The 47198-nt window shown below is 67.1% G+C and carries 46 protein-coding genes, 2 tRNA genes, 4 pseudogenes and 1 CRISPR repeat array; of the genes and pseudogenes, 24 read left to right on the forward strand and 28 right to left on the reverse strand.

From position 1 onward, the window contains the following. Positions 1-313 precede the first annotated feature (313 nt). A complete protein-coding gene (locus tag N177_RS19605; protein WP_023434174.1) occupies positions 314-847 on the reverse strand; it encodes a DNA-binding protein in 534 nt (177 codons plus the stop codon). Positions 848-948: 101 nt separating this feature from the next. Between N177_RS19605 and N177_RS21205 the strand changes: the two genes are divergently transcribed. Next, positions 949-1782 (forward strand): helix-turn-helix domain-containing protein, encoded by an 834-nt coding sequence (locus tag N177_RS21205; protein WP_081718716.1) that lies wholly within the window; start codon positions 949-951, stop codon positions 1780-1782. Positions 1783-1895: 113 nt separating this feature from the next. Here the strand turns inward: N177_RS21205 and N177_RS19610 are convergent, their stop codons facing one another. From N177_RS19610 to N177_RS19615, 3 genes and pseudogenes are all read right to left on the reverse strand, one after another. After that, positions 1896-3596 carry a site-specific integrase gene (locus N177_RS19610; RefSeq protein ID WP_152527976.1) on the reverse strand — a complete coding sequence of 567 codons (1701 nt, stop codon included), beginning with the start codon at positions 3594-3596 and terminating at the stop codon, positions 1896-1898. 15 nt (positions 3597-3611) lie between these two features. Next, a pseudogene (locus N177_RS22450) lies at positions 3612-3773 on the reverse strand (DUF6538 domain-containing protein); the annotation flags it as partial. A gap of 96 nt (positions 3774-3869) precedes the next feature. Beyond that, a tRNA-Gln gene (locus tag N177_RS19615) sits at positions 3870-3944 on the reverse strand. Positions 3945-4090: 146 nt separating this feature from the next. Here N177_RS19615 and N177_RS19620 point away from each other — a divergent pair. After that, positions 4091-4167 (forward strand) — tRNA-Pro (locus N177_RS19620). 110 nt (positions 4168-4277) lie between these two features. On the opposite strand, the gene N177_RS19625 is transcribed toward N177_RS19620, so the two are convergent. The 3 genes from N177_RS19625 to N177_RS19635 form a co-directional block, all read right to left on the reverse strand. Then, positions 4278-4571 carry a hypothetical protein gene (locus tag N177_RS19625; RefSeq protein ID WP_023434176.1) on the reverse strand — a complete coding sequence of 98 codons (294 nt, stop codon included), beginning with the start codon at positions 4569-4571 and terminating at the stop codon, positions 4278-4280. Between the two features lie 165 nt (positions 4572-4736). Continuing rightward, positions 4737-5015, reverse strand: a complete 279-nt coding sequence (locus N177_RS19630; protein ID WP_023434177.1) for a hypothetical protein — start codon at positions 5013-5015, stop codon at positions 4737-4739. A gap of 165 nt (positions 5016-5180) precedes the next feature. Further along, complete coding sequence (locus tag N177_RS19635) at positions 5181-5567, reverse strand: DUF4168 domain-containing protein (RefSeq protein WP_023434178.1); 387 nt, start codon at positions 5565-5567, stop codon at positions 5181-5183. Between the two features lie 241 nt (positions 5568-5808). Here N177_RS19635 and N177_RS19640 point away from each other — a divergent pair, with 241 nt between their 5' ends. Continuing rightward, positions 5809-6324, forward strand: a complete 516-nt coding sequence (locus N177_RS19640; RefSeq protein WP_023434179.1) for a sigma-70 family RNA polymerase sigma factor — start codon at positions 5809-5811, stop codon at positions 6322-6324. Continuing rightward, entirely contained in the window at positions 6321-7211 is an 891-nt protein-coding gene (locus tag N177_RS19645; RefSeq protein ID WP_023434180.1) for an anti-sigma factor family protein, read from the forward strand. The genes N177_RS19640 and N177_RS19645 overlap by 4 nt, the downstream gene beginning before the upstream one ends. A 56-nt stretch (positions 7212-7267) precedes the next feature. Here N177_RS19645 and N177_RS19650 read toward each other — a convergent pair whose 3' ends face one another. Continuing rightward, entirely contained in the window at positions 7268-7591 is a 324-nt protein-coding gene (locus N177_RS19650; protein WP_023434181.1) for a hypothetical protein, read from the reverse strand. A 78-nt stretch (positions 7592-7669) separates the two neighbouring features. Further along, a complete protein-coding gene (locus tag N177_RS19655; RefSeq protein WP_040486291.1) occupies positions 7670-9112 on the reverse strand; it encodes an NAD(P)/FAD-dependent oxidoreductase in 1443 nt (480 codons plus the stop codon). A 266-nt stretch (positions 9113-9378) separates the two neighbouring features. Here N177_RS19655 and N177_RS19660 point away from each other — a divergent pair, with 266 nt between their 5' ends. Further along, positions 9379-10044 carry a DUF2478 domain-containing protein gene (locus N177_RS19660; protein WP_051402496.1) on the forward strand — a complete coding sequence of 222 codons (666 nt, stop codon included), beginning with the start codon at positions 9379-9381 and terminating at the stop codon, positions 10042-10044. Positions 10045-10386: 342 nt separating this feature from the next. Here N177_RS19660 and N177_RS19665 read toward each other — a convergent pair whose 3' ends face one another. From N177_RS19665 to N177_RS19700, 8 genes are read right to left on the reverse strand one after another with little or no spacing between them, the layout of a single operon-like run. After that, entirely contained in the window at positions 10387-11415 is a 1029-nt protein-coding gene (locus tag N177_RS19665) for a histone deacetylase family protein (protein WP_023434184.1), read from the reverse strand. Further along, positions 11412-11897 (reverse strand): GNAT family N-acetyltransferase, encoded by a 486-nt coding sequence (locus tag N177_RS19670; protein ID WP_040486299.1) that lies wholly within the window; start codon positions 11895-11897, stop codon positions 11412-11414. The genes N177_RS19665 and N177_RS19670 overlap by 4 nt, the downstream gene beginning before the upstream one ends. Further along, positions 11897-12832 (reverse strand): 3,5-dioxohexanoate:acetyl-CoA acetone transferase, encoded by a 936-nt coding sequence (gene kce, locus N177_RS19675; protein WP_023434186.1) that lies wholly within the window; start codon positions 12830-12832, stop codon positions 11897-11899. Before kce ends, N177_RS19670 begins: the two co-directional genes overlap by 1 nt. Next, the gene (locus N177_RS19680; RefSeq protein ID WP_023434187.1) at positions 12829-14184 is read right to left on the reverse strand and encodes an aminotransferase family protein; all 1356 of its coding nucleotides are present in this window, start codon (positions 14182-14184) and stop codon (positions 12829-12831) included. Before N177_RS19680 ends, kce begins: the two co-directional genes overlap by 4 nt. A gap of 10 nt (positions 14185-14194) precedes the next feature. Next, positions 14195-15283: an ABC transporter ATP-binding protein gene (locus N177_RS19685; RefSeq protein WP_023434188.1), complete on the reverse strand. Its 1089-nt coding sequence runs from the start codon at positions 15281-15283 to the stop codon at positions 14195-14197. Between the two features lie 56 nt (positions 15284-15339). Continuing rightward, on the reverse strand, positions 15340-16482 hold the full coding sequence (locus tag N177_RS19690; protein WP_023434189.1) for an extracellular solute-binding protein: 1143 nt from the start codon (positions 16480-16482) through the stop codon (positions 15340-15342). A gap of 29 nt (positions 16483-16511) precedes the next feature. Next, a complete protein-coding gene (locus N177_RS19695) occupies positions 16512-17300 on the reverse strand; it encodes an ABC transporter permease (protein WP_023434190.1) in 789 nt (262 codons plus the stop codon). After that, a complete protein-coding gene (locus N177_RS19700; RefSeq protein ID WP_023434191.1) occupies positions 17300-18169 on the reverse strand; it encodes an ABC transporter permease in 870 nt (289 codons plus the stop codon). Before N177_RS19700 ends, N177_RS19695 begins: the two co-directional genes overlap by 1 nt. Positions 18170-18302: 133 nt before the next feature. Between N177_RS19700 and N177_RS19705 the strand changes: the two genes are divergently transcribed. Then, a complete protein-coding gene (locus N177_RS19705; RefSeq protein WP_023434192.1) occupies positions 18303-19265 on the forward strand; it encodes a LysR family transcriptional regulator in 963 nt (320 codons plus the stop codon). Between the two features lie 55 nt (positions 19266-19320). On the opposite strand, the gene N177_RS19710 is transcribed toward N177_RS19705, so the two are convergent. Then, positions 19321-20232, reverse strand: coding sequence for a LysR family transcriptional regulator (locus tag N177_RS19710; protein WP_023434193.1), 912 nt, complete (start codon positions 20230-20232; stop codon positions 19321-19323). A 121-nt stretch (positions 20233-20353) separates the two neighbouring features. Between N177_RS19710 and N177_RS19715 the strand changes: the two genes are divergently transcribed. From N177_RS19715 to N177_RS21210, 11 genes and pseudogenes are all read left to right on the forward strand, one after another. After that, the gene (locus N177_RS19715) at positions 20354-21052 is read left to right on the forward strand and encodes an isochorismatase family protein (protein WP_023434194.1); all 699 of its coding nucleotides are present in this window, start codon (positions 20354-20356) and stop codon (positions 21050-21052) included. Between the two features lie 172 nt (positions 21053-21224). Then, a complete protein-coding gene (locus N177_RS19720) occupies positions 21225-21713 on the forward strand; it encodes an amidase family protein (RefSeq protein ID WP_023434196.1) in 489 nt (162 codons plus the stop codon). Between the two features lie 67 nt (positions 21714-21780). Beyond that, positions 21781-22818: a TRAP transporter substrate-binding protein DctP gene (gene dctP / locus N177_RS19725; protein ID WP_023434197.1), complete on the forward strand. Its 1038-nt coding sequence runs from the start codon at positions 21781-21783 to the stop codon at positions 22816-22818. 86 nt (positions 22819-22904) lie between these two features. Continuing rightward, complete coding sequence (locus N177_RS19730; RefSeq protein WP_051402497.1) at positions 22905-23456, forward strand: TRAP transporter small permease subunit; 552 nt, start codon at positions 22905-22907, stop codon at positions 23454-23456. Beyond that, positions 23453-24739 carry a TRAP transporter large permease gene (locus tag N177_RS19735; protein ID WP_023434199.1) on the forward strand — a complete coding sequence of 429 codons (1287 nt, stop codon included), beginning with the start codon at positions 23453-23455 and terminating at the stop codon, positions 24737-24739. Before N177_RS19730 ends, N177_RS19735 begins: the two co-directional genes overlap by 4 nt. Positions 24740-24783: 44 nt before the next feature. Beyond that, complete coding sequence (locus N177_RS19740) at positions 24784-25758, forward strand: dipeptidase (protein ID WP_023434200.1); 975 nt, start codon at positions 24784-24786, stop codon at positions 25756-25758. 10 nt (positions 25759-25768) lie between these two features. Continuing rightward, positions 25769-26836, forward strand: a complete 1068-nt coding sequence (locus tag N177_RS19745) for a GlxA family transcriptional regulator (protein WP_023434201.1) — start codon at positions 25769-25771, stop codon at positions 26834-26836. 407 nt (positions 26837-27243) lie between these two features. Then, positions 27244-27393, forward strand: a pseudogene (locus N177_RS22420) (integrase); the annotation flags it as partial. A 206-nt stretch (positions 27394-27599) separates the two neighbouring features. Further along, entirely contained in the window at positions 27600-27737 is a 138-nt protein-coding gene (locus N177_RS22425; RefSeq protein ID WP_023434203.1) for a site-specific integrase, read from the forward strand. Beyond that, positions 27734-28084 carry a tyrosine-type recombinase/integrase gene (locus N177_RS22430; RefSeq protein ID WP_425280810.1) on the forward strand — a complete coding sequence of 117 codons (351 nt, stop codon included), beginning with the start codon at positions 27734-27736 and terminating at the stop codon, positions 28082-28084. Before N177_RS22425 ends, N177_RS22430 begins: the two co-directional genes overlap by 4 nt. Positions 28085-28089: 5 nt before the next feature. Beyond that, a pseudogene (locus N177_RS21210) lies at positions 28090-28313 on the forward strand (transposase zinc-binding domain-containing protein); the annotation flags it as partial. 543 nt (positions 28314-28856) lie between these two features. Here N177_RS21210 and N177_RS19755 read toward each other — a convergent pair. Further along, entirely contained in the window at positions 28857-29339 is a 483-nt protein-coding gene (locus N177_RS19755) for a cupin domain-containing protein (RefSeq protein WP_040486302.1), read from the reverse strand. Positions 29340-29641: 302 nt separating this feature from the next. Between N177_RS19755 and N177_RS19760 the strand changes: the two genes are divergently transcribed. The 3 genes from N177_RS19760 to N177_RS21215 all read left to right on the forward strand — a co-directional run bounded on the left by N177_RS19760 (position 29642) and on the right by N177_RS21215 (position 33210). Then, positions 29642-30562 carry a class I SAM-dependent methyltransferase gene (locus N177_RS19760; protein ID WP_023434206.1) on the forward strand — a complete coding sequence of 307 codons (921 nt, stop codon included), beginning with the start codon at positions 29642-29644 and terminating at the stop codon, positions 30560-30562. A gap of 201 nt (positions 30563-30763) precedes the next feature. Further along, positions 30764-32344, forward strand: coding sequence for a winged helix-turn-helix domain-containing tetratricopeptide repeat protein (locus tag N177_RS19765; RefSeq protein WP_160170950.1), 1581 nt, complete (start codon positions 30764-30766; stop codon positions 32342-32344). A 317-nt stretch (positions 32345-32661) separates the two neighbouring features. Then, positions 32662-33210 (forward strand): FCD domain-containing protein, encoded by a 549-nt coding sequence (locus N177_RS21215; protein WP_081718720.1) that lies wholly within the window; start codon positions 32662-32664, stop codon positions 33208-33210. Between the two features lie 42 nt (positions 33211-33252). Here N177_RS21215 and N177_RS19775 read toward each other — a convergent pair whose 3' ends face one another. The 3 genes from N177_RS19775 to N177_RS19785 form a co-directional block, all read right to left on the reverse strand. Beyond that, the gene (locus N177_RS19775; RefSeq protein ID WP_023434208.1) at positions 33253-35157 is read right to left on the reverse strand and encodes a TRAP transporter permease; all 1905 of its coding nucleotides are present in this window, start codon (positions 35155-35157) and stop codon (positions 33253-33255) included. Positions 35158-35229: 72 nt separating this feature from the next. Further along, positions 35230-36192: a TAXI family TRAP transporter solute-binding subunit gene (locus N177_RS19780; RefSeq protein ID WP_023434209.1), complete on the reverse strand. Its 963-nt coding sequence runs from the start codon at positions 36190-36192 to the stop codon at positions 35230-35232. 291 nt (positions 36193-36483) lie between these two features. After that, positions 36484-37368 carry a fumarylacetoacetate hydrolase family protein gene (locus N177_RS19785; protein WP_040486294.1) on the reverse strand — a complete coding sequence of 295 codons (885 nt, stop codon included), beginning with the start codon at positions 37366-37368 and terminating at the stop codon, positions 36484-36486. 129 nt (positions 37369-37497) lie between these two features. Between N177_RS19785 and N177_RS19790 the strand changes: the two genes are divergently transcribed. Further along, on the forward strand, positions 37498-38193 hold the full coding sequence (locus N177_RS19790) for a FadR/GntR family transcriptional regulator (protein WP_040486295.1): 696 nt from the start codon (positions 37498-37500) through the stop codon (positions 38191-38193). 649 nt (positions 38194-38842) lie between these two features. Continuing rightward, positions 38843-39199: a CRISPR direct-repeat array (repeat unit 29 nt; unit sequence GTTTCGATCCACGCCCCTGCGCGAGGGGC). A 221-nt stretch (positions 39200-39420) separates the two neighbouring features. On the opposite strand, the gene cas2 is transcribed toward N177_RS19790, so the two are convergent. Further along, entirely contained in the window at positions 39421-39711 is a 291-nt protein-coding gene (gene cas2, locus N177_RS19795) for a CRISPR-associated endonuclease Cas2 (protein ID WP_023434213.1), read from the reverse strand. A gap of 3 nt (positions 39712-39714) precedes the next feature. Beyond that, complete coding sequence (gene cas1 / locus N177_RS19800) at positions 39715-40185, reverse strand: CRISPR-associated endonuclease Cas1 (RefSeq protein WP_023434214.1); 471 nt, start codon at positions 40183-40185, stop codon at positions 39715-39717. Between the two features lie 53 nt (positions 40186-40238). On the opposite strand from cas1, the gene N177_RS20825 reads away from it, so the two are divergent. After that, on the forward strand, positions 40239-42344 hold the full coding sequence (locus tag N177_RS20825; RefSeq protein WP_051402498.1) for an AAA family ATPase: 2106 nt from the start codon (positions 40239-40241) through the stop codon (positions 42342-42344). Positions 42345-42418: 74 nt separating this feature from the next. Here N177_RS20825 and N177_RS21785 read toward each other — a convergent pair whose 3' ends face one another. Together N177_RS21785 and N177_RS19815 are read right to left on the reverse strand one after the other, a co-directional pair. Beyond that, positions 42419-42739, reverse strand: coding sequence for a hypothetical protein (locus N177_RS21785; protein ID WP_040486296.1), 321 nt, complete (start codon positions 42737-42739; stop codon positions 42419-42421). Between the two features lie 97 nt (positions 42740-42836). Further along, complete coding sequence (locus N177_RS19815; RefSeq protein ID WP_023434217.1) at positions 42837-44024, reverse strand: DUF3102 domain-containing protein; 1188 nt, start codon at positions 44022-44024, stop codon at positions 42837-42839. Positions 44025-44529: 505 nt separating this feature from the next. Between N177_RS19815 and N177_RS19820 the strand changes: the two genes are divergently transcribed. Then, a complete protein-coding gene (locus N177_RS19820; protein ID WP_023434218.1) occupies positions 44530-44952 on the forward strand; it encodes a hypothetical protein in 423 nt (140 codons plus the stop codon). A gap of 151 nt (positions 44953-45103) precedes the next feature. On the opposite strand, the pseudogene N177_RS22165 reads toward N177_RS19820, so the two are convergent. Further along, a pseudogene (locus N177_RS22165) lies at positions 45104-45808 on the reverse strand (DUF2478 domain-containing protein). On the opposite strand from N177_RS22165, the gene N177_RS21790 reads away from it, so the two are divergent. Then, positions 45807-46166 carry a permease gene (locus N177_RS21790; RefSeq protein ID WP_023434221.1) on the forward strand — a complete coding sequence of 120 codons (360 nt, stop codon included), beginning with the start codon at positions 45807-45809 and terminating at the stop codon, positions 46164-46166. The pseudogene N177_RS22165 and the gene N177_RS21790 overlap by 2 nt on opposite strands. Before the next feature lie 420 nt (positions 46167-46586). Here N177_RS21790 and N177_RS21795 read toward each other — a convergent pair. Then, a partial coding sequence (locus tag N177_RS21795; protein WP_160170951.1) for a site-specific integrase occupies positions 46587-47198 on the reverse strand: 612 nt, incomplete at its 5' end.

Raw genomic sequence — 47198 nt, forward strand, 5'->3', positions numbered from 1 at the left:
AGGCTCCAGCCCTCATCGCGGATATTGAGCTTCTCGACGCGGCCGACGGGTGGCCGCTTGTAGCCCGGAAGCAATCCGAAACGGCCGCGAGGTTGGTAAGCCCGGAGCTTCTCCTCGGGCTAAGGACTTCACGCTTGGAGATATCTCCACCCAGTCCAACCGCCGGTCTTGTGCTTTATCGCCAGGATCTCCGTTGAAAACAACGAAAGAAGGCGGCAGCCATCCGACCGCCGCCTACTCCTTGCGCCAAGAGATCATCCCTGATGATCCAGCCGCTACGCTCACCTGGCAGTGCCGTCATGCGGCATCCGATTTATCGGACGCTCTGCGCGGCATCGGAGGGATCCCGCCCCTCAGCCTTCGCCGCGCCAGATCCGGCGGGTCGTCCCGGCTTGCGCCCCGGGCGGGCCCGCAGCCCTTTCACCTCGCCACGGAGTTCGTCATTTACCGACTGCAGCCCCGCAACCGTGTCGCGCAGTTCCTGCGCCGCGACTTCGAGCTGGGCGATCGTGGCCTCTAGCGCCTGTCGATCCTCCTCGTAGTCTTTGATCGCCGCATCCTTCGTCGCGAGTTCTTCCCGCAGCTCAGCCATCTCAAGCGCATGAGCCGCTTTGAGGGATTTCTGGGCCATCGCCCAGATCGAGGTGAGCGACCGGAGATGCTCCTCGGTGATGTCCTTCGGGATGTCCTCGGTCGACCAATTCTTCGGTCGCCACGTCTTCATCCCTCCGGTGAGTTGCGAGTAGCTCACCCGACCGAGCAACTCGCGAACCTTCTCGTAGGTCGGCCTTATGCCCTGCGCATCCAGCTGATCGCGGGCACGGTGAATGTCTTCCTCAGTTACCATTGCCCTCGCTTTCCATCTGAAATATCGTACGACGCATGAGGAGGGTGTAGAGTTTGTAGGTAGGGATCCTACAGATCCTACAAGTTGTCTCGCGTTTCCTGATGCACCATTTATCCGATTTTATATACGATTCGGATTTTTTGATCAACGAGGGCAGAGTGGTGGAAGCGGATCTCGGTAAACGCATCCTTGTGAGGATCAACGCGCTGGGCATCAGCCAGGCCGAAGCGGCGCGCAGGAGCGGCCTGCGTCCCACCTGGATCAACGACCTGCTCGCGGGACGAAAGACAGGTGTCCGGGCAGAGAACCTTCGAAAAATTGCGCGTGGATTGCAGACCACGCCGGCGTTTCTCTTGGGCGAGACGGACGATCCATCGCCAGCCTCCCCTCCAGAGCCGGGCGGTCTGGCAGCCCTGGATCGGACAGTGCGGGCGCGTTCCGCGGACACGCAAGGGATGACGCTTCCAGACTTCGCGTCGCGGTGGATCAGCCCTGATCTGGCTCACAAGTGGCGGGTTCACTGGGGTCAGATGAGCGTCGGCAGGATTCCGCTCGTCTCGGATCCGGTACCCGGTCTGGTGGGGGCGGTCGGACTGGACGATGAAATTCCGGCAACCACCCCGATAGTGCCGCAAGTGGCTGGTCGAGCAGGAGCGTACGCAGTTCTTGTCCCGGACTATTCGTTGACGCCGGTCGCCCAACCAGGATGGCTGGTCTATGCGACGCCGGGATTGCCGACTTCAAGAAGCCTTGTCGTCCTGCAGGTGAAGGAAGCGGGCCGCCCAATCTTTCTCATCAGGCATGTCACGAGTTGGACCGGTGATGTGCTCACCACTGCTCCACTCTCTGGCGGAGAACCGGAAGTAAGGGACCCTGAATCGTGCCTTTCGGCACATCCGGTCGTCGCCCTTGGACGGAATCCGGACACAGGGTAAGCATCCTCGCGCGGACTTTCTCGGCAGGCCAGGGATCATTACCCACTACGTCAACGACGCGTCAGGTCCTTGAAAGAAGCAGAGGACAGGCCGGCGTTGCCGAACCTGATGGTTCATCCCTGGGAGTTCTTCCCTCGCCGACTGGCCTTACTCGCCATCTCGCGCTCTGCGCGGGCGACGTATCGCCTGAGCTCCTGAGCGGCTCCTGGGGCCGGCACACCGGCTGGGCCTTCGTAATTGAGGTGACTGAGGTCGACCCCAAAGTTGACGTGGTTGAGAGCCCACCTCAGGTGCCGGAGATAGATCCCCTTCGAGTATCGGGAACGCTCACTGTCGCGGAAGTCGTTATTGTGGCCGGTGATCTCATCGATCCAGACTTCGCTCAGTCCCGGAACGTTCGTGAGATCCGTGATCACGTTATGCCGGAAGCTATGGAAGTCCATTTTCGGGCGATAGCACCCAACTTTTCGTCGATAGTCTGTGAACGGGCCGCTGAATGCGGCCGACCGATTTGCCCCAGGCCCCTGCGGAATCAGCTCCGGGAAGAGAGGTTCGTCGGCGGCACGGCCCCAATAGCGAAACTCCAGGAAGCCGAGATCCAGGATGATCTTTGGCAGAGGCAGGTCGCGCGTCGACTGGTCGCTCTTGCTGTCCTTGATCTCCAGATACGGAACGTCATCGGTGAAGCGAACGTCGCCGACGAGACGGGAGCACAGCTCATCCTCTCTCGCGCCGGTGGCGCGTCCCAGCAGCGGAAGCCAGAAGTGTGCGTCACGAAAGATCTCGGGCCCAGGCGTGCTGCGACGGTGAAGGCTCTTGCAGCCGGTCCAGATGGGAGACTGAAATAAAATGGTAATCATCTCCTCGGTCCACGGATCGCGGAGACCGCGTGCACGCCGACCCTTCGGTTTTGACTTGATGAAGCCAACGAACGGGTTCTCCCAGGCCTTGGGAATACGACCATGGGTCTGGCACCATCGCCAATACTCAAGCAAATTCCCCGTGTGCTTGTCGACGGTCGGGAGACTTAGTCGTTCGATCGCCTTCTCCTCCTTCTTTCCGCCACGCGCATCCTCCTCCTTGGCCACCTCGATGATCTTGGCATGTGGCAGTCCCCGCCATTTCCGCGCCTTGTCGTACATCCGCGGAAGCGCGAAGAGCTGGGAGCGGAATTTCGACACCGTAGCCCGGGAGATGTCGCTCGCGTTGCAGTCCGGTCCAACCAGACCGGCGAAGAGGTTCCGGGAGGATCTGGCATTGGACGTCGTGTCCGGTTTCCAGTCCCCTACCTCTTCCTTCGACGTCGCAAACGAATCCCAATGCTGAAGAAATGGCTCAGCAGAGGCATCTGGCACGGGCTCTTCTACCTGCGCCGTCGGCGACCCGGCCAGAACGGGAAGGAACTCTCCCAGCTCGAGCGCCTCCTGCTCGTCAAACATCGTGGCCAAGCCGTTGACGATTGTCCGGCCCAGCAGCCGACCGTCTTGGCTGTCCGGTGCCAGATCGGGCGCGATCTGTCTCATGATGTCGTTCACGAGCGGCTCTATCGCCGCACGCGCCCTGGGTTCCCGCCCCGTGAGCGCGCGCCGCAGCACTTCCCGGAACCGGCTGCGCGACGTCTGCCCAAAGACGCGCAGCATGTCATCGAGCTCGCGCGCATCCTCGTCTTCCAATGCCCTCGCTTCGGCCGGGTCCAGCATCGTGCATCCGGTCTCTTCGACGTAGACGGCCCAGGTGGTCGACTGTCGGTCGAGCCACGCGCGGACCAGGCGCTCCGCCTGAGCGCGATCCGGAAGTCTAACGAGTTCGGCCATCAACGGCTCCATGGCGACCCGGACCGCGCGCGCCCTCTTCAGGGCGAGGCTGCGCGAATCCGTTTGAAGGTTCACCACAAGTTCGCCCGATCTCAGGAAAGTCGCCACCCTCTTCGGCAAACGAGCGCGGAATCGGTAGCGATTTCCGCGCTTCTGGACGTAGTGACCGACCTGCATGAAGCACCCGATGTGGACCAGTTGCGTGGACCACTCGGGCGCCCCTTCAGGAGGAGAATCGCGAAGCTATTGAGATAAAAGAGGTTTTTCGAAACGTGGCTGGGGCGGCAGGATTCGAACCTGCGCATGACGGGATCAAAACCCGTTGCCTTACCGCTTGGCTACGCCCCATCCGGACCGACCCGAAGGACGGGCTCGGATCGTGCGCCGGTATATCGCCCGGAGGCCCACTTTCGCAAGGCGCTGCGACGGCGGAAGTTCGCGCGGCCGGGCTTGCGATGCGGGCGGGCCGGCGCTATACCCTCCAGCGCTGGTCGCGGAGTGTAGCGCAGCCTGGTAGCGCACCTCGTTCGGGACGAGGGGGTCGCAAGTTCGAATCTTGCCACTCCGACCACCATTTTCACTGCCGACGCCGAGCGACGTTCCGCCTCGTTGACCGCGGCAGCGCGCTTCGTCGGAACCAGGCGGGCGGCCGCCTCGGCAGATCGAGGCCACGGGGCCGGCCTAGCCCCCCTCGTCTATCTCCTCGGGATCGGCGACGACGCTGTTGCTCTCGCCGACGCCGAAGACGATCTCCACCTCTTCGATCTGGCTGGTGCACGCGGCCTCGTTGCCCGTCGTCCCGGCCGTCTCCGCCTCGTCGAGCATCGCGCTCGCCTGCTCCTTGGAGGCGTCGGAGAGCTCCGAGGCCTCGATCGCCGCCCTGAATTTCTGCGCCTTCGCGCTGCAGTCGGTCTGAGCGAGGGTCGGCGATGACACCGCCGCCGTCGCGAGAACTGCCGCAAGAAACTGCTTCATCCGCAATCGCTCCTCTTCCATATCCTGCGAGGTCGGTTTCGAGGGCTACGCGGCGCAGTGGCCGCGGCCACCCGCTCGTGGTCCCTTCGGGAACGCGCTTTGCCCGATTCGGTTGCCACGCTCGCCGCCGGCCGGCCCTGAGGCAAGCTCGTCCTTGCAGACCGGTCAGCCGGGTCGCTCCCCGAGGGCATCACCCGCGGGAGGCAGGTCGAAGGTCGTCTTCACCTGGGCCAGCGCCTGCTCGCACAGCGCCTCCTGTCCCCGCTGTCCCCGATCCTGGGCTTGGGCGAGAATCGTCCCGGCCTGCTGCTTCGCCGCCTCGGCCAGATCGGACTCCTGCACCTCGGCCCAAGCGCGCTGCGCCTCCGCTTCGCAGTCGGACTGCGCGTGGGCGGGAAGCGCCAGGATTGCCAGCGCCAGTCCCGTCGGCACCGATGGATTCATATCGTGCCTCGTTCGTTGCTTCGACCGGCGAACCGGCAGGCATGGCCCAAGAAGGCGCTCAGCCACGCGACGGGCATGGCGATCAAAGTCGGGCCCTACCGGCCCCGCAGGAGCGCCCGCGCCTCCGGCCACGTCGGGCCTGGGCGCGGGCGCGGGCGAAGGCCGTTACTGCCTCTCTTCGCGCTCGCGCTGGATGGCCATGGCGAGTTCGGGATTGGCCTGGGCCGCCCTGTAGATCTCGTCATAGGTCTGGACCTCGAGGCCGGAGTCCTGGATCGCCTGGACCATCTCGCGGCTCGCCTCGGTGCGCAGCTCCTCCGCCTGATCCGGGCTCTCTGCGCCCTGGATGCGCGGGTTCCACCGCTCCACGACCTCTTCGACGGCCAGCGAGGCCTCCGCGAACGCCGCGACATGGGTCTCGTCGACGTCCTGGGCCGGTGCGGCGGCCGGCGGCACCGCGTTCTGCTGGGCGGCGACCGGAGCCGCCATGCCGCACAGGATGGCCACGGCGGTCGCCGGGCCGAGAAGCTTGGAGAACGTTGGGCGGTTCATGATCAGTCCTTTGCGTTGTTCCGCCGCGGCTCGAGCGGCGGGTTCGAGATGTGTCGCAGGGCTTCGAGCCGCCACGACACCCGAACTGACGGAAGGCGGGACGCGGGAGTTCCAGCCGCACCGCGTTTTTTTCTCGCCGACGCACACATCGCGCCCGCAAAGCGGAACTCTTTCGCATCGGCCCCCGTCCTTTCCCTGCAGGCACCGCCGCACTGCCAACGGGAGGGCGATCGACCAGGCGATGAACGACGACCTGAAATGGATGATCGAACGCCAGATCCCGCATCTGCGCCGCTACGCGATCGCCCTCACCCGGAACCGCGACCATGCCGACGACCTCGTGCAGGATGCGCTCGAGCGCGCCCTCAGGAAACGCCACCTCTGGAGCCGGAGCGGTCGTCTCAGGAGCTGGCTCTTCCGGATCCTCTATCGGACCTATGTCGACGGGCGCCGCCGCTTCAGGCCCGAAAAGGTGCCGGCCGAACCCGGCACGATCGACGGCATGGCGACGCAGCCGCCTGACCAGGAGCACAGGGTCGAGTGCCGCAACATCGCGGCGGCGCTCGACAGGCTGCCGGACGAGCAGCGCGAGGTGGTGCTGCTCTCCGCGCTCGAAGGCATGCAGTATGACGAGATGGCGGATGTCCTCGACGTTCCGATCGGGACGGTGAGATCGCGGCTGTCGCGCGGCCGCGAGACGCTGCGCCGGGTGCGGGACGCGGAGGAGGGCCCGGCCAGGCTGAGGCGCGTGAAATGACGAACGACCGCACCGAGATCAGGGAGATCGACCTTCACGCCTATGCCGAGGGCCTTCTCGACATGGACCCGGCGAGGCGCTCGGCCGTCGAGCGACACCTGGCGCAGAACCCGGAGGCCGGCGAGTTCGCCGCCGACGTGCGCAGGCAGAACGAGGAGATCCGCGCCCTCTACGGCGGCGCGATCGCCGAACCGATCCCGGAGCGCCACCTCGAGGTCGTCTGGGGACATCGGCGGTCGGGCGTGGGCCGCCTGGCGCGCTCGGCCGCGGCGGCGGCGCTCCTGATCGTCGGCGGGCTCGGAGGCTGGGTTCTCGGCGACCGCTATGGCGGCGAGGTCTTCGTCCCCTCCGCGCTGATCGAGAGCGCAGCGACCTACGGAGGAGTCCAAAGAGAAGAGCCGGGGCTGACCTTCGCGACGACGCCCGACATGCTCTTCGGCCCGGCCTCGAACGAGGTCTGGCTGAGGTTCGACGTTCCCGACCTCTCCGGCTTCGGATTTCACCTCGCCGACCGCGGACGGCTCGGCGCGCCCGGCAACGAGCTCCTGAGGCTCACCTACGAGGGACAGGACCGCGCCCTGAACCTGTTCGTCCGCCCCCGGGACGGCATGGACACGGGCTGGATGCGGACGGCCGAGATCGACGGGGTGGAGGTGCATTACTGGCCGGCCGGCGCGTTCACGGTGGCCATGACAGGCGATGTCGCGGAGGCCGAGATCGTCGACCTCGCCGGCGAGATCACCCGGTCGATCGACGCGGCCGGGTTCGTCGACCAGCCTCCCGCGGCGACGGCGGCAAGCCCGATGAAGGGCGAGCCCGGGGCGGCGGAGACGGGGATCGATCCGGGACTGCTGCCGGCCGCAGCCCCATCCAGCCAGGTGAACTGAGCCTCAACCTCCGCGCCGACTGCCGCCGGAGCGGACCGCACGTCGAGGGCCGTGCCCTAGCGTACCTCCGCCTCGAGCCGATCGCAGCGGACCCACCACTGCTCGGGAAGGGCGGCGTCGCGCAGCGTGTTCAGGACACCTTCGCCCGCCGTCGCGAAGTCGATCACGCAGAGCCTTGCGCCATCGGTTTCCACGGCCGTGATCGTGAGGTTGCGGCAGCCGTCCGGCATGAACTGGCCGTCGCTTCCGATGACCTGCTCGAGCTCCTGCTGCGACTGGCAGGCGGGGAATGCCTCCTGCGCCGATGCGTGGCCCGTGCCGATGGCGACGAGCAGGAGGGCCGCCGTCGCGGCGCCGGCGATCGCGGTGTGGTTTGTCATCTCGGATCTCCTCGCGACTGGTCTCGGTCGGCGATCCCACAATGCCGGCACCCGCCGGCAGGGTTCCGGAGAAGCCGCTCAGGCGGCCTCCTGGGCCTCCCCTCCGCCCCCTCGCTCGAACGCGGCCTCCCGCACCGGCTCGTAGGCATTCAGCCGGTCGATCATCGAGGAGTCGTAGATGCAGAGCTGAGCGAGGTCGCTGTTGTAGTAGATGCCCTTCTTGAACTGGCTCACGGTCCTGCCGACCTTCCAGCGCACGATCGGCTCGGCGAGCCAGCCATAGCGGTTGAGCTGCTTGCGGCTGCCGCCGCTCGTCGCGCTCGACTGGATCTCGTCCCACACCATGCCCGTCAGATCGCCCACCGAGGGCGGCTCCTCGTCGACATGGCGGAACGGCGAGAAGCGGTTGTCGTGGGGCTGGGCCTGCCCGGTCAGCTCGCGGGTCAGGAGGTCGGCCACGTAGGGCGCGAGCGTGACGCCGCTCTTGAAGAAGCCGGCCGCGGCGTAGATGCCCTCGTCGAGCCAGCCGATCAGGGGGTAGAGATCCTGCGCCATCGCCCGTATGCCGCCAGTCAGCTCGACGCCGTTCAGGTTCGCGTGCGGGTCGTAGAAGTCGAGGGCGCGCTGCACCTGCGTCGTCATCTCCACGCGGTCGGTGTTGGTGAGCGCGGAGGCGCCGACATAGGTGTGGCCGGAGAACTGGACACCGTAGTCGCCGCAACTCGAGCCGTAGACCGGCGTGCGGATGCACACCCGGTCCGGCCTCGCCGGCATCCTGAGGCCGACGCCGAAGACACGGACGAGGTACGGCACCTGTCCATGAAGGCCGAGGCCTTCGACGAGGTCGTTGAATCCGAAGCTGTTCGCGAGGACGACGGCGTCGAACCGATCTTCCCCGCCGTCAATGTCGCGCACGATCCGCCCCTCGCGCTCGACCGCGGTCACCTGGGTGAAGCGGAAAGACACGTTCTCGCGCTGCCGAAGACAGACCCGCAGCGCCTGGTGGAACGCCCGGGCATCGACGAACATCTCGTCGGGCACGTGGATGCCGGCCTCGAAGCGGCCGGGATCGACCAGCGCCCCCTGCGACCGCCCGTCGAGCTCGAGCGTCTCGTAAGGGCGACCGTGCGCCTCGAGAGCGCGGCGAATCGCGCCGAGATTGGCGATCTCGCGCTCGCGGCCGGGCCTGGCGACGATGTAGGTTCCGCGGCACAGCTCGACCGGCGGATAACCGAGATCCTTCAACTCGCCGTTCAGGCGATCGACGAGCTCGGGCCACAGATCCATGGCGGCCGCCCCGATCTTCATCATGTGGCGGCCTGCCCAGGATTTCTCGTGCTCGACGGTCGCCTCGCCGAACACGTTGACCATCGCGGGCGCGGCGAAGGTGCCGGCATAATCCCGCGAGATCCGCTCGGGTCCGAAGACGACGACGTGCTGACCGCCGGGGGCTTCGGCAAGTCGATAGGCCAGGGCGAGGCCCACCGCCCCGTTTCCGACGATCGCGATACGCTGTGACACGGCCGGTGCTCCATTCTGCCGGTGCGCCCGGGGGCGCTCGCGGCGAGTTCCTCGTCATCTGAACGACACAGAGCGTCAGGGAGTTCGGCCGCGGCGCGTCGGCACGTCGTGCCGGCGGGCCAGCCGCACCGCACGGTCGTCCGGTTCCGGGAGTGCCGCCTGTCCCACGGCCCCGCCCGTCGGGCGTGGCGGAAGGCCCCGAGCCGACGGGCGAGCGGGGCCTTGCCCGTTGACCCACGGCAAGGAACCCGGCCAGGAAGGGTGCGATGGTGCAAGAAGCGGCCGGCAATGCGGAGCAGAGCGGAATGGAGCCGACGACAGGTCCGGCGAACGAGGTCGGCGTGCCCCTGGCCGGCATCGTCTTCGAGGCCGGCGACCCGATCAACCAGTTGTTGCTGCGCGTCGCCGAGGCTCTCGCAGCCGACGGCGTCTCCGTCGCCGGGGTCGTCCAGGCGCGTGTGAACGACCCGGCAACGGGCCGCAGCAACCTCGTCCTGCGCGGCCTCCGCGATGGATGGGAATTGCCGATCCTCGAGGAAAGGGGGCAGCAGGCCAAGGGCTGCCGCCTCGATTCCAGGGCCATCACGGATGTGGCGGGGCGGCTCGAAAGGGAGCTTGCCCCGGGCGCGGGCTTCCTGATCGTCAACCGGTTCGGCCGCGCGGAAGCGGAGGGCCAGGGGCTGCGCCATCTTCTCGCGCGGGCGGCCTCCGAGGGCATTCCGGTGATCGCCGGGGTCCGGCAGGACTACGCGGCGGCCTGGGCCGCCTTTCACGGCGGGCTCGGCGTGGCCCTGCCGCCCGACCCCGAGCGCGTGCTCGCCTGGTGCCGACGCGCCGCCGCCGGTGCGGGCGCGCCGGAACGGCAGCGGCACGGCATGTCCGCCCCGGCGTTCGGTTCAGACCAGGCGCCTGGAGGCCGCCGCGCACCTTGAAGCGGCGGCTATCGGCTGCCGCGACGTGCAGTTCAGCATCGCGCATTGGACGCCGAGGAGACACGAGGTGCTCCCGGTGGCGGATAAGTTCGTAAGTCGACGGAAGTGCTTCCCACAAAACGCGGCACCCGTCCTGAAGGTCCTGCTCCGGCGGTCGCCTCACCCTGGACATAACCTGGCATCAGCGGGAATCGCCCAGATGCCCCTCTGATGGTGTCGCCGGCCCCCCTTCGAGCGTTCCTACCGGCGGGGCGTTGCGCGCTGACGGTTCTGACCCTGAACTCACCCTCGCCCGGCCGCTCTTCGGGCGGAGTTCACCCAGTCGCACCGGCAGATCGGTGGTCAGCCATGGGTCGCCTCCAATCCCGACAGGAAGCTTGCGAGGTTGTCGCCGAGCTCCGGGCAGAGATAGCCGCCTTCCTGCACGATCACCGCCGGCAGCCGCACCTTCGCCAGGCGCTCCCCGATCCGCGCGAAGCCGGAGGTCGTGACGGCGAGGCCGCCGAACGGATCGCCCTCGAACGGATCAAGGCCGAGTGCAACGATCAGAACGTCCGGACCGAAGGCACGAATGCGGGCGATGCCCTCTTCCAGAGCCGCCAGGAAGCCGTCGTCGGCCGTCCCGCGGGCGATCGGTAGGTTGAGATTGTATCCGAGGCCAGCCCCCTCGCCGCGCTCGTGGGCATGGCCCCAGAAGAAGGGATAGTAGCGAACCGGGTCGGCATGAACCGATACGGTCAGCACGTCGGAGCGTCCATAGAAGATGCCCTGGGTGCCGTTGCCGTGATGGAGGTCCACGTCGAGGATCGCCGGCCGCAAGCCCGCCGTCACGCAGACCTGAGCGGCGATGGCCGTGTTGTTGAGGAAGCAGAAGCCGCCGGCAAGATCCGCGAACGCGTGGTGGCCGGGCGGGCGGCAGAGCGCATAGGCGCAGCGCTGTCCCGAGATCACCAGCTGCGACGCGGAGACGGCGCTCTGCGCGCTCCAATAGGCGCTGTCCCAGGTCTCGGCCGAGATCGGGCACGCCGTGTCCGCCTGGTGCCAGCCCGCCTGACCCACTGCGGATTTCGGGTAGCTCGCGTCGCGCCGATCCGGATGAATGTTCGGAATCACCTCCGCCGAGCCGCCCTCGATGCGCTGCCATCGCGCATAGATCGTCTGCAGAAAGGCGAGATACTCAGGCGTATGCACTGCCGCGATCGGGCCGATTCCGTGGTCGTCCGGCGCCGCGATCGGTAATCCCAGCCGCTCGACCGCGCTTCTCAAGGCATCGACGCGTGCCGGCTGCTCCGGGTTTGGCTGCGGCGCGCCGCTCGACAGGAAGTGCTTGGGATCGTGAGCGCGCTGTCTGTCGTCGAAGAAGGTCTTCATGCCCCAGTCTCCAGCCGGGCCCAGGCCTCGCCCTCGATCACGAAGGTGATCTCGTCGCGGTCGGTGACGACGCCGAGCCTCTCGTAGAAGCGGATGGCCGCCGGGTTCTTCGCGTGGGTCGCCAGCTTCAGGTAGGCGGCGTCCCACGACCGCGCCTCGCGCATGACCGATGCGAGCATCCGCCGGCCGAGGCCGCTGCCCCGCTGCGGCTCGGCCACCCAGAGATCCTGGACGTAGACGCCGGGAGCGCCGCGAAGGGTCGAGAACTCCGCGAAGAAGACCGCCGCGCCGCAGATCGAGCCACCCGTCTCGGCGACCAGCGCACGGAAGAGCGGTCCTTTGCCGAAGCCGTACTTCAGGAGGATCTCCGGCGTCGAGCGGAAGCTCTCGCCGTCGCCGAGATGCCGGGCGAGCGAGAGGAGCACCTCGTGCAGCGCCGGCATGTCCTCCGCCTCCGCGACCCGGAGTGTCGCGTCCGGCATCATGCGACGAAGGCAACCTGATCGGCGCCCTTCAGGCCCAGCATCTCGCGAATCTCTGCCGGCGAGGCGACCGTGCGGCCGATCCCCTCCACAATCGTGCGCACGCGCGTGACCTGCTCGGCATTCGAGCTCGAGAGCCGGCCCTTTTCGATCCAGATCGAATCCTCCAGCCCCACGCGCACGTGTCCGCCCATCGCCGCCGAGATCGCGGCCATCGGCATCTGCTGGCGTCCCGCTCCGATGACCGAGAACTGGTACCCCGTGCCGAACAGCCGGTCCGCCGTCTCCTTCATGTGCATGAGGTGCGAGGCCTCCGCCGCCGCCCCGCCGAGGACGCCGAGCACGAACTGCACGAAGATCGGCGCCTTCACCAGGCCCCTGAGCACGAAGTGGTGCAACATGTGGATATGGCCGATGTCGTAGCACTCGAACTCGAAGCGCGCCCCGCGCTTGCTCCCCATCTCCTCGAGAACGTGGGCGATGTCGCGCGGCGTGTTCTTGAAGATGAGGTCGTCACTCTCTTCGAGAAACGGCTTCTCCCAGCCGTTCTTCCAGTCCGTGATGCGCGCTGCCGCGGGATAGAGGGCGAAGTTCATCGAGCCCATGTTGATCGAGCACATCTCGGGGCACGCCTCGAGCGCTGGCGCGAGCCGCTCCTCCAGCGTCATCACCGCGCTGCCGCCCGTCGTGATGTTGATGACGGCGTCCGTCTCGGCAGCGATGCGCGGCAGGAAGGCCATGAAGTGGCGGGGATCGGACGACGGACGTCCCGTCTCGGGATCGCGGGCGTGCAGGTGCAGGATGGCCGCACCGGCGCGCGCCGCCTCGATCGCGGAAGTGGCGATCTCGTCCGCCGTCACCGGCAGATGAGGCGTCATCGACGGGGTGTGGATCGAGCCCGTGACGGCACAGGTGACGACGCAGGGCGCTGTCATGCCGCGAGGCTCGCCTTGATCTCGCCCGCGACCTCGTCGAGCGCGGCAGTCAACGCGGCCATGATCTCGTCGAGGTGGCTCTCTTCCACGATCATCGGGGGACAGACGAGGAAATGGTCTCCCTCGAGGCCGCCGCGCGTGCGCCTGGAATAGATGATCAGGCCGCGCTCGTAGGCGAGTTCGACGAGCCGGTCGAAGGCGTTGAGACCCTTCGGCAGCGGCGCCATCGTGCGGCGGTCGGCGACGAGTTCGAAGGCCAGGAGCAGTCCGCTGCCGCGAACGTCGCCGATGAAGTCGTAGCGGTCCATGAGACCCTTCAGCCGGCGCTTCAGCTCGTTCCCCATGCGCTCGGCATTCGCCATCAGCCCTTGCGTCTCGATCTCCTCGACCACGGCAAGTCCGGCCGCGCAGGCCAGGGGATTGCCGGCATAGGTGTAGCCGTGGATGAAGCCGCCCTTGTCGAGCACCGGCTCGACCACGCGGTCGTGCGCCACCATCGCACCGAGCGGTGCATAGCCTGCCGCAAAGCCCTTGGAGATGACGAGGATGTCGGGGGCGACGCCCCAGTGCTCCGCACCCCAGAACCGGCCCGTCCGCCCGCCGCCGGTCATCACCTCGTCGTGGATGAGGAGGATCCCGTGGCGGTCGCAGATCTCGCGGATGCGGGCCATGTAGCCGGTCGGCGGCACCAGTGCGCCTGTCGAGGCGCCGCCGACCGGCTCGACGATGAAGCCGAGCACCGTCTCGGGCCCCTCCTGCAGGATCCGTTCCTCGAGCATGTTCGCATAGTGATGGCCGGTTCCCTCCTTCGTCGGATCGAGTCCGTCGAGATAGGCCCGTGGCGCCGGGATCTTCGGCATCGCCCGCATCATCGGGTCGAACGGTGCCGTCATCGGCGCGTAACCGGTGAGCGCCAGCGCGCCGAGCGAGCTGCCATGGTAGCTGGGATAGCGGGAGATCACCTTGTATCGCTGCGGCTCGCCGACCGCGATCGCCCACTGGCGCGCAAGCTTGATTGCGCTCTCCACCGCTTCCGACCCGCCCGACACGAAGAACACCTTGTTCAGTCCGCCGGGACACAGGCTCGCAGTCTTCGCAGCAAGGCGTTCGGCCGGCTCCGTCTCGAAATGCAGGCGATAGCCGAAGGTCGACTTCACCATCTGCCGGCGCATCGCCTCGAGCACGCGCTCGTTCGAATGGCCGATATTGCACACCATCGCGCCGGAGGAGCCGTCGAGATAGCGCTTGCCGTCGACGTCCCACATGTAGACGCCGCGCGCCTGGTCGAGCATCGGCCGGCGCCGCCGCGTCTGGTAGAAGAGGTGGCTCGGCTGGCGGTTCGGAGTCGTCATCTTCGCTGTTCTACTTGTTACCGGGAAGAGCCGCGCAGTCGCGCGGGCGCAGGCGGACGGAGGCTGTCTCACCCTCGGCGAACGGATGATCGTCGATCATGTTCACGGCCTGGAGCAGGCTCTCGCCGGTGCGTACGAAGTAGCGGGCGACCTGGCCCTGGTAATCCACGGCCTCGACCACGCCGTCGACCGAGACGGCTCCGTCCGCGTCGGTGCCGGGCCTTGCGAGCTTGAGCTTCTCAGCGCGCACGACGAGCTTCGCCGGTTCGCCGTTCGACAGGCCCTGCGCGCGCTCGGCCGGCACTGGAACGACGCCGAAGATCGGGACGTCGAGCGCGACGACGTCGACGGTCGCGTCCGCCACACGGCCCTCGAAGATGTTCGAGGCGCCGAGAAAGCGTGCGACGAATTCGTTGGCCGGCGTGTTGTAGACCTCCTCCGGCGGGCCGACCTGCTCGACGCGACCGGCGCTCATCACGACGATCTGGTCGGACATGGCGAGCGCTTCGGACTGGTCGTGCGTCACGAAGATGGTGGTTATCCCGAGCCTGTCCTGGATGCGCTTGAGCTCGACCCGCATGTCCTCGCGCAGGTTCGCGTCGAGTGCGGAGAGCGGCTCGTCGAGGAGCAGCACGTCCGGCTCGATCACGATGGCGCGGGCGAGCGCGATGCGCTGCTGCTGGCCGCCCGACAGCTCGCGGGGATAGCGGTGGCCGAGCTCCGGCAACTGCACGAGCGACAGCGCATCCGCCACGCGGCGCTTCGCCTCCTCCTTCGACACGTTCCGGTACTTCAGGCCGAAGGCGACGTTCTGCTCGACCGTCCGGTGCGGAAAAAGCGCATAGTTCTGGAACACGAGGCCGAGATTGCGCCGGTGGATGGGCACCTCGTTGACACGGTTGCCCTTCACGCGGATCTCGCCCTCGGTGGGGTCGAGCAGGCCCGCGATCATCCTCAGCGTCGTCGTCTTGCCGCAGCCCGAAGGTCCGAGCAGCGTCACGAAATGCCCCGCCGGAATGTCGAGCGAGGTCGGATGCACGGCCGTGAACGGGCCGAAGCGCTTGGCGATCTGGTCTAGCTGGACTGCGGGCTCGGTCACGTCGATCCTCTCGGAGTTCGGGCGGGCGGCGCCACGGGACGCCGCCCGTCAGATGCTCAGTAGCCCTTCTGGATGCGACCGAAGGTCTTCGACCATTCCTGCTCGTTGCCGTTCCAGTAGGCCGGATTGGCGAAGGTGAGGCCGTCGAGCGTGCCGGTGGGGTCGAAGGCCGGCAGGTTCGGGATCTTCTCGCCGAGGTCGACCTTCTGCGGATCGAGGGAGGGCGGGTAGCTCTGCCCCTCGGCCACCGCGATGGCGACCTCCGGCTCGAGCATGAAGTTCAGGAGCTCCTCGCAGGCTTCCATCGGCGAGCCCTTCGGGACGAAGAGGCACTCCTGCCAGCCGTAGCCGTTCTCCGGGTCGACATAGCCGATCGGGTGCCCCTGGTCCTGCAATGCGTATATTCGGCCCGACCAGCCCTCCGTCGTGTAGATCTCGCCCTCCGCGAGCAGGCTCATGAGCTCCGCGCCGGAGGTCCAGTACTTGAGAGCGAGGTCGCGGTGGGTGCGGATGGCGTCCCACACGGCGTCCATGTCCTGGATGTCGTTGGGGTCCTGCCCGGTCTGCAGCGCCGCCATCCAGATGCGCGTGCGCCAGTCGCTCCAGCCGCCGATCTTGCCCTTGTAGGCCTCGTCGATCAGCAGGCTCGCGCCCTTCTCCTTGGCCTCCTCCTCGGAGATCTGGTCCTTGTTGTAGGCGATGCCGGTCGTGCCGTAGTCGTAGGGCACGGCCGAGAGAGAGCCGTTCGTGTAGTTGCGCAGAACCTCGACGAGCTTCGGGATCACGAGATCGAGGTTCGGGATGTTGTCTTCGTTGAGCTCGCTCGCCAGGCCGAGATCCGCGTAGCGGGCATAGTCGAAGACGCCGGAGAGGTGGGCGATGTTGAACTCGCCCGGCTGGCTCGCCTTGACGCGGCTCAGATACTCGTCGGCGCCGCCGAACGTGCCGTCGACGACCTTGATGCCGGTCTTGGCCTCATAGGGGTTGAAGGCGAGCTCCCGGAACGCCTGGGAGACGACACCGCCCCATCCGTCGAACCGCACCTGGCTCACGTCCTGGGCGCGGGCGTAGCGGCCCATCGGCGAGACGACGCCATAGGCGAGGCCGGCCGCGCCGATCAGGCCGAGGAAGCTGCGCCGGTCGATGTCGCCGTTGCGATAGCGGTCGAGCAGGCGCTCGTAGCGTTTCGTGTCGTCCATGTCGTTCCCCTCGTTCTCTTGCGGTTTTCTCAGTTGGTCCTCGAGCCGAGCCTTCGGGCGACCGCCGCTCCCAACAGCGGCAGCCCGACGGTCAGCACGATCATCACGGTGCCGAGCGCGTTGATCTCCGGGCTGATCGAGTTCCTCAGCATCGCGAAGATCTGCGTCGGCACGGTCTCCACGCCGCCTGGTTTCCAGAACAGCGTGCCGGTGATGTCGTCGAAGGAGATCGTGAAGGCGAACAGCATGCCCGCGAAGATCGCCGGCGCGAGCAGCGGCAGCGTGACCTCGAAGAAGGCCTGGCGCGGCGAGGCGCCGAGCGACATCGCCGCCTCCTCGATGTCGCGCCTGATGCCGACGAGCCTCGCCTGCACGACGAGCACGACGAAAGGCAGTGTGAAGATGACGTGGCCCATGAGGAGGAGCGGAAAGCTCTTCGGGATCGCGAGGAAGCGCAGGAACAGGAGAAGCGCCACCGCGAGCACGACCTCGGGCACGAGGATCGGCGCGATGAGCGCCGTAGAGATCAGGTTCTTGCCGCGGAAGTCGTAGCGGATGAGCGCGAGGCTCGCGAGCACGCCGAGCGTCGTCGAGATGACCGCCGTCAGCGCGCCGAGGACGAAGGAGACGCGGAAGGCGCGGAGGATCGCGTCGTTGTGCCAGAGCTCGACGAACCAGCGGAACGAGAAGCCGGTCATCGGGAAGGAGCCGAACTGCGAGGCGTTGAACGACAGGAGGACGACCACCGCCACCGGCAGGAACATGAAGAGATAGACGAGGATCGTCCACGCGCGGATGAGCGACCAGCCGGACAGCATCAGCCGAACCCCTTGGCGAGCTGGCTCATGCCGACGAAGTGGTTGTAGATCGCTACGAGCACGCCCAGCACGGCGAGCAGCATGAGCGACAGGGCCGAGCCGAGCGGCCAGTTGAGCTGGGTGATGATCGCCTCGAAGACGAGGTTCGCGAACATCGCGTCGGTCGGGCCGCCGAGGACCAGCGGCGTGATGTAGGTGCCGGCCGAGAGGACGAAGCAGAGAAGCCCGCCCGCGGCGAGGCCCGGCAGCGAGAGCGGCAGCGTCACTTCGAGGAAGGACTGCCAGCGCGTCGCGCCGAGCGAGTTCGCGGCCTGCTCGAGCGTCCGGTCGATGCCTTCGAGGCTCACATAGACGTTCAGTATCATGAACGGCAGGAGAAAGTGCACGAGGCCGAGCACGACCGTGGTCTGGTTGTAGAGGAGTTGCAGCGGCTCATCGACGATGCCGAGCCAGAGAAGCATCGAGTTGAGCGCGCCCGAGACGCCCAGGATGTTGATCCAGCTCATCGTGCGGATGATGTAGCTGATCCAGAAGGGCAGCATCAGGAGGAGGAGGAGCAGCGCCCGGTTGCCCCCGGCTCGCGCGATGAAGTAGGCGGCGGGGTAGCCCATCAGCCCGCAGACGATCGTCGTGATCGCGGCGATCTTCAGCGTGAAGAGCAGGATGTCTCTGTAGAACGGGTCGGTCAGCGCCTCCTGCCAGTTGTCGAGGTGGAAGCCGACGACGTCCGCGCCCGTCGCCGTTCGCAGCCAGAACGAATAGACCACGATGAACAGGAGCGGGACGAAGAGGAGCAGCGTCACCGCCGCCAGAGCCGGCGACAGCAGGATCCACGGCTGGCGTCTTTCCCGTGCCTCGACGGTGGCCATGGCGCTCCTCTGAGGGCTTGTCGGCGCGGGCGGCGACCCCCCGCTGCCCGGAACCTGATCAGGATGATCCGGACAGCGGGCATTCCTCAAATAGATAATGGAAATTCCCGCTATTCCCCTGCAGAATGCCCGGATGAGCACGGCCGACGATCCCGGCGCGCGGCTTGCGCGCGACCTCGACTGGAATCTCCTCCGCACGCTGATCGCGGTGGTGCAGGAGGGCAGCGTCACGCGCGGCGCCGAGCGCCTGAGGCTCAAGCAGCCCACGGTGTCGAACGCCCTCAGGCGCCTGGAGGAGCGGCTCGGGCGAAGGCTGATCGACCGCGGGCCCGGCCGCTTCGAACTGACTGAAGCTGGCCGCATCCTCTACAGGGAGGCGATCGAGATCCAGGGCTCGATCCACCGGCTCGGCATCGCGCTCCGCGACGTCGGCGAGGAGATCTCCGGGCACGTGCGGATCTTCATGGCGAGCCACGTCCTCAGCCCGGTGTTCGATGCGACACTGGCTGACTTCCACGCAGCCCACCCCCGCGCAACCCTGTCGATCGACGTGACGGCCAGCCGCCTCGCGATCGAGGAGGTGCTCGCCCGCCGCGCCTCCTTCGCCGTGTGCCTCGTTCACGACAAGAACCCCACGCTCCAGTATCGGAGGCTCTTCCGCGAGTTCTTCGGCCTGTTCTGTGGCCCGCCTCACCCGCTGTTCGGGCGCGAGGGGCTGACGAGGGCAGACCTCGAGGGCCACTCCTCCGTGTCCTTCGTGACCGACAGCCTCTCCGATGCGCTGCACGCCGTGGCGATCATGCGGGCGGAGGCGCGGCTCGACGAGAAGGTGGTCGCCACCTCCTCGCATCTGGAGGAGGTCCGCCGCATGATCATCGCGGGGCTGGGCGTCGGCCCCCTCCCCCTCCACGTCGCCTCGCCCGACGTCAGGGGCGGCTCGCTCTGGCGCCTCCCGCCCTACACCTCTCCCCCCGCCGTCGACGTCTACGTCGTCTGGCACCCCCGGGCGACGATGAACCGCGCCGAGCAGACGATGCTCAAAATGCTCACGACAAGGATCGACAGCATACCGATCGAGGACCGCACCTACAGTTGAGCACTGACAGCGCGCGGCATCGGTGCGACGACCAAAGCCGCTCCCCTGCCTTCGGCTAGCTGCCGTCCGCCGCCCCCGGGCGTCCCCAGACCTGCTTGAGGAAATCGACGAAGCGCCGGACGGCCGGTGCGCTCAGGCGGCGGTCCCAGGCGGCGTAGGTCGGGATCGTCTGATTCAAGTTGGCGAGGTTCTGGATCACCAGGCCCCGCCGCTGCAGGTTGCGGGCGCACTCGGCGTAGACGCTGACGCCGGCGCCGGCCGCGACGAGGCCGAAGACGCCCTCGCTGGTCGAGGGCTCCTGCACGATCTCCGGGAAGAAGCCCGCCTGATGACAGAGGAGGAACACCCGCTCGCGGTGCGCCGTCCAGAACTCGGCGCTTCCCATGACGAAGGGCTCGTTCGCCAGGGCCTCGAGCTCGAGCTCGCGGACATGGGCGAGACGGTGCGTCGAGGGCAGGAGCACGACATAGCGCTCCTCGTGAAAGCGGTAGTTCTCGATCCGGTCGCTCTCGAGCCGGCCGATGAGGAAGCCGACGTCGACGCTGCCCTCCAGGAGCGCCTTCTGCTGGACCGTGGTCGGGCAGAAGCGAAGATCGAGCCGGATGTCGGGGTGCTGAGCCGCGAACAGCTTGAGGAGCTCCGGCAGCCGGCCGTTGATCGCGAAGTCCATGTAGGCGATGCGGATCGTCCCGCTGATGCCGGCTGCGGCCTGCTTGGCCAGCGCCTCGGCGTGCCCGGCCTGGCGGAGCGTCGCCCGCGTCTCCGGCAGAAAGACCTCCCCGGCCTCCGTCAGGCGGACGCTGCGGGTCGTCCGCTCGAAGAGGCGCACGCCGAGTGCCTGTTCCAGTTCCCCGATGACGCGGCTGAGCGCCGGCTGCGACGTGCCGAGCCGCTCGGCGGCGCGGCTGAAGTTCAGGCTCTCGGCCACGGTGATGAAGGCGCGAAGGTGCCGCATCTCGTATCGCATGGCTCATTCATAACACGATCGCATCAATCCATGCGAAACCGATATTTCCCTTGGGGCATGACCGGCGTCAGGCTGGTCCCTGCCGACACGATGGGTCGGAGCGATGCACAGGAGCGAAGAGATGTCGGATCAACTCCAGGACGCCCTCGAGGCCGCCTTCACCGAGGCCCGCCGCCGCTACGCCGAGCGGGGTTTCCAGCGTCGCGTCGGCTTCGGCTCGCGTCCCGCGCTGATCAACGTGGACCTCGCCAATGCCTGGACCCGGCCCGGCAATCCCTTCACCTGCGAGAACATCGACGACCAGATCATTCCCGGCGTCCAGAAGCTCCTCTCCGCCTTCCGCCGCAACAGGCTGCCGGTGGTCCACGTCACGACCTGCTACCAGGTGGCCGACCGCAACGACCCCTACACCGACATGGGCCTCTGGCACTGCAAGATTCCGGTCGAGGCCGTGCCGGAAGACCGGCCGGACCTCTGGGCGATCGACTCCCGGATCGAGCCCATTCCCGGCGAGCAGGTCCTCGTGAAGAAGCGGGCGAGCGCGTTCCACGGCACGTATCTCGCAGGCTTCCTGCGCGCGGCCGGCGTCGACACGATCCTCGTCACCGGCGTCACGGCTTCCGCATGCGTCCGCGAGACGATCTGCGACGGCCTCGCCGACGGCTTCCGGACGATTGCCGTGCGCGAATGCATTGGCGACCGCATCCCGGGTGCGGTGCTGTGGAACCTCTTCGACATCGACGCGAAGTTCGGCGACGTGGAGAGCGTGGACACCTGCGTCGACTATCTCGACGGCCTCAGGACCGCGGCGGCGGCCTGATGGCCGCGGCCCTCGGAACCGGCTCCATTTCGCGCTTGCGCACCCTTCGGGCGCGCGCGACTCTGTTCCTGATACGAAACAAATTTTCCAACCGGAAGAGGGTTCGGGCGGGGTGGCGACACGGTCACGGCCCGAGCTCCCCACCGGCCGGGACACGGAGACCTTCAGCCCAATGACTGACGCGCTCCATGATCTCACGGCGACCGAGACGGTGCACCTCCTGCGCCGTCGCGAGGTGTCGCCGCGCGAGCTCGTGGAGGCGTCGATCGCCCGGATCGAAACCGTGGACGGCCAGGGCGGCGAGGAGGTCACCCGCGCAGAGCGCGCCCGCGGCGAGATCCACATGCGGCTCATGGACTTCTTCGGGGATCACGACCTCCTGGCGTGTCCGGCCGTCATCGTTCCGCCCCTTCCCGTGACCGAGCGCTTCCCCACGCGGATCGAGGGGGAGCCGCTTCAGTCGTATACCGACTGGATGTCCCTCACCTTCGTCCTCACGCTCTCCGGTTGCCCCGTCGTCTCCGCGCCCGTGGGGCCGACGGCGGACGGGCTGCCGGTGGAGCTCCAGCTCGTCGGCCGACCGCAGGGCGAGTTCGCGCTCCTGCAGGCAGCCCAGTTTCTCGAGGGGGTGACCGGCCGCGTCTCACCGTCCCTCGCCTAGTCCACCCGGCGCGCCCGCGATGCGCCGAGGATGCCACCCCGACCTTCCAGACAAGAAAGGAATATCGATGTCGATCGAAGCCAGAAGCCTCTCACTGCGCTCCCTTCTGAGCGGCCTCCTCGTGACGGCCGCCGTCATGGGCACGGCCGGCTCCGCCGCGGCGACGACGCTGCGCATGCACAGCCAGATCGTCGAATCCCGTCCGGAGGCCCAGTTCCTCCAGGAGTTCGCCGACGACGTCTCGGAGCGTTCGAACGGCGAGCTCACGGTCGAGGTCTACCACGCAGGCTCGCTCGGCCTGAAGGATCCGGACCTCCTCCGCATCCTGCAGCGCGGCGACATCGACATGGCGATGCTCTACGGCGAGTATTTCACGCGCGACGCTCCGGAGCTCGCCGCGGTCTACGTCCAGGGCGCCATCACCGAGCCGGAGCAGCATCTCGAGCTCCTGCCGACGCTGCGCGGCATCTACGAGGAAGCCTACGCCGAGTGGAACATCAAGACGGTCGGCGGCGTGGTGAGCCCCGTCTTCGACGTCGGCATCCACTGCAAGCAGCCCGTCAACACGCTCGAGGACCTCAAGAGCCGCAAGCTGCGCGTCTGGGCGTCGCACCTCGTCAAGACCTTCCAGGGCCTCGACGTCGCCGCGCAGGTCATCCCGCAGAACGACATGTATGTCGCCCTGCAGACCGGCGTGATCGACTGCGCCTACTATCTCTCGACCGTGGCGAAGACCGTTTCACTGCAGGAGGTCACGGATTACGAGGCGTATCTCCATCCGTGGGCGGCCGTGCCGTGGATGTTCGGTATCAGCGAGCGTTCGTGGAACAACCTCTCCCCCGAGGAGCAGGAGATCCTCACCACGGCCGGCGAGGCCATGTGGGAGAAGACGAAGTCGCTGGCCGTCGATCCCGAGCGCGAGGCCGCGGCACGCGCGGAGCGCGAGGAGCTCGGCATCGAGATGCTCGAGCCCTTCTCGGACGCCGATGTCGAAGCCTTCGTCGAATCCGCCAAAGCCGAGTGGAAGAAGATGGCCGAGGAAGCCGGGCCGAAGGGCGTGGAGTATTACGAGCGGATGCAGACAGCCATCGGCGAGCTGAACTGAGCCCGTTCCGCATGTGAAGGTCCGCGCCGGCATGTTACCCACGCCGGCGCGGACGGGGGCACGGCAACGAAGAGGCGGGGGATGAGATGGCGATGCGAGTGATCGCGCAGGGCTTGCGCTGGCTTGTCTGGACAATGAACGTGCTGGCCGGGGTCGCCTTGATCCTGATGACGGCGCTCGTCGTGCTGGCGACGGTGATGCGCTATTTCGTCGGCGCCCCGCTGATGTTCTCCGACGAGCTCGTCGGGCTTCTGTTCTGCGGCACGTCCTTTCTGGCGATCCCGATATCGCTTCTCCAGCGCCGGCACATCTCGGTCGACATCGTCGTCGGGAACCTGCCCGACCGGGGGCGGCGCCTCATCGACGTGCTGGCCGTCCTGATCTTCATCACCTTCGCCGCCGCCTTCATCTACAACGCCTTCGACTTCGCGGACTTCTCGCGCCAGATCGGTTCGAGCTCGGACATCGGCTCGCTGCTCTTGTGGCCGTGGATGATGGTTCTGCCGGCGACGTTCCTCGTCGCGGCGCTGATCGCGCTCATCCAGCTCGTCGACGCCGTCCGCATCCTCTTCGGCCGCCCGCCGCTGATGGAGGAGAACCGCGAGCTCCATGCGCGGGGACAGGAGTTGCACGCTTGACCTGGGCCATCCTCGCCGGCGCGCTCCTGATCAGCATCTCGACGGCCGCGGTCCTCGGCGCCGCGCTCGGCCTGACGGGCTTCATCCTGCTCGAGTTCCAGGCCGGCGGCGCGACCGGGCTCGCCATCACCGCAGTCTGGAACGTCTTCTCCGACTTCTCGCTCAGTGCCGTGCCGCTCTTCATCCTGCTCGGCGACATCCTGCTCGCCAGCGGCATCTCCACCCGCGTCTATAACGGGCTGACCCCGCTCTTCCACAGGATCCCGGGCAAGCTCCTGCACACCAATATCGCCGTCTCGACCGTGTTCGGCGCCGTCAGCGGCTCGAGCACGTCGACCGCCGCGGCGATCGGTGCGGTCGGCTATCCCGAGCTCTCGCGGCGCGGCTACGACCGGCCGCTGGTCGTGGCCTCGCTCGCCGCCGGCGGCACGCTCGGCCTTCTCATTCCGCCGAGCCTGTCGCTCCTCATCTACGGGGCGACGCAGGACGTCTCGATCGGCCGGCTCTTCCTCGCGGGCATCATTCCGGGCCTCGTCCTGGCGTTCGCCTTCGGCCTCTACCTCATGCTGGTCGACTCGTTGCGGGAGGGGCTCACGCCCGAGACGGAGGAGGCGCCGAGCTGGGGCGACATCGGGCGCGGCCTGCTGCAGATCTGGCCGCTGCCGATCCTCATCTTCTTCGTGCTCGGCACGATCTATATGGGCCTGGCGACGCCGACCGAGGCGGCGGGGCTGGGCGTCGTCGCCGCCATCGTCCTGGGCTTCGCGTGGGCCGACCTCAGCCTGCCCAGGCTGTGGGCGGCCGTTCTCAGCTCGGTGCAGGTGTTCGGTGCCATCGCCATGGTGATGCTCGGCACGCTGATCCTGGCCCAGGCCGTCAGCATTCTCGGCCTGCCGCGGCAACTCGTGGCGATGCTCACCGAGATGGAGCTTTCCGCCAGCTGGGTGCTGTTCTTCGTCGTGCTCGTCTATCTCGTGCTCGGCTGCTTCTTCGACGGCATCTCGCTGCTTCTGATGACGCTGCCGATCACTTTCCCGCTCATGATGTCGCTCGGATACGATCCCGTCTGGTTCGGCGTGATCGTCACGATCCTCATGGAGATCGGAATGATCACCCCGCCCGTGGGGCTCAACCTCTTCGTCCTGGTCACGATAACGGAACGCGAGGTCAAGCTCTCGGAAGCGGCGTGGGCGACGATACCGTTCTGGCTGATCATGCTCGGCATGATCGTCGTCTTCACGGTCTTCCCGGAGATCGTCCTCTTCCTGCCCAGCTTCTACTGACCGTCGGCCACCCCCGACTGCGGCTCTTCCTTCGGAGCGACACCATGTCTTCCTCTCTCCACGAGCGCCTCGTCGTCGTCGACGGGCTCATCATTTCCCGGTGGCACCGGCCGGTGTTCGAGGCGATGCACGAAGGCGGCATCACGGCCGCCAACTGCACCTGCTCGGTCTGGGAGGACTTCCCGACCACGATGAAGGCGATGGCGGACTGGAAGACGCGGATCCGCGAGAACGCCGACATCCTGACGCAGATCTACACGACCGACGACATCCGGGCCGCCAAGGAAGCCGGCAAGACCGGCATCATCCTCGGCTGGCAGAACTCGACGGGCTTCGGCGATTACCTGCCGCTCGTGCAGGTCTTCCACGAGATCGGCCTGCGCATCGTCCAGCTCACCTACAACACCACGAACACGGTCGGCAGCGGCTGCTACGAGACGACCGACACGGGACTGACCGATTTCGGGCGTGACCTCGTCGACGAGATGAACCGGGTCGGGATCCTCGTCGACCTGAGCCATGTCGGCAACAAGACGGCCCGCGACGCGATCGAGCACTCGAAGCGCCCCGTCGCCTTCAGCCATTGCCTGCCGGCTGCCCTCAAGGACCATCCGCGCAACAAGTCCGACGAGGACATGCGGCTGATCGCCGAGCGCGGCGGCTTCGTCGGCGTCACGTTCTTCCCGCCCTTCCTCAATCGCGGGATCCAATCGACGATCGACGACTATATCGACGCGATCGAGCACGTGATGAACGTCGCCGGCGAGGACCAGACCGGCATCGGCACGGACTTCACGCAGGACCAAGACGACGCCTTCTTCGAGTACATCACCCGCGACAAGGGGTATGGCCGCTCGCTCACGACCTTCGGCGAGATCGTCAACCCCGAGGGCATCAGGCGGATCGAGGACTTCCCGAACCTCACCGCGGCGATGGAGCGCCGGGGATGGCCGGAAGCCCGCATCGAGAAGGTGATGGGAGGCAACTGGCTCTCCCTCCTCGACCGCGTCTGGCTGTGACGCGGGAGCCATGGCACCCGTCTTCAGCCCTGAGCCGAAGGTCGACGGAAGCCGGCTGAAGGTCGGCTTCGTCCTCGCCGACCGATTCACCCTCTCCGCCTTCTCCCTCTTCGTCGACTGCCTGCGCCTCGCTGGCGACGAAGGCGACCGCTCGCGCCCGATCGACTGCAGCTGGGAGATCCTCGGCGGCTGGTCGTCACCGGCACGCTCGAGCTGCGGCGCGAGCGTCTCCTGTTCGACCCGCTACCCCGACCCTTCGCGCTACGACTATCTGGTCGTCGTCGGCGGCATCCTGGAGGGGCCGCAGGTCAGCGAGGAGTGCTACGCCTACATCCGTGCCGCCGCCGAGGCCGGCGTGCGCCTCGTCGGCCTGTGCACCGGCAGCTTCGTCCTGACGCGGGCCGGCCTGATGACCGGCCGGCGGTGCTGCGTCAGCTGGTTCCACTATCAGGACTTCGTCGACGAGTTTCCGAGGCACAAACCGATCGCCGACCGCCTCTACGTCGTCGACGGCGACCGCATCACCTGCTCCGGGGGCTTGAGCGTCGCCGACCTCGCGCACGACATCGTCGTCCGACACCTGGGCGCAGCCGTCGCTGACAAGAGCTGGCAGGTGCTCCTCGGCGACCGTCCGAGGACGGGGGAGCGCTCGCAACCCCTGCCCCGCGAAGGGCTCGAGGCCGCCGACCCGCGGGTGCGCCGGGCGATGCTCCTCATGGAGCAGAACCTGTTCGAGCCGCTTGCAACGCCCGATCTCGCGGAGCGGCTCGGCCTGTCGCGGCGCCAGCTCGAGCGGCTGTTCCACGAGACGCTCGGCGAGGGGCCCGCGACCACCTATCTGAGGATGCGGCTCGACTATGCGATGGCGCTCCTGCGCGGCGGCCGGTCGAGCATCATGGAGATCGCAACCGCCGCCGGCTTCCGGGACCACTCCCACTTCACGAGGAGCTTCAGGCGCCGGTTCGGCGTCCCGCCGAGCACGGTGCGGAGATCGGGCGAAGACGGCCGCCGCCTCACATGCATCGCCGGCCAGAGGGTGTTCGGCCGGCCCTCACCCCCACCCCTCGATCCGCGCTGATGATCGCGTGCCCTGCCGGGCAAGTCAGGCCGCGTGATACCCCTGCGCCGTACCCTCAGGAATGCTCAGGCCGCGACTGTCGACGTCGTTGCACGGGGGGCGACTGCGGACGCCGAGGTGCCCCGCAATCCGGGCAACATTCCTCCGGCCCTGCATGCGTTGTGGCCGTCGCTCCTTCCGGGCGTTCTTCGAACGACCCGAGCTGGCCGAAGAACGAACCCGCTGCGCGGGAGGGGCGCGAGTGGTGAGGCAGAGGTAAGCTTGCAGACGCCGCGCCTCGATTGAGGCCGGTCGGGCACGGGCAGAGCATTTCGGCTCCCTTCAGCAAGAGGAGCCGAACGATGACCACCTCCCTTCCCGCCGCGCCCGTCAGCCGTCTGCGCCAGCGGCTGATCGACGACATGAACATGCGCCGGTTCTCGCGGACGACACAGCGCAACTACCTCCGTGACGTCGGTCGCCTCGCGACGTATCTCGGCCGGCCGCCCGACACGGCGACGGCGGAGGATCTCCGGCTCTTCCAGATCGAACAGCGCGACACCGGAGTACCGGTGCCGACGATGAACAGCATCGTCGCGGCGCTGCGGTACTTCTTCACCCACACGATCGACCGGCCCGATCTCGCGCGCAGGCTCGTCCGGGTCGCCTACCCGCGCAAGCTGCCCGTGGTGCTCAGCCGGGACGAGGTGGCGAGGCTCTCAACGCGACGACCTGCCTCGAGTATCAGGCGGCGCTGTCGGTCGCCTATGGCTCGGGCCTCCGCGTGTTCGAGGTCTCGATGCTCAAGGTCCGCGACGTCGACAGCGAGCGCATGCTGCTCAGGGTCGAACGCGGCAAGGGCGGCCAGTATCGCAACGCCATGCTGTCGCACGACCTGCTGACCCTGTCGCGCCAGAGGTGAAAGCTCGGCCGGCAACAAGGCGTGGTGCATCGCGACGGCTGGCTGTTCCCGGGCCAGAACGCGATGAAGCCGATCAGCACACGCCAGTTGCATCGCATCGTCGTCGAGGCGGCCCGGGGCGCCGAGATCGCCAAGCGGGCCGACCGCACACGCTGCGCCACAGCTTCGCGACCCACCTCCTCGAGGACGGCACCGACATCCGCGTCATCCAGGCCCTGCTCGGCCAAGCCAAGCTCGACGACACCGCCTTCTACACCAAGGCCGCGACGCGGACGGTGCGCAAGGTGACGAGCCCGCTCGACAGGCTCGCGATGTTCATGCCCGACGAGGCGACGCCCGGCGGCTGAGTCCGTTGCGCGCCGCGCTCGAGGTCGCCGATGTGTTCCGTGCTGCCGGGCCTGCCTACCGGGCCGCCAATGCCGGCCATCTGAGCCCTGCGCAGCTCAAGGTCATGTCGGCGATCGAGTGTCGTACCGCTGCCCTCGGCGGCCACGTCGAGGCCTGCGAGGACTGCGGCCATCGGCGGATCTCCTACAACAGTTGCGAAAAAACCGGCACTGCCCGAAGTGCCAGGGTGCGGCCGCCGGTATGAGCGGTGGAGTGGCCTGCGGCCGCAACGTCGGCGATCAACGCGATAGAAGCTTAGCAGATACATGGGTGCTCCCGGCGTCGTGGCCAATGGCGACTGAAACCTGTCGCCGTCAGGAGGGCTCATCACCCGCTTAACGGCGGGCGGCGCGGCCTGCTGGCAAGGCAGCTGCAGGCCGCCGAAATGGCCGCTTCCTCAAGGGCCGCGGCACATAGCCGTCCTCCGCTCCCGGACATCCCTCCGGACACGCCCATGCTCACGTTCTTCTTCTGGCCAGAGGAGGCAGGCGGCTCCCGCTGCAGCCAGCATGGACGGACCGGCCGCACCGTGATTGCGGGAGCTCAGCAGCAGAGCCGCCAGTGCCAGGATGGCAAAAATGACTGATCGTCGCCGCCCAAAGTCCCTCGTGCAGGGTCACCACCACGCCGATGGATGAGAGCGCTGTCAGGGCGAGCGTGGTCGCGTACCAGGCACGTCCGGGCCATCAGCGTGGCGCCGCCGGGCACCTAGTGGAGCCGTGCCGTGCCGCCTCATTGCTTCCTCGGGTCGTCCTCGTCGTTCACATAGGTGATCGTCCAGGGCCCGGTGCTGTTCAGCTGGATGACGGTCTCGCCTTCGGCATAGGCGTAGTGGGCCATGCCGGGCGGATACGCGAAGAACCCGCCGGGCCTGAGGGCCGTCGCGTCTTCCCGGACGGCCTCCTCGCCCATGCCGATATGGAACGTACCGGAGATGACCGTCACGATCTCCGGCTGTCCGTGATGGTGAGGCGCGATGTGGTAGCCGTTGGGGAGGCGCAGCCGCATGGCGAACACGCCCTCGCTCGCGGGGTCGCCATAGAGGACGGAGTATTCCGCGCCCTCGTCCAGGGATGCCGGGCCGGGCTCGTACCGGAATTCCTCGCTCTTTATGAGGACATGCTCCTGTGCGACAGCCGCCGGTGCGAGCAGAGCGGGGACCAGCCCCGCCGCAAGCCAGCCGGCGGCTTGGCTTGTGTGGTTCTTGATCGACATCGGCATTGCGATCTCCTTTACATCAATCCGTGCCACCCCCTTGGCTGTGGGTGGCGGCAACCATCGCAGGCCGCCGAATTCGATGCTGCACGCAAATCCCGAGGCACCGCTTGCAGGCTTCAGGGGTTTTTCGTGAGGGTTTTCACAAGGCGTTTGAAAGCGGGCGCCGCCTCCCACGGTCGGCCACGGCAGAGTGCCCCTGAGCTGCGAAGGCTCCTCAGGAAAATCCCATGAATCCCGCAAGCACGTGGGGCCGGCCTCGGCTACGCTCCCGCCGATCCATCACCAGAGGGAGGTTCGCCATGAGCTCCGTGCAGCAAGAGAGCGATCGTCAGTCCGCGCTCGTCACTCCGTCAGCGGCAGACAGCGAGTTCGTGCAGTTCTGGAACGAGGTTCTGGCCCCGAAATTCATCCGCTTCAGGCATATCCTCGTCGATGGCCTCGCCCGTCACAGCGAGGCTGTGTTCCCGACACTGCCCGTGCGTCAAGGGGACAAGGTGCTCGATGTCGGCTGCGGCTTCGGCGACACCGCGATCAAGCTCGCCCGGATGGTCGGTCCCCGCGGCAGCGTCGTCGGCGTCGACTGTTGCGATGCGTTTCTTGCCGCCGCCGAGGCGGATCGAGAGGAGGCGGGCATCGACAACCTGTCCTTCATGCGTGGCGACGCCGAGTTCGCGCTGCCCGAAGGGGAGTTCGACCTCGTGTTCGCCCGCTTCGGAACGATGTTCTTCGCCAATCCGGTCGGCGGTTTGCGGAACATGCGCCGCGCCCTCCGCCCTGGCGGCCGGATGGTCCACATCGTCTGGCGGGAGCCGAGCGCAAACCCTTGGCTCTCGATGGCGAAGGAAGTCGTGCTTCGCTTCCTGCCCCAACCCGGGGACGCTGCCCGGACCTGCGGCCCCGGTCCGTTCTCGATGGCGGACGAGGAGACGGTGCGCAAGATGATGGAGATCGCCGGGTACCGGGATGTGCAGTTCAAGCGCGTCGACGCGCCCGTACTGATCGGTCATGACGTGCGTGATGCCATCGAGTTCCAACTGGCCATCGGTCCGGCGGGGGAGGTGTTCCGTGAGGCCGGCCAGGAGGCCGAGGCAAAGCGGCCCCAGATCGAAGCCGCTTTGGCCGAAGCCATTCGCAGTCAGACGACGGCCGCGGACGGGATCATCATGCCGAGCTCGTCCTGGGTCATCAGCGGGGTGAACCCGGCCGATGGCGGCCACTGACAGGACCTTCCCTTGCGGCATCCTGCCCGCCTCTGCTAGCCTGCTCGCATGAGACTTCGCAGGTCAGTTCGCAGGTCAGCCTGTGGCTCTTGCTGCGCAGGTCTCGTGCCAGGTCTCGTGCGCCGGCCGCTCCTGATGAAGGGAGTGGCCGAGGCAGGCGACCGGGAACTTGAACCGGTGCTCCAGGTCCGGGAGGCGACGATGCGTCGCCCTGTAAGCCAGAGCGAATCCGGCGGCAAAGCTGATCGTGCGGTACGGTTCGGCGAGTTCGAGCTCGACCTGGCCAGGTTCGAGCTGCGCCGCGCTGGTGACATCGTTTCCGTAGAGCCCCGCACCTTCGACCTGCTGGCCTGCCTCGCCTCGAATATCGGTCGAACCGTCACCAGGGACGAGATCATCGATGAAGTCTGGCAGGGCCGGATCGTTTCGGAGGCTGCGCTGAGCAGCCAGATCCGCTCCGCACGCCGCGCGCTGGGAGACGACGGCAATGCGCAAGCCCTGATCGCAACCGTGCACGGGCGTGGCTTTCGTCTGCGCTCCGAGCCCCTGGAGGGGCTTCCCTCAGAAGCGGACGCCTCTGGTGGACGCGCGGCATTTCCGACGGTGGTCGTGCTGCCCTGCACGAGCCTCGACCAGGACGGCAGGGGCCGGGTCTTGGCCCTGGGCATCAGCGAGGACATCATCGTCGCCCTCTCCAAGGCCCGCTGGTTGCGCGTCGTCCCGCGCAGCACTGCCTTCTCCATGGTCGGGACGGCGGAGGATCTGACGAAGGTCGCTGGAAAGACAGGCGCCGACTACCTGGTCACGGGCTCCGTCCGCCGGGACGGAAACCACGTCCGCGTGACGGTGCAGACGCTGGACGCGCATGATCTCCGCTCGATCTGGTGCGAGAGCTTCGATCGGGACATGACGGGGATCTTCGAGCTGCAGGAGGAGATATCCCGCCTCGTCTCCGCGCGCATCGCAACCGAGCTCGGCATCACGGAGCAACAACGGGCGGCGAGCAAGCCCCGGAAGAACCTCGGTGCCTGGGAAATCTACCAACTGGGCTCGATCGAGTTCTCGCGCTTCACGCCGGAGAGCAACCGCCGCTGCCAGCGGCTGATGCGACAGGCGATCCAGCAGGATCCCTCGTTCGGCAGCCCGTACGGACGGCTCGCCTACGCGATGATCCTCGAAATGGTCTATTTCGAGGGAGAGCGCGATCAAGGGCGAATGGACGAAGCGCTTGAACATGCCCTGCGGGGGGTCGAGTGCGACGAACAGGATGCCAACTCGCACTTCTCGCTGGGGCGTGTCCGCCTTGCCCGCTGCGAATACGAGCTGGCGATCGACGCGCTCGAGGAGGCACTCTCCCTGAACCCGTGCCTGGCACTCACATATTGTGGGCTGGGGGACTCCCTCGCCTACGAGGGGAGGCTCGAAGAGGCCATCGGGCGCTTCCAGACCGCCATCGACCTCAGTCCTCACGACCCATTCCGGTGGGCGTTCATGTCATACCGGGCACTGGCGCACCTGTTCGGGGAACAGTACGATCAGGCCGCGGTGTGGGCGCGCCGGGCGACGCAGGTGCCGAACTCCCACTACTGGGCACATGCGAACCTCGTTTCCGCCCTCGGGCATCTGGGCGAGGATGAGCAGGCGCGGAGGGCGGCCGAAAGCCTTTTCCGCAAGAATCCCTGCTTCTCGCAACGCTTCGCGGAAGAGCGCCTCTTCTACGTGAAGCGGCCGGAGCAGGTCGAATTGTTCCTGGAGGGATTACGGCGAGTTGGGGTGCCGTGACAGCGCGCCTCCGCAGTCACTATTCAAGCTGAGAGCACGGCCGTTTGCCCATCGTGGGGTGCGATAGCCGTTCTCCTGTCGGCCAGGAGCGGCCACGGAAATCACTTCCGTGGCCGTCCCCTTCGCTCCCCACGAGCAGTAATGGCTGGAGCGTTCGGCGAAACACCTCCGGCTATCGCCACCGCTTCCATGGGAGGTCCTTCAGCGGGTCGCTCCGGATCAGATACGGCTGGAAATCCGCCCCCTCGGGCAGCGCGAGGCCGGCGAGGTCGTCTACCTCCTTCTGCCGCAGGCGCTTGCTGCCGTAGCTGTCGTCGATGTCCCTGAACGTCGCGCGGGTCGGGGTCGAGATCGCGTCTCTCCGGTTGTCGCTCCCTGGCGGCGACGACGACTGGGAAGCTGGAATGGCCGCAGCCGCCTGGCGCGTGAAGAAGGCCGATCGAGCCTTGCGTGAAGGGCGAGAGACCCTCGAGGGATGGGAACGGGCGAATGCCGCCTTCCACGCCGCTGCAGCGTCAGCCTGCAACTCGCGCCGGCTGCTGTGCGTACGCGCGCTCATGCAGGATCAGTGCGCCCGCTACCGTCTCGCCTCCATAGGGCTGCACCGCACGCCCCGCGACCCCGGCGCAGAGGACGCAGCCATTGCGGATGCGGTGCTGGCGCGCGATGTTGATGCTGCCTGTCGACTGACGGCGGAGCACTACAGGCGGACGGCGGTCGGTCTTTCTCCCGAGAACGCCGTGCGGGGAGAGGATATCCCGCCCGCGCGAACGTCCCGCCCCGACGCGCCCGCGAGAGGCCGAGCCTCTGCGTGGAATCCGTCTCTGGGGCGGAACGGCGATCGAGATGGGCCGACCACCGTTTAGTGGCTCGGCCGGAACGCTTGCCCTTGCGGCTGCGACAGCGCGTCAGAGGGCCGCTCGCCTGGCAATCAGGGTCGGCGTCGCGGCCGCAGCGAACAGGGCGAGGCCGGCCGCATCCATCCATATCGATGTCGGGAACATCAGGATGGCGCCGGCCAGGCCGAAGACGAGCCGCCGGGGCCGCGACACGACGCCGCCGATCGGCTCGGTGCCCTGTATGGCGATCGCCAGCAGGACGCAGCCGAGCGCATAAAGCGCGGTGGTGTAGGCGATCTCAAGCGGCGTGCCGCCCAGAAGCAGTTCCGGCACATAAACGAAGCTGAACGGCATGAGCACGAGCGTCGCGCCGAATTTCAGCGCTGCGAAGCCTGTCTTCATCGGCGGCGCCCCGGCGATGGCGGCGCCGGCGAAGGCGGCGACGCAGACGGGAGGCGTGATGTTCGAAAGGCAGGCCGCGTAGAAGACCGCCAGATGCGCCGCAATGGTCGGCACGCCGAGATTGATGAGGGCCGGCGCGGCGACGACCGAAAGGATGATGTACGAACCTGTGGTGCTCGACCCCATCCCTATGATGATCGACACGAGCGTGACGAGGCAGAGAGCCACGAACAGGTATCCCCCGGAGAAGTCGATCAGCACGGCGGAGAACTTGAGGCCGAGACCGGCCAGGACGATGCCGCCGATGATGACGCCGAGCGTCCCGATCGCCGCTCCGGCCGCGGCATTGCTCTTGGCACCGCCCGCCAGAGCCTGGGCGATAGCCATCGGACCCATGCGCGTCTCCGGGCGCAGCCAGGAGAGGGCCGCGGCCGACACGGTTCCCCAGAAGGCGCAGAACTCGGCGGAAAAACCGGAGAACAGAAGCCCCACGACGGTGACGAGCGGCACGAAGAACTGCCAGCCCCGCGCGAGCACCGAACGTAGAGGCGGAATCTCCTCCCTCGGCAGGCCCTTGAGGTTCAGGCGAACGGCCTCGAGGTCGACCATCGAGAGGAGGAAGATGAAGAAAACGACAGCCGGAATGACGTTCATCAGCGCGATCGTCAGGTAGCTCGTCTCCGTGAGCGTCGCGAGGATGAAGACGCCGGCCCCCATGACCGGCGGCATGAACTGTCCTCCGGTCGACGAGATCGCCTCGATGGCACCGGCGTCGTGGGACCGGAAGCCCGTGCGCTTCATCAGCGGGATGGTGAAGGCGCCGGTGGTCACGACGTTGGCCACCGAGGAGCCGGAGATCGAGCCGAAGAGAGCCGAGGTCATCACCGCGATCTTGGCCGGTCCGCCGCGCCACCTCCCGGCGAGCGCCGTCCCGAGATCCATGAAGAAGGCGCCTGCGCCGGACCGCTCCAGAAAGGCACCGAAGATCATGAAGGGAAAGACGAAGGTGGCGAAGGTCGCGGTGACGACGCCGAACAGCGCCTCCTGGGTGGAGAAGGTGAACTCGAGGATGCGTTCGACCGACATCCCGGGGTGAGACAGACGCCCAGGCAGGTACTGCCCGAAGTAGAGCTGCAGCAGGAAGACGATGGCGATGATCGAGATGATCGGGCCGAGCGCGCGCCGGCTGGTCTCGAGCATCACGACGATGGCGATCGCGCCCATCGCCAGGTCGTAGTCGTTCGGCGAGGAGACCCTGAAGATCGCGTAGCTGACGTACTGGTCGATCCAGTACCCGATGCAGACGACGGTCGCCGCGATGAGGGCGAGGTCGACCGCGCTCGGCCGCGAGGTGGGGCTTCCCTTCCGGGCGGGATAGAGGAGGAAGACGAGGACCGAGGTCAGCATCAGGTAGATGCCGCGGTTCGTCTGTGTGGAGATCAGGCCGAAGCCGGACGTGTAGAGGTAGAAGGCGGCGAAGCCGATGGCGACGAGGTTGAAGGCGAGCGCATAGAACCCGGTCAGTGTCCGCCGCGCGCCCTCGACGCGGAACAACCAGCTCGTCTCGGCCATGTCTCGACTTTCGCGAGGGAAGCCCCGCCCGCCAGGGAGGGCGGACGGGGGCGTTGGTGGGTTCGGCGACGGCTACTTCGAAGCGTCTTGGTGCGTGTCGTAATAGGCCTGCGCGCCGGCATGCATCGGCACGCCGAGCTTCTCGAAGTTCTCGACGTCAGGCTTCATCTGAGCCCATGCCTTGTGCCCGGAGGCGAGCGCGTCCTGGCGCTTGTAGGCCGCTTCCACCATGCGCTGGACCACGTCCTTCGGCACGCGCTCGTGCGCGACCCAGTAGACCGTGGTGTAAGGCATGTCGGTCGCCGGCACCCCGTTGTAGGTCGTCTCCGGCATCGTGCCGGTGTGGTAGAAGGGATAGGTGTCCGAGACGCTCGCGAGCTCTTCCTCGCTGTAGGGCACGACGAGGATGTCCTGCGTCTCCGCGAGCTCCGTCACGGCCGCCGCAGGCGAGGAGGACTGGCAGAAGGCGTCGATCTGCCCGTTGCCGAGCGCGCGCCCGGCATCCGCGAAGGTCATCATCTGCGGCTGGATCTGATCGAGGAGGCCGAGCGCCGTCAGGATGTTCGAGCAGTTGAAGACGGTGCCCGAGCCGGGCGGGCCGAGCGCGACCTTCTTGCCGGCGAGGTCTCCGATGCTCTCGATGCCCGAACCCGCGAGCGTGACGAAATAGGTCGGCCCCTCATAGGCCATCGCCACGCCGCGCAGCATGTCGCCCTTCTCGCCGTCGGCGAACGGCCCCTCGGGCTTTTGAGCCATGTAGACGTGCGAGCCGTAGACGATGCCCATGTCGAGCTCGCCCTTGATCAGGCGCTTGGCGTTTTCTGTCGAGCCCCCCGTGGTGACCTGGGTGATGTTGACGTCGGGCAGGTCCTTGGCGAGCTCGGTGCCGGCGACGCCGACCATGTAGTACATGACGCCGCCCGGATTCGAGCCCCCCCAGGCCACCTCCGTCTTGTCCTGCGCGAAGGCCGACGGGGCCGTGAATGCGGCGAGCCCGGCGGCGGCGAGTGCGTAGGCGAGTGTTCTGCGTCCCATACCCTGTTTCCTCCAATCGTCGCTTCTTGTTTCGCAAGCCGCTTCAGCAGAATGAGCGGCGCATCGTGGCGGCGGTTGTTTCCGCACGCTCTCTCTTGGTCTACCCGAAGTCGAAGCAGCGTCAGTTCGCAGTGTTATCGAAAGGCGCGATCATGGATGAGCATGGGTTTCAACGAGGGCACAGGAACTCCGCCGTCACGCGAAAAGAACTTTGCGGGTCTTCTTCCTCAGGTAACTCTCCGCTTCGAGAAACTCGCTCACACCATGCTCCCTGTCTCTCTCTCGGCCTTCCTACGCGACGCGGTTGGTCAGCGTGCCGATCGGCTCGATGGTGACGTCGACGACGTCGCCGGCCTTGAGGTATTTCGGCGGCTTGAAGCCGATGCCGACGCCTGCCGGCGTGCCGGTGGCAATGAGGTCGCCGGGCCTCAGCGTCATGCCGTGAGAGGCCGCGGCGATCATCGTCGGGATATCGAAGATCAGATCCTTCACGCTCACGTTCTGGCGAAGCTCGCCATTGACGCGGGTCTGGAGCTGCATGACCGTGGGGTCGGGGATCTCGTCCGCCGTCACGATGGCGGGGCCCATCGGGCAGAACGTGTCGAACGACTTGCCGAGGAACCACTGCTTGTGACGCTGCTGCGTCGCCCGCGCGGTCACGTCGTTGATGATCGTATAGCCGAAGATGTGCTCGTAGGCCTTCTCGGGCGGGATGCGGCGCCCCTCCTTGCCGATGACGAGCGTCAGCTCGCCCTCGTAGTCGAGCGTGCCGTCGGTATCGAGCGAGCCGTCGATCTCGTCGTCCGGCCCGATCACCGAGCCCGGAACCTTCGTGAAGAAGATCGGCACCTCTGGGATGTTCTGCCCGCCGCTCGAGGAGTCGAAGCCCGAGCCTTCGAATTCGGCGGCATGCTCGTAGTAGTTCTTGCCGACGCACATCACGTTGGCGCGCGGCACCGGCACCGGCGCCATGAGCCGGACCTCGCCTGCGACCGGCCTCGCCTTTCCTTCCGAAAGCGCCTGGCGCGCCTTCGAAAGCAGCGCCTCCCCCGCGTCGATCACCCCGAGCATCGTGTCCGGCGCCCCCGGAACCAGCTCGTCGAGGGGCACGATCCCGGTTTTGGTCTCGATGCCGATGCGCGCATGCCCGTCGTGCCGGAAGGTCACAAGTCTCATCAGCTTCTCTTCTGTACCAATCGTGATCCAAGTTTGATATTGGTTTTGCAATTGCTCGACCATCATTGTCAACTTCCGGGGCAAGCGAACTGGCAGATGGCTGCCCAGAACGACCCTATATGAGCCGCCATGAGTGCCGAGACTGATACCCCCGCTCCCCGGACGGCCGACGATGTGGCGGCCCGTCTTCGCGACCTGATCTCCAGCGGTTCGCTTCCGCCGGGCAGCCGCCTCCCCGCGGAGCGGGAGCTGGCGGAGCAGTTGAATGTCCACCGCAGGACGATCCGCAAGGCTCTTTCGGCTCTGGCCCACGAGGGCGCCGTCACGCGCCATGTCGGCCGAGGCACCTTCGTCGGGTCGACGTCGGTTGGACCGGAGATCGGCGTCCTGCCCAACTCGATCGCGCCCATGGAACTGATGGACGCACGCCTGGGCATCGAGCCCGTGATCGCGGCCGAGGCGGCCTTGCGCGCCAAGCAGCCGGATCTGCGGCGCATGCGCCTGTGCCTGCGGCACAGCGACGAGGCCCGGACATACGAGCGGTTCGAGGAATGGGACGCCGCACTCCATCGCTCGATCGCAGAGGCCACCCAGAACGTCGTCTTCGTCATGATCATGGACATGTTCGGCAAGGTGAGAGCGAGCGAGGAGTGGGACCGGCTCAAGCGCCGCTCACTCACGCCGGAGCGCCGCGCGCTCTACCGGCGCCAGCACCTCATGGCCGTCGACGCCATAGAGGCCCGCGACGCCAAGCAGGCGAGCGTCGCCATGCGCGAGCACCTGAAGAGCGTCCGCGACGTGATGATCGACGCGGCGGCGGTCTGAGATCGAACGCTCACTGTGGAGCGGCAGCGGGTCCTGCCGACAGAGAGAGAGAAGTCGGTGCGGCGACGGGGCTCTCGCGAGACTGGAAGGTGGTGGATGCGGCTCCGCCGAAGAGGGGACGATGCAGAGCGAGGCCACCCGACAAGGAGTCGACATGGACGCCGCGCTGAGGTTCGGCGAGCGGCAGCTTCAGAGAATGCTCAAATCAGGACGATCGGCTTGTATGCGCGCAGAGGACGGGTTCCATCGCACCGATGGCCTACCCACAAATGTTCCTGGAGCCCCTTAGGGGACGAGGAGCCAAATAACGCCTAAGTCATTGACGCGCTCTGTCCAGAACGAAGCATCTCGGTGATTTCGAGTGCATCGATGATTAGAGGTCTGCGAGTTCTCGCGTCAACAGGTAATTTCCGAAATCTTGCCTGGCGCAGCAGACCTTCTTAAAATCCGCCTCACAAACCGCGATGCTCATCGATGACGAGGGGCACATCGCCCTCCCCTGCACCCCCGGAAATCATTTCTCCCGGCCCTGCACGCGCCGTGTCCGTCACCCTTCTCGTAGGCATCCCCGATGACCCGAGCTGGCGGATTGCCGCCCCCTGCGCGAGGGGCGACTGACGAGCGTCGCCTTCACGGCGCACGCGCGGCCGTTTCGATCGACGCCCCTGTGCGAGGGGCGACTGATGGTGTTTGGCTTCATTCCGCTGCTCCCTCGTTTCGATCCACGCCCCTGCGCGAGGGGCGACCAGCGAGGGCTGCCTGGGGTCAACGTCGTTCAAAAGTTTCGATCCACGCCCCTGCGCGAGGGGCTACGATGCCGCGTCCGAGGCGTTGGCCGTCAAATCGGGTTTCGATCCACGCCCCTGCGCGAGGGGCGACACGATACCACGGAAAGCACCGGAGGGAAGTGGTGTTTCGATCCACGCCCCTGCGCGAGGGGCGACGACGGCGCTGTCGATCCCGAGCGGGAATGGCGAGTTTCGATCCACGCCCCTGCGCGAGGGGCGACGTGCCACCGATATCCCGCGGGCGCGCCAGGGGAAATAGCGGTCTTGGCGCGAACCTGGGCTGCGGCAGGGTCGGCGGCGGACGGATGACGAGGTGAGTGCGAAGATTCGCCATTGAAAAGAGGGGCATCGCGGCAGCGCGAACCTCCTGAGGATTCGCGGCACGCTTCGGGTTCGCGCACGTGCGGGAAGCGCCCGTCGGCACGTCTCAGGATGGACTTCAGACGATCAGGGGCCCCTCGAGATCCGTCGCCGGCTTGGCACCGACATGCTCGACGCGGCGCTGCCCTTTCGCCCCGAGGTGGTAATAGCGCAGGCTGTCGGACCGGGGATCGATGATCGCCTCGAGCCGCGCCTTCAGCTTCACCCATTGGACGGGGTCCACCTCGATCTCGAACACCGAATACTGGACGCGCTGACCGACGTCACGGCAGGCCTTCGCGACCCGGCGCAGACGCGCGGCGCCGCCGGGCTCGCTCGTCCGGACATCGTAGGTGACGAGAACGAGCACCGTCTACCTCCAGAACCACGGCGGGTAGGCGTCGAGGTCGCCACGCAGGTGGCGCGAGAGCATCTGCGCCTGGATGTAGGGCACTAGGCCGAGCGGCGCCTTCTCGCCGAGGAAGGGATGGACGAGCTCCTCGCGCTTGCGCGCCTGCCAGGCCGTAAGCAGCGTGCGGCGGCCGTCGTCGGTCATCGTCACGGCGCCGCCGTCGCGCGTCTCGAAGTCCCGCGCGCCGAGCTGCCGGCGGTTGATCAGCGAGAGGGCCAGACGGTCGGCCAGCACCGGGCGCAATTCCTCCATGAGGTCGAGCGCCAGGCTCGGCCGGCCCGGCCGGTCGCGGTGCAGGAAGCCGACGGCCGGGTCGAGCCCCACCGCCTCGGCCGCGCTGCGGCAGTCATGCGTCAGGAGCGTGTAGAGGAAGGAGAGGAGCGCGTTGACCGGATCGAGCGGCGGGCGGCGTGAGCGGCCGCGAAAGCGCATCCAGGGAGCCGCTCGATCCCGACAATCCTATTGCCTTTCCGGACTCGGTCGGGATGGCACTCAAGGGCAGCGCCGACCGCAAGACCCGGCAGCCTTTGTCGCGTTCGCGCAAGGCGCCGCTCGAGAAGCGGCTGCCGCGCGGGCTGGTCGATGGGTACCGCAGCCTGCGGGGCAGCCAATGGCGACCGCAAGAGCTGGCCGCCGCGATCATCGTTGGCCGTGAGGTCGAGGCGCGGCCGGAGCTCGTCGAGGCGCTGCGCGAGGACGAGCCGATGATCGTGTTCCTCGTACAGGACGAAGAGGAGCGGCAGCCGATCGCGAATGCCATCAGGCGCGGCCTCCTTCCGTCCTTCGGCCTGAGCAAGGTGCTGCGGGGGCCGCAGGTCGCGGGGCTGCGCTTCGAGGCGGCGGGGCCGGAGCCGCTGGGGATGGTGTTTGTGGGAGACCAGATCGTCGGCAGGGAGAGCCGCCGTCGCCCCGAGGGACTGACCAAGGCGATGCGGTTGCCCGGTCCGATCGTCATCGTCGGCGCACCGGACGAGGTGCCGCGTGCGATCCAGAAGACCGCGGACGCGACGATCAAGGTGCCGCGGCTCGACGGCGGCACGCTCGCGGAGGTGATGTCGATCTGTCTGGCGCCGACCGAGACCGAACCGGAGCCCGTGCCGGACGACCTGCTGCGCGACCTGAGCCTCGAAGACCTGCCGATGCTCATGCGGCCGGGCGACACGCGGAGCCGCGCCGTCGAGCGGCTCAGGCGGATGCAGGAGGGCCGCGCGTCGAGCCCGGGCGGCAAGGGGGCGCCGCGGAAGACGAGCGCCCGGCTCGACACGATCGGCGGCTTCGGCGCGGCGCGGGAGTGGGGCCTGTCGCTCGCGCAGGACATCGCCGACTACAAGGCCGGAGACCTCGACTGGTCGGAGATCGACCGAGGCCTGCTGTTGTCGGGGCCCACCGGCGTCGGCAAGACCTTCTTCGCGCAGGCGCTCGCCAACACCTGCGACGTGCCGCTCGTGGTCGGCAGCCTCGGCGAGTGGCAGGTCTACCGCAACGGCAATCTCGGCGACATGCTGAAGGCGATGCGGCAAGCCTTCGAGGAGGCGGAATCCGAGGCGCCGTCGATCCTGTTCATCGACGAGCTCGACGGCATCGGCGACCGGCGGTACTTCCGGCACGACCACGCCGAGTACAGGATCCAAGTCGTGAACCATCTCCTGGAGCTGGTCGACGGGATCGATCGCCGCGAAGGCGTGGTCGTGATCGGCGCCTGCAACATGCCGCACCGGATCGATCCGGCTCTTCTGCGCTCCGGACGGCTCGAACGGCACATCCGGATCCCGCCGCCAAGCATGAAGGACCTTGCTCTCATCCTGAGGTACCACCTCGGTGCCGCCGACATCGGACCCCGCGGGCCGATCGTACGCGAGCTGCTCGGCATGACGGGTGCCGACGTCGAGCGCGTGGTCCGGGATGCGAGGAAGATCGCTCGTCGTGCGCGGCGCAAGCTACGGCAGGCTGACCTCATCGCCGCCGCGACGGGCGAGCGACCGCCACCGCCCTTCGAGGAGGCCTACCGCGTCGCAGTGCACGAGGTGGCGCAAGCGGTCATGATCTACGGGTCCGGTCTGGGAGAGGTCGAGGAAGTGGCCCTGACCCGCGGCGGCCGCACCGGTCACACCGATGTCGTCATCGAGGAGCCGGAGCTTCCGACGCGGGGGTGGATCGAGAACCGGACACTGGTCCATCTGGCTGGCCGCGCCGCCGAGGAGGTCGTGCTGGGCGAGCCGTCGATGGGTGCGGGCGGGGATGAGAACAGCGACCTCGCGCGGGCAACGGATCTCGTGATGACGATGGCCGGATCCGGAGGCCTTGGGCCGGAAGGTTCGCTGGTCTGGCTCGGCCCGCCGACCCGGCTTCGGGAGATCCAGTTCGAGGTGCCCTCGCTCCTGACGTCTGTCGAGGCCGACCTCAAGGCGATGTACAAGAAGGCGGTCTTCACGATCGAGGCCCACCGGGACCTGATCGAAACGCTCGCGAAGCGGCTCGTCCGGAAGGGCATCATGAGTAGTGACGAGGTTCGCGACGCGCTGCTCGAGCATCTCGAGGGCCTCGGCGCTGATGGCCCAGCCGATCAGGCGCCACCGGCCGCACCGCCGTAAGGGGCTGGGACCGATCAAGGCCATCATCCGATCCACCTCCGGCGGGACCGGCGTCGCGAACGGGGACGGCTGCCTCAGGCGTCGTCCCCGTTCGGGCGCAGGTGAGGCTTCAGCCGGAAGTTCCACCCGTCCTCGTAGCGGTCGACGATCTCGTGGAAGCGATGCTTGGCGGCATCGCGATCGAACCCCTGCTCGACGAGCCCCTCGATCACGACGCGTTCGAGGCGCTCGAGCTTGCGGTTCTCCATCGTGAGTGCGCGGCCGATCTCCCAACGGAGTACCACCCGCGCGACGTCGTCACGTGACGGCTTCCGTTCGGCCTTTTGCCGGGCGCGGTAGGCGCGCTGGTATTCGGCGCGTTCCTCGAGGCGCTTCTCACGGGGCTTGCGGGCCATGATCACTCTCCGGAAGTCAGTTCGGACACGTTGCGGCCGGCCCCAATGGGCCGGCCGAGGAAGGGGCGCCCCGCCCGAAGGCGGGGCAACCGGATCGTCAGATCGAGGGCTGCGAGGTCTCGTTCTCGACGACCTCGAGCTTCGCCTTTCGGCGCGGGCTCGGCCGGGACGTCTTCGGCGTCGAGCCCACCTCCGTCTCGGCCTCGACCAGCACCGGACCCGCCCGCTTCGCCTTCGGCGTCTCGGCCTCGACGGGCTCCTCCGGCTCGACCGCGAGGCTCGGCGCGTCGGCCACCATCTCCGGCTCGGCCGCGGCCGGCTCGACCCCTTCGGTGGCCTCCGACGTCTCGACGGTCTCCGGGGCGTCGGCCCCGGCCTCGGCCTGCGCCTTCAGCGTGGCCTTCGGCTCCCCGAACGGCTCACCCTTGGTGACGAACTGGAGGGCGGGCAGCACCTCGTCCTTCAACCAGACCTTGAGGGCGCTGCTGGCGGGCCACCCACGGTGACTGCCGAGCGTGTAGAGGAGGTCGCGGACCTCCCGCCACCGGCTCGTCGGGATCTTCGAGTGGCTCGCCTCGCGCAAGGCCCCCGACTCCCACCGGAACTCGAGCGGCGCGAGCAGGACCTCGATGTGCTTGACCACGATCCGGGCGGGAATCTCGAGCTGCTTGGACAGCCTGTCCTTGACGAGGCGCTTGTCGCCGACCTCCGCCAGGGCCTCCTCGATGTCCCTCGCCATCGCCTTGCAGAGCGCCATGAGCTCCGCCACGCCCGCCGACAGCACGAGGTTCGCCGCGGCCTTCAGCCCCTTCGCGCCGCCGATGTCCCCGGGCTCGAGCTTCTCGGCCTCGCCGTCCACGGAGGCCTCGCGCTTCAGCGCCTTCACCTCGTCGACCGTCAGGCGCTGCTGATTGGCGTAGGCGTCCAGCACGTACTCGACCAGCTCGTCCTTCGCGTTGATCAGTGCGATCAACACGGTCGGCGAGACCCGGTCGCGCATGAGCTGCTTCCGCCTGTCGTTGAAGCGGCCATGAACCTTGATGAGGTTGCCGGCCTGCTTGTCGCCGAGATCGCAACGCTCCTTCAGCCACGGGCGCCACGTCGCCTCGGGGAGGATGCCCTCCATGTGCGAGAGGTGCTCGCCGACGTCGAGCGCCTGCTCGACCGTTTTCCGGCCGATCGTCTGGATCGCGATGGTGCGCTCCTCGATCTCCGCGATCTGGTCGTCCGGGACCCCCATCGCCTTCAGGTCGAGAGGGGTCGTCGCAGTCGTCGTGTCGGTCATGGAGTGCCTCCGTTGTGACCGTTGCTAGGCCGCTCAAGGTCGTGAGCGGAAGATCCCATTGTCACGGAAGAAGATATCGTAGTCAAATCGGCTACGAATCAGCTTTACTTACGATCGTGAACGAATACGTTTCGTTATATGATCTACAAAAGCTTCGATAGGCGCGTTTAGAATATTCAACTCTGTAAAGAAACTTATGTCACATTTCATTGGCAATTTTTTATTCAAGTGATTCAGCATTCGATGGCCTGGATTAAAAATAATGACAGACCCCTTTGGTCCGTGTGTTGACTTTAGGCGATCATGAGGCAACCTGAGTACTCAGATCAATAATCTGTGCAGAGACATCCAGATTTTTTCTCGGCACTTGTTTCTGACATGATCATGATCATCCGGCAGCGCCGCGAAAGAACTTACTCGTTGCACCGGTCGGAGATCAGGATACTGCCCCCACCATGCCGTGTGGGCGCAGAGAACGGCACGTTCGGCAACCCACAGGACCAGCATGAGCACCGTCATCATCCAGCTTCGCCCGGACGGCTACGTGTGGGCGGTCGTTCCTAAGAATCTCGACGATCCGCCGGAGAACGTGGAGCGGGTCTGGCCGCGGGAGCCGCATCCGGTGACGTGCTGGGGCAGGCGGCTGCCGCAAGGCCTCGCCGACCGCGTCCGGCTGTACGACGCCCTCCGCACCCTGCTCGACGAGGCCGATGCCGACGAGGTCCTGCTCGCGATCGAGCCGAGCGTCGAGGAGCGGAGAATCGGTATCGTCGAGGTCGCGCTCGACCACGCGGACGTCGGAGTCGAGCTGGTCACGCCGCATCGAGACGGCGCCCTCGGCATCGCGCGTGACTACGTAAGCGACTTCATCTCCTCGCTCGACCCACCGAACGAGGCGGATAGGACGCCGCCGTCCGGCGAACGCTGACGGCGGCGGAGATCATTTCGAGGTTGCGCCCAAATGCACCGTAGCCTTCCGGCTACCCCCGTTAGGACACATTGCGGCACTTTGGGGCGGCGGTACCGAGGGCAATATGCCGCCTTCAGACGGTTCACGCGGTGCCGATCTTTCCGCTCGATCAGGCGGTAAGCGGCCTTCGCCCTGTCGCCGTCAGGCACCATGCCAAGACCGCGCCATCGTCGGGTGACAGGCGCACGGCCAGACCCGCCGCGAAGGTTTCGAAGTCGGCTCGGTTGGAATCGTTCAGGCCGACAAGAACCGGCACCCCGGCGGCCAGGGCAGCGCAGATAACGGGGACGAAGCCGCCACCTTCGGCCTCGCGCTTGCCGAACTTGTTGATGATCACGAGATCGGGAAGGTCCAAGGAGAGCGATGCCTCGACATGTCACACGGCGTCCTCCAGAGCCGCGGGGTCGAGGTGGCAGCCCCGCGCGCCCGCGCCGCGGTCCTCGCTGATGCGGATCGTCGTGCCTCCGGGTATGACCACCAGGTCCATGTCGCATCGCGAGCGGCGCGCCCTGGCCGTGTTAGTCTGCACGACTCCGGCGAGCCGGATGTCCCGGGCCTGCAGCGCGTCCGCCACCCGAGCGAGAAGAAGGTCTGTCCCGTGCGGTGTTCCCACCTGCACGGCAGCGAGGGCAACCTCGACAGCCTCGTCCATTATCGCCCCCCGGCCTGTCCCCATAGCTTGCCCGCACCTCGTCTCGGGCGACGGCGGATCCTGCTGCTCGGAGATCCCGCCGAACGTCCGCTGGAGTTTCTGGAAGGAGCCGGAGAGACGCCGCAACTTCGCCGGAACGGCCCTGGACACGGGTCGCCTCATGCTCGTCTGGCTGTCGATCGCCTTCGTCGGTGAATTCCTCCTGCGGCGGTACGTCCCCGAGGAGCTCGTGGCCTCCCTCGTCGGCGGCGACAACCCGTGGGCGGTGCCGCTCGCGGCGACCGTCGGGGCGCCGATCTACCTCGACGGCTACGCCGCCCTTCCCTTGATCCGGGGGCTGGTCGATTCCGGCATGCGCCCCGACGCTGCGCTCGCCTTCCTCATCGCCGGAGGCATCACGAGCGCATGGGCGGCCATCCCGGTCTACGCGCTCGTAAGGACGCCGACCTTCGTCCTCTACCTGCTCCTGGCCGTCGGCGGCTCTATGCTCGCGGGACGGATGGCGGGCGTCGTGTTGTGAGCGGGCGCGGTCTCCGGGGCAGCATCCTCCGCTGCGTCGGAAGCCTGCTCGGCCCCTCGAAGCGACGGCGGCGCAACCGCTCCCTTTGCGAACTCGATGACCACCTTCTCGCCGACATCGGATCGACCCGCGGCCAAGCCGGCCCGAGTGTGTCCGCCACGCCATCCATCCAGAACCCAGTCCCTGTCTCCATTGGCCGCCCATGCCGTGTGCTTCACGGACTTCAGGCCGTGAAGCACGACAAAGCTCGAAAGAAGCAGACCTTTCGGAAGTCGTGGGAATGGTGGCTATCGGCGGATCGTCGAGCCTGAGCTGCCTTTTTAGTTCCGGCCAGGAGCGGCCACGGAAATCATTTCCGTGGCCGTCCCCTTCGTTCCGCACGAGCAATGAGGGCTGAAGCGTTCGGCGAAACACCTTCGGCTATCGCCACCGCTTCCGCGGGAGGTCCTTCAGCGGCTCTTCCCTGATCAGGTACGGCCCGAAATCCACCCCCTGGGGCAGCGCGAGGCTGGCGAGGTCGTCGATCTCCTTCTGCCGCAGGCGCTTGCTGCCGTAGCTGTCGTCGACGTCCCTGAACGAGTGGCCGATCTGCAGTCGCGACGTCCGGTCCGCCACGGTGGCATCGCGATGCCAGTCCTTCGCCCCGTGCCGCAGGCTGTGGAAGACGTCTGTGTAGGGCTGATGGATACCGGCCGCCTGCATCGAGCGGATCTGCCGTTTGCTGGCGGCGCCCGCGGGTCGCACGATCGCGGCGCCAGCGGCCCTCTGGTGAAGTCGCGGCCAGATCCAGTCGTCGGGCCGCCGTTCGGCCACCCAATCCGGGAACCCCGTCCGCATGATGATGTCGTGCAGGACGATGATTCGGCGCGACTCGTCCGTCTTGAGTGGCCTGCCCTCCTCGCGCGCCTCCACGCCCTCCTCGTCGAGAAGGCTGATGCAGAGGTGGCCCTCGTACATCCGGACGTCCTCGCCCTTCAGGAAGGTTAGCTCTCCGAGACGGGCGCCCGTCAGCATACCGAGCGGCGGAAGGAA

Source organism: Lutibaculum baratangense AMV1, assembly GCF_000496075.1.
Classification (GTDB): domain Bacteria; phylum Pseudomonadota; class Alphaproteobacteria; order Rhizobiales; family Tepidamorphaceae; genus Lutibaculum; species Lutibaculum baratangense.

Bases quoted from the DNA above. Each gene is read 5' to 3' on its own strand.
- kce (WP_023434186.1), bottom strand. From the start codon at position 12,832: ATGACAGCGCCCTGCGTCGTCACCTGTGCCGTCACGGGCTCGATCCAC.
- N177_RS21215 (WP_081718720.1), top strand. From the start codon at position 32,662: ATGTCCCTGAACGTCGCGCGGGTCGGGGTCGAGATCGCGTCTCTCCGG.
- N177_RS19635 (WP_023434178.1), bottom strand. From the start codon at position 5,567: ATGAACCGCCCAACGTTCTCCAAGCTTCTCGGCCCGGCGACCGCCGTG.
- N177_RS21790 (WP_023434221.1), top strand. From the start codon at position 45,807: ATGCTCGTCTGGCTGTCGATCGCCTTCGTCGGTGAATTCCTCCTGCGG.
- N177_RS21785 (WP_040486296.1), bottom strand. From the start codon at position 42,739: ATGGCCCGCAAGCCCCGTGAGAAGCGCCTCGAGGAACGCGCCGAATAC.
- N177_RS19670 (WP_040486299.1), bottom strand. From the start codon at position 11,897: ATGCCGGACGCGACACTCCGGGTCGCGGAGGCGGAGGACATGCCGGCG.
- N177_RS20825 (WP_051402498.1), top strand. From the start codon at position 40,239: ATGGCACTCAAGGGCAGCGCCGACCGCAAGACCCGGCAGCCTTTGTCG.
- N177_RS19715 (WP_023434194.1), top strand. From the start codon at position 20,354: ATGTCGGATCAACTCCAGGACGCCCTCGAGGCCGCCTTCACCGAGGCC.
- N177_RS19790 (WP_040486295.1), top strand. From the start codon at position 37,498: ATGAGTGCCGAGACTGATACCCCCGCTCCCCGGACGGCCGACGATGTG.
- N177_RS19785 (WP_040486294.1), bottom strand. From the start codon at position 37,368: ATGAGACTTGTGACCTTCCGGCACGACGGGCATGCGCGCATCGGCATC.
- N177_RS19630 (WP_023434177.1), bottom strand. From the start codon at position 5,015: ATGAATCCATCGGTGCCGACGGGACTGGCGCTGGCAATCCTGGCGCTT.
- N177_RS19740 (WP_023434200.1), top strand. From the start codon at position 24,784: ATGTCTTCCTCTCTCCACGAGCGCCTCGTCGTCGTCGACGGGCTCATC.
- N177_RS21205 (WP_081718716.1), top strand. From the start codon at position 949: ATGCACCATTTATCCGATTTTATATACGATTCGGATTTTTTGATCAAC.
- N177_RS19700 (WP_023434191.1), bottom strand. From the start codon at position 18,169: ATGGCCACCGTCGAGGCACGGGAAAGACGCCAGCCGTGGATCCTGCTG.
- N177_RS19625 (WP_023434176.1), bottom strand. From the start codon at position 4,571: ATGAAGCAGTTTCTTGCGGCAGTTCTCGCGACGGCGGCGGTGTCATCG.
- N177_RS19695 (WP_023434190.1), bottom strand. From the start codon at position 17,300: ATGCTGTCCGGCTGGTCGCTCATCCGCGCGTGGACGATCCTCGTCTAT.
- N177_RS19605 (WP_023434174.1), bottom strand. From the start codon at position 847: ATGGTAACTGAGGAAGACATTCACCGTGCCCGCGATCAGCTGGATGCG.
- N177_RS19765 (WP_160170950.1), top strand. From the start codon at position 30,764: ATGCGTCGCCCTGTAAGCCAGAGCGAATCCGGCGGCAAAGCTGATCGT.
- N177_RS19705 (WP_023434192.1), top strand. From the start codon at position 18,303: ATGAGCACGGCCGACGATCCCGGCGCGCGGCTTGCGCGCGACCTCGAC.
- N177_RS19760 (WP_023434206.1), top strand. From the start codon at position 29,642: ATGAGCTCCGTGCAGCAAGAGAGCGATCGTCAGTCCGCGCTCGTCACT.
- N177_RS19730 (WP_051402497.1), top strand. From the start codon at position 22,905: ATGGCGATGCGAGTGATCGCGCAGGGCTTGCGCTGGCTTGTCTGGACA.
- N177_RS19690 (WP_023434189.1), bottom strand. From the start codon at position 16,482: ATGGACGACACGAAACGCTACGAGCGCCTGCTCGACCGCTATCGCAAC.
- N177_RS19680 (WP_023434187.1), bottom strand. From the start codon at position 14,184: ATGACGACTCCGAACCGCCAGCCGAGCCACCTCTTCTACCAGACGCGG.
- N177_RS19650 (WP_023434181.1), bottom strand. From the start codon at position 7,591: ATGACAAACCACACCGCGATCGCCGGCGCCGCGACGGCGGCCCTCCTG.
- N177_RS19610 (WP_152527976.1), bottom strand. From the start codon at position 3,596: ATGGCCGAACTCGTTAGACTTCCGGATCGCGCTCAGGCGGAGCGCCTG.
- N177_RS19665 (WP_023434184.1), bottom strand. From the start codon at position 11,415: ATGAAGACCTTCTTCGACGACAGACAGCGCGCTCACGATCCCAAGCAC.
- N177_RS19660 (WP_051402496.1), top strand. From the start codon at position 9,379: ATGGTGCAAGAAGCGGCCGGCAATGCGGAGCAGAGCGGAATGGAGCCG.
- N177_RS19645 (WP_023434180.1), top strand. From the start codon at position 6,321: ATGACGAACGACCGCACCGAGATCAGGGAGATCGACCTTCACGCCTAT.
- N177_RS19640 (WP_023434179.1), top strand. From the start codon at position 5,809: ATGAACGACGACCTGAAATGGATGATCGAACGCCAGATCCCGCATCTG.
- N177_RS19710 (WP_023434193.1), bottom strand. From the start codon at position 20,232: ATGCGATACGAGATGCGGCACCTTCGCGCCTTCATCACCGTGGCCGAG.
- N177_RS19780 (WP_023434209.1), bottom strand. From the start codon at position 36,192: ATGGGACGCAGAACACTCGCCTACGCACTCGCCGCCGCCGGGCTCGCC.
- dctP (WP_023434197.1), top strand. From the start codon at position 21,781: ATGTCGATCGAAGCCAGAAGCCTCTCACTGCGCTCCCTTCTGAGCGGC.
- N177_RS19755 (WP_040486302.1), bottom strand. From the start codon at position 29,339: ATGTCGATCAAGAACCACACAAGCCAAGCCGCCGGCTGGCTTGCGGCG.
- N177_RS19745 (WP_023434201.1), top strand. From the start codon at position 25,769: ATGGCACCCGTCTTCAGCCCTGAGCCGAAGGTCGACGGAAGCCGGCTG.
- cas1 (WP_023434214.1), bottom strand. From the start codon at position 40,185: ATGCGCTTTCGCGGCCGCTCACGCCGCCCGCCGCTCGATCCGGTCAAC.
- N177_RS19720 (WP_023434196.1), top strand. From the start codon at position 21,225: ATGACTGACGCGCTCCATGATCTCACGGCGACCGAGACGGTGCACCTC.
- N177_RS19775 (WP_023434208.1), bottom strand. From the start codon at position 35,157: ATGGCCGAGACGAGCTGGTTGTTCCGCGTCGAGGGCGCGCGGCGGACA.
- N177_RS19815 (WP_023434217.1), bottom strand. From the start codon at position 44,024: ATGACCGACACGACGACTGCGACGACCCCTCTCGACCTGAAGGCGATG.
- N177_RS19820 (WP_023434218.1), top strand. From the start codon at position 44,530: ATGAGCACCGTCATCATCCAGCTTCGCCCGGACGGCTACGTGTGGGCG.